The following is a 56,099-nucleotide window of genomic DNA, read 5'->3' as shown; positions in this document are numbered from 1 at the left end:
GCCAAACGGAGGCCCGGACGGCACCCGAGGCAGGTTGCCCGAGCGGCCAATGGGAGCGGACTGTAAATCCGTCGCGAAAGCTTCGAAGGTTCGAATCCTTCACCTGCCACGGTTCACGAGGAGGGCCCCTGGCCTGCGGAGACGCAGGGCCAGGGGCTCTTTCGCTGTCGACCGACCCGGTCCGACGAGCTACGCGCCGGCGAGCTGCTCGCTCAGGACCCGTACGTCGTCCGGCCCGGTCCCGCAGCACCCGCCGACGTACCGGGCGCCGGCCTCCACCCATGCCGCGACCAGGGCAGGGTCGAGCGGCACGCTCGACGACCAGCTCTTGGTGACGCTGTCCCAGGTGCCGCCCCGGTTGGGGTAGGCCACGCCCGGCACCCGGCAGGTGCGCGCCACCTCCTCCAGCGCGGGGAGCACGTCCGCCTGGTCCGAGCAATTGACGCCGGCGGCGATGATCGCGTCGCTCCCGGCCAGGACGGCGTACGCGTCGGCAAGGGGCTGGCCCGCGCAGGTCGTCGCTCCGCGGACCGAGTAGGAGAACCAGCTGGGGATCGCGAGGTCGTCGAGGATCTCGCGGAGGACCTCGGCCTCGACGGCGTCGGGGATCGTCTCGACGGCGAGGAGGTCCGGACCGGTCTCCGCGAGGACCTCCAGGCGCGACCGGTGGAACGCGCGCAGGTGCGAATGGCTCACCCCGTAGCGGCCCCGGTACTCGGATCCGTCGGCGAGCACGGCGCCGTAGGGCCCGACCGAGGCGGCGACGAGCAGTCCGGGGCGGTCGGCGAGCTCCGCGCGGGCCTGCTGGGCGAGCTCGACGCTGAGGCGGATCAGGCTGCGGGCGGTGTCGGGGTCGTGACCGGCCGCGACGAAGCCGTCCACGCTCGCCTGGTACGTCGAGGTCGTGGCGACCTGCGCACCGGCGGCGAAGTAGGCCCGATGGGCGGCGCGGATCCGGTCCGGCTCCTCGGCGAGGAGGCGAGCGGTCCACAGCGGACCGTCGAGCCGCACGCCCTGCTCCTCGAGCGCCGTCGACAGTCCGCCGTCGAGCACGACGACCGGGGTCTGTTCCATGGGTCGATCCTCGCAGGGTCAGGCCGGGCGACGTACCCGGAGCAGGGCGTACGGCGACGCGAGCAGCGCGCCGATCGCGGCGCCGTACCCGTTGTGCAGCACGTCGGTCGCCGTGCCGACCCGCAGCGGGAGGAGCTCGGCCTGCACCACCTCGATGAACACCGAGCCGAGGACGCCCAGCAGGACCGCCGGCCACACCCGCCCGAGGAGCAGGACGAGCAGGAAGCCGATGGGCACGAACAGGGCCACGTTCGCGAGCACCTCGGTCTGGCTCCAGGCCATCCGACCGCCGGAGAACAGGTCGGCCAGGTGTGCGGCGCTGCCGAAGGCCCACTCGCCCGACGACGGGTCCATGAGGGTCAGGTTGGCGACCACGAGCGAGTAGCAGACCAGCAGGACGAAGGCGGCGGTGCGGACCATGCGTTCGACGCTAGGTCGCGGAGCCGCCGCGCCACTCGGTCGCAGGTACCGACCTCCGGCCCCGAGGTACCGGGTGTCAGGCGGGCGTCAGCAGGAAGACCGGGATCACCCGGTCGGTCCACTCGACGTACTTGTCGTAGTTCGGCCACACGGTCACCATGTGCGCCCAGGCCCGCTGCTTCTCGTCGCCGACGAGCTCGCGCCAGGTGCAGGTGTGCTCCCGGCGCCGGAACCTGACCGTGACGGTCGAGGCGGCGCGCAGGTTCGCCGCCCACATCGGCGGCTTGGGCGCGCCGAAGGAGGACCCGGCGATGAGCCACCCTCCCTCCCACGGCACGCACAGCAGCGGGGTCGAGCGCGGGATCCCGCTCTTCCGCCCCGCCACCGTGAGCATCAGGCTCGGCAGGCCTGCCAGGTCGACGAACCCGACCCGCCCTCGCGTCCAGCGCTGCAGCTGCTTGTCGATCCAGGTGATCTGCGGCAGCAGCCTCGGCATCCACGAGAACGAGCCGAGTCGGATCGCGACCGGTGTGAACAGACCCATCAGGCGGTGACCGGCTGGCCCTGGAGGAACCGGTAGGTGTACGCGCTGCCGAGTGCGATCACCGGTACGGCGACGAGCAGACCGACGCCGCAGACGGCCTCGCCCGCGAGGTAGATGACGAGCCCGATGAGGAACCACACACCTGCCGTCGAGAAGTTCGACCGCACCATGGCGAAGCTGGCCTTGATCGCGTCCATGGGCGCCAGCCCCTTGTCGATCGCGAAGAACGGCGCCCAGCAGATCATGCAGAACAGCGCGATGCCCGGCAGGTAGCACAGGATCGCGGCTGCGCCGCTGAACACGGACACCAGGATGCCGGTCAGGATGACGTTCGTGTCGAACCGGAAGACGTCGGCCGCGCTGAACGGCCGTCCGGCCGTCACCCCGAGAGCGCCGCGCGCGATGCCGGCGGCGAACACCTGCTGGACCACCATCAGCACGATGCCCAGGAGGACGTAGATCAGCATCGTCACGAAGAAGGGCGTGCCACCGGTCCAGTGGCAGTCGAGGGTCGTGCTGGTCGGGTCGCACACGTAGCTCTTGGTCGTGATCGCGAGGCTGGCCAGGAAGAAGCCGATGCCGCCGATCACGAGTGCCGCGACGAAGAGTGCCCCGGTCGCGAGCACCATCTGTGCCGCGTTCACCTGGAACTTCGCCCACGCCCAGCTGAAGGTCGCACCGAGGTCCCAGCCGTGGGAGGGCGGGGGAGCGCCGTAGGGCGGCTGCGGGGGTCCGCCGTACGGCGGGGGCGGCGGGGGCGTGGTCGACATGACGATCACGCTAGTGCTCGCCCAGCCCGCTCGGGCGGTGTTGCGCGAATGATTCCGGCGCTCATCGAGGCGTCGACGGCCGTCGTCGCGGCGTTCGCCGGGAGGTCATCCGGGCGACCTACGGTCACGCGCGTGATCCGACGGGGGCTGACGGGCAGCGTGCTGGTGCTGCTCGGTGGACTGGTGGTCTCGACGCTGCCCCGGTCGGCACCCGTCGCGCACGTCACCACGCTCGCCGCGCTGCGCCAGTCCGAGGCCGGCCGGATGGTCGGCCTGTCCGTCGTGCTGGTCGGCCTCGGCGTCCTGGCCGGGGCCTGGCTGGACCTGTGCCGGGAGACCGCGGCGCTCGTCGCGAGCCGGTGGGACGAGGGTGTCGACCTGGTGCGCTCGGCCGCCGTGGTCTGGACGCTGCCGCTCCTGGTCGCCCCGCCGCTGTTCTCCCGCGACGGCTGGTCGTACGCCGCTCAGGGCGCACTCGCCCACGCGGGGCTCTCCCCCTACTCCTACGGCCCGCACGCGCTGGTCGCGCAGGGGCCGGGTCTGCCGACCTCGCTCGCGCCGATCCTGCAGGCGGTCGACCCGATGTGGATGCACACCGTGACGCCGTACGGGCCCCTCCCGCTCCTCCTCGGCCGGATGATGGCCTCGGTCACGGGCAACCCGTGGGTGCTGGTGGTCGGCCACCGGCTCGTGGCGCTCGCCGGGCTGGCGCTGCTCGCGTGGTCGGTGCCGCGGCTCGCCCGTTGGGTCGGGGTCAACCCGGCGCTCGCGGTGGCGCTCGTCGTCGTGTCGCCCCTGATGATCGCGAACGGGGTGGGTGGTCTGCACAACGACCTGCTCATGGTCGGGCTGATGGCGGCCGCCCTCGTCGTGGCGGTCGAGCGGGGATGGGTCGCAGGCGCCCTGGTCGCCACGCTGGCCGCGTCGGTCAAGGTGCCCGGAGGGCTCGTGTGCCTGGGCGTCGCGCTCGTGACGCTCCCGGTCGCCGCAGGCCCGTGGCACCGCGTCCGGCACCTCGCCGCCGTGGGAGGTACGACGCTCGCCGGCGTGCTCGTCCTCGGCGTGGTCACCGGTCTCGGCAACGGCTGGGTGGGCGCTCTTGCCGTACCGGGGGAGCTGAACACGGTGCTCTCGCTCCCGACGATGCTCGGGCAGGCGCTCGACCTCGCCGCCCGCGGCGCCGGTCTGGACACGTCACCTGACCTGTTCCGGTCGGCCGTGCGGCTCCTCGCGACCCTGGCCCTGGCCGGCGTTCTCGTGCGCACGACCCTGACCGCGCGGACCGGCGACCGGCGCGCGGCGGTCGCGGCGACGGCCACCGCGGTCGGCGCGTTCGTGCTGCTCTCGCCGGTGGTGCACCTGTGGTACCTGCTGGTGGTCCCGACGTTTCTCGCGCCGATCGCGCTCGCCCGGACCTCGCGCCGAGCGACCGACGTGCTCATGGCGGGGTCGGTCATCGCCGGCCTGACGGCGCCGCTCGACTCCTCGCTCCACGGCGCCTACCTGGCCATCGTGCTGGGAGTCGCGGTCCTGGCCGCGGTGCTGCTGGCCCTGTGGGCCCGGCAGGTGCTGCTCGGTCGGGCGGCACCCTCAGGCCGACACCCGCAGCCGGTCTCCTGACGTCTCGCCCGCGTGGATCGCGAGCATCGACTCCACGGTCCGCGACCACGGGAACTCCTCGGCCCTGGCCCGCGCGGCGGCGCGTCGCCCGGCCTCGGGGCGGCGGGCGAGCCGCAGCACCGCATCGGCGAGGCCCGCGGGGTCCGGCCGGCCCCACGCCCCGCAGCGCCCGTCGACCAGCTCGCGGGCGCCCCCGCGGTCGGCCGTCACGACCGGGGTCCCGCAGGCCAGCGCCTCGAGCACCGCGAGGCCGAAGGTCTCGCCCGGGCAGACCGACAACGCGATGTCGGCGGCGGCGATCCGCCGGCCGAGCTCGACCCGGCCGTCGACGTACCCGTGGAAGTGGACGGGTGCGTCCCCCGCGATCTCGCGCAGCTCCCACAGGTGCGGACCCTCGCCGTACACGTCCAGCCGCACCGGTACGCCGCGGCGGTGCAGCTCCACCGCGGTCGCGACCGCCAGGTGCGGCGACTTCTCCCGGGAGAGGCGGCCGACGTACGCGAGCTTGAGCACCCCGGGCTCGTCCCCGACGTCCCCGATGACGTGCGGGCGGAAGGTCTCCAGGTCGACACCGAGCGGCACCCGCTCGATGGGGCAGTCGACCGCGTCGGCGAGCCGCTGGAACTCCTCCTGCGCGTAGCGCGAGGTCACCACCAGGGTGTCGAACGACCGCACCACCAGCCGGTTCACGACCGCGATCGAGACCCGTGACGTGGTCGGCTTCCCGCTGCGCATCGTGAACATGTCGGTGAGCTGCTCGTGCGACAGGCACACGGTGCGGACGCCGGCGCGACGGGCCCACCACGCCACCGGCAGCAGCGTCAGCTTGTCGTTCCACTCGATCGAGGTCGGCTGGAACCGGTCGAGCACGTCCACCAGCCGCCACGGCTCGACGATCAGCCGGTAGCCACCGCCGACCTTGGGGGCGCGCACCTGCGCGACGGTCCCGTGCTCGGTCTCCGTGATCCGGTCCACCGGGCCGGGGACCACGAGGAGTCGGTCGGCGCCGGCCGCGACGTACCCCCTGCCGAGCTCCGCGAGGGCGGTCTTCATCCCGCCCGAGGAGGCCCCGACGAAGTTGGCGAGCTGGGCGATGCGCATGGGGGCAGGCTCCCGGGTGCGGGTGAACGGACCGCGACGTGCAGGTAGAGGTCGCCTGACGTCGGTGGCGCAGGCGAGAATGGCGCGGTGAGCAACCCCGAGGCCCGCCCGGAGGAGATGGTCTGCGGAGGCGACGACGCCCGCGGCACCGAGATCCTGACGCCCCGCGACGTCCCGCTGGGAGGTCCCCGCGCCATGCGGGTACGCCGCACCCTCCCGTCCCGCCAGCGCTCGCTGATCGGTGCCTGGTGCTTCGTCGACCACTACGGCCCCGACGAGGTGACCGAGAGCGGCGGCATGAACGTCGCCCCGCACCCGCACACCGGGCTGCAGACCGTCAGCTGGCTCTTCCAGGGCGAGATCACCCACCGCGACAGCGCCGGCACGGTCGGCCAGGTGCTGCCCGGCGAGGTCAACCTGATGACCGCCGGCCGGGGCATCAGCCACTCCGAGATCTCCACCCCGGAGACCACGACCCTGCACGGGGCGCAGCTGTGGGTGGCGCTGCCGGACGGCGACCGGTTCACCGAGCCCGGCTTCGAGCACTACGCCCCCGCCGAGGTCTCCGGTGAGGGCTGGCGGGCCCGCGTCTTCCTCGGGTCGTTGCTGGGCGACACCTCGCCGATGCGCACCTTCACCCCGCTGCTCGGCGCCGAGCTGGTGCTCGACCCGGGTGCGCGGCTCGAGCTGGCCGTGGACCCGACCTACGAGCACGGGGTGCTGGTCGACCAGGGCTCGTTGCAGGTGGCCGAGCAGCCCACGGAGTACGCCGAGCTGGCGTACGTCGCGCCCGGCTCCGACGCGATCGAGCTGTACGCCGGAGCCGCGGGTGCCCGGGTCCTGGTGCTCGGCGGCCCGCCGTTCGGCGAGCAGATCGTGATGTGGTGGAACTTCGTGGGCCGCACCCACGAGGAGGTCGTGGCCTTCCGCGAGGAGTGGCAGGCCCAGGTCGCGCCGTACGGCACGGTGGTGGCCGACAGCCAGGAGGTAGAGCCGGGTCGGTTCGGGGTCGTGGTCGGCGACCACCTGCCGCCGATCCCGGCGCCGGTCCTGCCGAACGCGCGGCTGCGCAGCCGGTCCTGATCGGCTCGCTCGGATGGTGGAGATCGGGGAGGACGGCGTCGCGCGCTGCCCGTGGGCCGGTGGCCCGGGGCCGATGCGCGACTACCACGACACCGAGTGGGGCCTGCGGGTCAGCGGCGAGGCGGCGTACCTGGAGCGGATGACGCTGGAGGCGTTCCAGTCCGGTCTGTCCTGGGCGATCATCCTGGCCAAGCGGCCGGGCTTCCGCGCGGCCTTCCAGGACTTCGACGCCGAGGCGATCGCGGCGTACGACGACGTCGACGTGGAGCGCCTGCTGCAGGACCCGGGCATCGTGCGCAACCGCCGCAAGATCGAGGCCACGATCACGAACGCGCGGGCCACCGTCGACCTGCGCGAGCGCGGCGGCCTGGAGGAGCTCGTCCTCGGCTTCGCGCCCGAGCGCGACCCGGCACCCACGACGGCAGCCGAGTGGCTCGTCTCCTCGCCCGAGTCGGTCGCGCTCGCGAAGGCGCTGAAGAAGGAGGGCTTCGTCTTCGTCGGGCCGACCACGATGTACGCGCTGATGCAGGCGATCGGCATCTTCGACCCGCACCTGGTCGGCTGCCACCGCCGCGGGACGCGATGATCACCGGGCTCGCGTGGCTCGTCGGCTTCCAGCTGGCCGGTGAGCTGATCGCCGAGGTCCTCGACCTGCCCGTGCCCGGCACGGTGATCGGCATGCTGCTGTGCTTCGGCTGGCTCCGCTGGCGTCGTACGCCGGACGACGCGCCCATCGTCCGCTCCGCCACCGCCCTGCTCGGCCACCTGCAGCTCTTCTTCATCCCCGCCGGGGTGGGCGTCGTCGCCTACCTGACTCTGCTCCGCGACCACGCCGTCCCGATCGCCCTCGCCCTCGGTGGCTCGTGGTTCCTCGGGCTCGTCGTGGTCGGCTGGTCGGCGACCTGGCTGGACAGCCGGTTCGGGCGGCCGCGATGACGAATCCGCTCACCGCCCTGCACGACGTCCTCGTCTCCCCGCTGGGCCTGGTCGGCATCACCCTCGCCGGCTACCAGCTCGGGCGCTGGGTCCAGCGCCGCAGCGGCGGGCACGCCCTCGCGCAACCGGTGCTGGTCGCCGTCGTGCTCGTGGGCGTGGCGCTGCACCTCCTCGACGTCCCGTACGACGACTACAAGGTCTCCGCCACGCTCGTCTCGGTGTGGCTCGGGCCGGCCACGGTCGCGCTGGCGATCCCGCTGCACCGGCAGGCGCACCGGCTGACCGGGTTCGTCCTCCCGATGCTGACGGCGCTGACGCTGGGCGCCGTCGTCTCGATCACCAGCGCCGTCCTGCTGGCTCGCTGGACCGGCGCCGACGTGGTCCTGCAGAAGACCCTGGCCACCAAGTCGGTCACCACCCCGGTCGCGATCGCGGTCAGCGACCGGCTCGGCGGGCTCCCGCCGCTCGCGGCGGTCTTCGCCATCGTGATCGGCATCGTCGGGGCGGTCGCGGGCCCGGCGACCCTGAACCTGCTCCGGGTCCGCGACCACCGCGCCCGCGGCCTGGCCATGGGCGCCGTCTCGCACGGCGTCGGGGCCTCCCGGATGCTGCGCGAGACTGAGACCGAGGGTGCCTTCACCGGGCTCGCGATGGGGCTGACCGCGCTCCTGATCAGCGCGCTCGTCCCCCTCCTCGCACTCTGGCTCTGGTGACTACCCTCGCACCATGCGAGTGCACGCTTTCGGAGACGACGCGCTGGGCGACCTCGACGCGGTGGGGCTGGTGGAGGCACTGCACCGGCACGAGGTCGGTGTCGGTGAGGTCGTCGAGGCCGCCATCAGCCGGGTGGAGAAGGTCGCGGGTGCGCTCAACCCCGTGGCGTGCTCGCTCTACGACCGCGCCCGCGCGGAGGCCCGCGACCCGCGGCCGGGCTACTTCGCCGGCGTACCCACCCTGGTGAAGGACAACGTCGACCTCGCCGGCGTCCCGACCCTGCAGGGCACGGACGCGTGGACGCCCAGGCCGGCCAAGGTCGACGGCGACTGGGCGAAGATGTACCTGGCCACCGGCCTGGTCCCGATCGCGAAGAGCCGGCTCTCGGAGTTCGGCTTCTCCGCGTCGGCCGAGCACCCCCGCCTCGGCCCCGTGCGTACGCCGTGGCACACCGACCACACCGCCGGCGCGTCGAGCTCCGGGTCGGCCGCGCTGGTGGCCGCCGGGGCGGTCCCGATCGCCCACGCCAACGACGGCGGCGGCTCGATCCGGATCCCGGCCTCGGTCAACGGGCTGGTCGGGCTCAAACCCACCCGGAACCGCTTCGCCCAGGACAGGACGATGCGCGACATGCCGGTCCGGATCGTCCAGGACGGCGTCGTGACCCGCAGCGTGCGGGACACCGCTGCCTTCCTGCGCGAGGCCGAGCGCGTCTACCGCAACGTCGCGCTGGCCCCGATCGGCGACCTGACCCGGCCGGGCCGCAAGCGGCTCCGGATCGCCCTCAACACGACCGGGCTGGGTCACTCCGCCGACCCCGAGGTCACGGCCCTCACCCAGGACGTCGGCCGACTGCTGGAGAGCCTCGGTCACGAGGTCGAGGAGGTCGACCCGCCCGTCGCCGCGTCGTACGCCGACGACTTCCTCCTCTACTGGGCCTTCCTGGCCACCGCCATGGTCCGGGGCGGCCGGCTGATGCACGGGCGCAGCTTCGACCCCTCGCGGCTCGACAACCTGACCCGCGGCCTGGACCGCCACGCCCGCCGCAACCTGCATCGGCTGCCCGGGGCGATCGGTCGGCTGAAGCGGACGGCCGCCCAGTCCGACCTCTTCCACCAGAAGTACGACGTGGCGCTCACCCCCACGCTCGCGATGTCCACACCGCTCGTCGGCTGGCTGGACCCGACCCAGGACTACGAGGTCATCATGGAGCGCCTGCTGCAGTGGGTGGCCTTCACGCCGCTCCAGAACGGCACGGGTGCGCCGGCGATCTCGCTGCCCCTCGCCACCACCTCGACGGGCCTGCCCCAGGGCATGATGTTCGGCGCCGCGGCCGGCCAGGAGGCCACCCTGGTGGAGCTCGCCTACGAGCTCGAGGCGGCCCGCCCGTTCGCCCGGATCACGGCGTGAACACGGCCTGAATCCCCAGGTGGGACCGCGGATTTTGCGCCGAGGTTCGGCGGCTGTAGTGTTTCCCGGCGTTGCCCCCTTAGCTCAGTGGTAGAGCACTTCCATGGTAAGGAAGGGGTCGTCCGTTCAATCCGGACAGGGGGCTCGGAGATAGGGCGCCAACCCGTGTCGCGAGGCGCGGTCGGCGCCCTCCTCATGTGGCGGGGTAGCTCAGACGGTTAGAGCGCACGACTCATAATCGTGAGGTCTGGGGTTCGATCCCCCATCCCGCTACCGCGATTCAGAAGCAAACCAAGAACCGAGGACTTCCAGTGGCCAGCAAGAGCAGCGACGTTCGCCCCAAGATCACGCTCGCGTGCGTGGACTGCAAGGAGCGGAACTACATCACCAAGAAGAACCGCCGCAACGACCCCGACCGGTTGGAGTTGGCGAAGTTCTGCCCGCGGTGCCGCAAGCACACCGCGCACCGCGAGACGCGTTGATCTGATTCGTCTTCTCGGAAGGCCTGGTCCCTCGGGGATCGGGCCTTTCGCGTTCCCTAGGCTCTGCACATGACCGACAGGCTGGCCGACCACACCACCCTCCGCCTGGGCGGCCCCGCCCGCCGCTGGGTGCGCGCGACCACCGAGCAGGAGCTGGTCGCGGCCGTGGACGAGGCCGACCGGGCCGGCGAGCCGGTGCTGGTGCTGGGCGGCGGGAGCAACCTCGTGGTGGCCGACGAGGGCTTCGCCGGGACCGTCGTCGAGGTCGCGACCACGGGGATCGCGAGTGACTCCGACACCACCGACCGCACCCGCACCTCGGTCTGCGGGGGAGTGCTCGTGACGGTGGCCGCCGGCGAGTCCTGGGACGCGTTCGTCGCACGCGCCGTCGAGAGCGGCTGGGTGGGCGTCGAGGCCCTCTCGGGCATCCCTGGCACCGTCGGCGCGACGCCGATCCAGAACGTCGGCGCCTACGGCCAGGAGGTCGCACAGACGATCGCCCGGGTACGGGTCTGGGACCGCAAGCTGCACGGCGTCCGCACCTTCGCCGCGGCCGACTGCGGCTTCGCCTACCGCACCTCGCGCTTCAAGGCCGACCGTTACGACCCCGCCGACGACTCCGGCGGTCGCCACGTCGTCCTCGACGTCACCTTCCAGCTGCCCGTGGGCGACACCTCCGCCCCCATCGCGTACGCCGAGCTGGCCCGCGCCCTGGGCGTCGAGGTCGGGCAGCGGGCCGGCGTGGCCGAGGTCCGGGAGGCCGTGCTCGCGCTGCGCGCTGGCAAGGGGATGGTCCTCGATCCGGCCGACCACGACACCTGGAGCGCCGGCTCGTTCTTCACCAACCCCGTGGTCGAGCCCGAGCGCGTCCCGGAGGGCGCACCGGCGTACCCCCAGGGCGACGGGACCGTGAAGACCAGCGCGGCCTGGCTGATCGAGCACGCCGGCTTTGCCAAGGGCCACGGCAACGACCGCGTCTCGCTGTCGACCAAGCACACCCTGGCCCTCACCAACCGCGGAGACGCCACGACGGCCGACCTGCTCGACCTCGCCCGGGAGGTCCGGGCCGGGGTGGAGAAGGCCTACGGCATCGAGCTCGTCAACGAGCCGGTCATGCTCGGTTGCGCTCTCTGACCCCGATCACCGTGAGCAGCCGGGTCACGTGGGCCCGCACGTCCTCGGATGCCTGACCGACCGAGCCGGGCGTGGTGATCAGCGAGACGATCACCCGGAACAGCCACTCCGTGACGATCCGGGCGTCCTCCTCGTCCGCGAGCGCGAGGGCCTGGGCCAGCGGCCGCGCGAAGAGCGCCTGGCAGCGCTCCAGCACGGGTCCCGATCGGGTCGTCAGCGCGGGCAGGACGATCTCGGGATGGTCGCGCAGGGCGATCTGCAGCAGCTCGTGGCGGTGGGCGTAGTCGACGATCAGGGTGATCCCGTCGATCAGGTCGGGCACCACGTCCTCGCCCACCCGCAGCAGGGGCAGCACCACGGCGAAGAAGCGGTCGATCTCGCGGTCGACCAGCCCGGCGAGCACGGCGTCCTGGTCGCCGACGTACTTGTAGACCGTGGGGCGGGACACGCCGGCGCGCTGGGCGATGAGCGCGTGCAGCCGGGCGTTCAGGCCCTCCTTGAGGATGCACGCCACGGCAGCGTCGAGGATCCGGTCGCGCAGCTCGGCGGCGCGGTCCGGCCCGGCCGGGCCCGGGCGGAGCGGTGCCGGGGTGCTCGCCATGCCCGCATCGTAGCCAGCGGAGGTCCTTGAAGAGTTGTTTACGAAATGCAAGACTTCGTCAACAACCTGCCGGAGAGGGAACCGATGTCCGCCACCCGAGCAACGCCCCGCACCACCCGCGCCGCCCTCGACCCCGACGTGGTCGCGGAGCGGCTCAACAGCGGTTCGGTACGCCGCTCCTACCGACCCGAGGTCGCCATCGACTGGGCCGCGCCGCTCGACCCCGACAAGTACTTCCTGCCGCCGCAGCTGATCAGCCTCTACGGCACGGCGTACTGGGAGGAGCTCAGCGAGGCGCAGCGGATCGAGTTGTCTCGACAGGAGATGGCCAACATCCTCTCGGTCGGCCTGTGGTTCGAGAACGTGCTCAACCGCGGGATCCTGCACCGGCTGCTCAGCGAGGACCACACCTCGCCCTTCGCCCACTACGCACTCACCGAGATGGGCGACGAGTGCCGGCACATGACGATGTTCGGCAAGGCGATCGCCCACTCGGGCGCGCGGATGTACAACCTGCGTCGCTGGGAGCGCGTGGTCGCGGCCCGGCTGCCGTTCCTCCTCGGTGGTGCGATGCTCTGGGTCGGTGCCCTCGTCGGCGAGGAGATGTTCGACGCCTGGCAGCGCAAGTGGATGAACGACCCCGAGCTGCAGCCCTACATCTCGCAGGTGATGCGCATCCACGTGACCGAGGAGGCCCGGCACATCCGGTTCGCCCGGGAGGGCGTCGTGCACGAGCGTGTGCAGATGGGTCGGCGCGAGCGGTTCCTGGTCGGCAACGCCCACGGCCTCGCCGCCCTGTTCTTCGGCGTCGCGTTCACCAACCCCACGATCTACCGTCGCGCCGGCCTCGACGTCGAGCGGGCGGTGCGCGAGGCGCGGGCCAACCCGCACTTCGCCGACATCAAGGTCGACGGCTTCGCCTCGCTCGCGGAGTTCCTCGAGGAGAACGGCCTGATGGGTCGGTTCGCCCGCCGGATGTGGCGCCGCGCCGGGTACCTCCGGTGAGCCGCCCCAAGGCCCGCCGGGAGCCTTTCGTCCCGCCGGCCGAGGACGAGGGGTACCGCGGCCCGGCGCTGCTCGTCGTGGGAGAGACCGCGCTGGAGGTCGACGTCGACCTGGCGGACCACTTCGAGCCGCTCGACGGCCGCACGCACTGGTACGGCCGGATCCAGGCCGCGCCGGCCGTCGACGCGCTCAAGACCGGCGGCGCCACGAGCGGCGAGCTGCGGATCGGGTCGCTCTCGGCGGCGGTCCGGCTCGCCGAGCACGACCCGTGGGGGAACGTCGCCGTGACCGGCGTCGGCGCTCCGCCGTACGACGAGATCAGCCCGGCGCGGTAGCGAGCCAGGCGTCCACGTCCGCCAGCGCCGCGTCCCGTACGTCGGACGGCGCGCGGCTGGCCCGCAGCGACATCCGGCCGAGCTCGGCGAGGGTCTCGTCGGGCAGCTCGTGCGCGGCACGCATGGTGGCGTACTGGCCCGCGAGCCGCGAGCCGAACAGCAGCGGGTCGTCGGCGCCCAGCGCCACGGTCGCGCCGGCCGCGAGCAGCGTCGGCAGCGGCACCGAGGTGAGGTCCGAGTAGACCCCGAGTGCCACGTTCGAGGTCGGGCAGACCTCGAGCGCGACGCCGCGCTCGACGATCCGGTCGAGCAGGCGCGGATCCTCGGCCGAGCGGACCCCGTGCCCCAGCCGGTCGGCGTGCAGCGCGTCGAGACAGGTGCGGATGTGGTCGGGGCCGCACAGCTCGCCCCCGTGCGGGGCCAGGAGCAATCCGGCCCGCTCGGCGATCGCGAACGCCGGCGCGAACGCCGCGGTGTCGCCCCGGCGCTCGTCGTTGGACAGGCCGAAGCCGACCACGCCCCGACCGGCGTACTGCGCGGCGAGGCGGGCGAGCGTGCGGGCGTCGAGCGGGTGCCGGGTGCGGTTCGCCGCGATCACGATCGCGACCGGCAGCCCGGTCAGGGCGGTGGCCTCGGCGGCCGCGTCGATGGCCAGGTCGGTGAACGCGGTGATGCCGCCGAAGCGTGCGGCGTACCCGCTGGGGTCGACCTGGATCTCCAGCCACCGGCCACCGTCGCGTACGTCGTCCTCGGCGGCCTCGCGCAGCAGCCGGCGCACGTCGTCCTCGGTGCGGACGACCGAGCGCGCCACGTCGTACAGGCGCTGGAACCGGAACCAGCCCTTCTCGTCCGCGGCCGAGAGCTGTGGCGGCCACTGGCTGACCAGCTGGTCGGGCAGGTTGATGCCGTCGCGCTCGGCGAGCTCGAGCAGCGTGGCGTGTCGCATCGAGCCGGTGAAGTGCAGGTGCAGGTGCGCCTTCGGCAGCAGTCGCAGATCCCTGCCCGTCGTCGCGCTCACCATGGTCGCGCCATCCTAGGGGCGTCCCCCACGACGAGCCTCCGATTGGTCGGCGTTGCCCGCTATGCGTAGACTCGCTCCGGTGGCTTTCCCCACATGGTGAGTCGCGCCCTCGATCGGGTGCAGCTCCACCGGGGTCAGTCTCGGAGGGCACTAGCTCAACTGGCAGAGCATCGGTCTCCAAAACCGAAGGTTGGGGGTTCAAGTCCCTCGTGCCCTGCGAATGAACGACGATGAGAAGGAAGGGTGAAGGAGCGTGTCGGACGCCCCCGTAGTCCGCGGTGACCGGTCGGGCAGCAAGCCGGCCGACAAGCGCACCGGCCCGGTGACCTTCTACCGGCAGATCGTTGCCGAGCTGCGCAAGGTCGTCTGGCCGACGCGCGACCAGCTGGTCACCTACTTCTTCGTCGTCATGGCGTTCGTGCTGTTCATGATCGCGCTCGTCTCGCTGCTCGACCTCGGTCTGGGCAAGGTGGCGTTCGAGGTCTTCGGCGGCTCGAAGAGCAACAACCCGTAATCCCCGCAACCTGATGGAGCAACACGTGTCGGAGCAGTACGACTCGGCGTCCGGAATCGACGAGGCGGCCGACCAGGTCGACGCCGTCGAGATCGCGGACGACGTCGCGGACCTCGACACCGAGGCCGCCGACGAGGGCGAGCAGACCGTCGAGGTCGACGAGACCGTCGACGTCGAGGAGTCCGACGAGATCGCCGCTGTCGAGGACGTCGAGGACGCCACGGACGACGCTGCTGCCGAGGACCCGCTCGAGGCGTTCCGCCGCGAGCTGTGGGCCAAACCGGGCGAGTGGTTCGTCGTGCACACCTACTCCGGCATGGAGAACCGGGTGAAGCAGAACCTCGAGAACCGCATCCACTCCCTCAACATGGAGGACTACATCCACGAGATCGTGGTCCCCACCGAGGAGGTCGCGGAGATCAAGAACGGCCAGCGCAAGATGGTCAAGCGCACCGTTCTCCCCGGCTACGTGCTGGTCCGCATGGACCTCACCGACGAGTCCTGGGCCGCCGTGCGGCACACCCCGTCGGTGACCGGCTTCGTCGGCCACAGCCACCAGCCGGTCCCGCTGAGCATGACCGAGGTCGAGAACATGCTCGCCCCGGCCGTCGTGACCGCTGCTGCCGCCGAGGCCGAGGCCGCCGCTGCCGCCTCCACCGGTGGCCCCGCGGCGCCGACCGCCAAGAAGCCGATCGAGGTCGCGGACTTCGGTGTCGGCGACTCCGTCATGGTCGTCGACGGCCCGTTCGCGACGCTCCACGCGACCATCACCGAGATCAACGCCGAGGCCCAGCGGGTCAAGGCGCTGGTCGAGATCTTCGGCCGGGAGACCCCGGTCGAGCTGAGCTTCAGCCAGGTTCAGAAGGTCTGAGCTGAACGGGCCGCGTGACGCGGTCCAGCAGGTGGCAGAGACGTACGTCGTACGCCTCGTCATGACCACGAGACAGAAAGAGAGAACAAGGGAATGCCTCCCAAGAAGAAGATCGCCGCGCTGGTCAAGGTGCAGCTGCAGGCCGGCTCGGCCACCCCCGCTCCGCCGGTCGGTACCGCCCTCGGTCCGCACGGTGTCAACATCATGGACTTCTGCAAGGCGTACAACGCGCAGACCGAGGCCATGCGTGGCAACGTGATCCCCGTCGAGATCACCATCTACGAGGACCGTTCCTTCGACTTCATCACGAAGACGCCGCCGGCCGCCGAGATGATCAAGAAGGCCGCCGGTCTGTCCAAGGGTTCGTCGGTTCCGCACAAGGACAAGGTCGGCAAGCTGACCAAGGACCAGATCCGCGAGATCGCCACCACGAAGCTCCCGGACCTCAACGCCAACGACATCGACGCAGCGATGCTCATCATCGAGGGCACCGCGCGCTCGATGGGCGTCACCACCGACTGAAACCCCTGTGGAAGGGCCGCGCTGGCCCGCTGACCACATCTCCTCACCTACTTGAAGGAACACATCATGCAGCGCAGCAAGACCTACCGCGCGGCGGCCGAGACGTTCGACAAGAACGAGCTCTTCGCCCCGCTGGCCGCGATCAAGATCGCCAAGGCCGCGTCCAAGAAGAAGTTCGACGAGACCGTCGACGTGTCCATGCGCCTGGGTGTCGACCCGCGCAAGGCCGACCAGATGGTCCGTGGCACCGTCTCCCTGCCGCACGGCACGGGCAAGACCGTCCGCGTCCTCGTGCTGGCCAACGCCGACAAGGCCGAGGCCGCCCGTGAGGCCGGCGCCGACTACGTCGGTGGCGACGAGCTTATCGACAAGATCGCCGGCGGCTGGCTCGACTTCGACGCCGTCGTCGCGACCCCGGACCTGATGGGCAAGGTCGGCAAGGTCGCCCGCGTCCTCGGCCCGCGCGGCCTCATGCCGAACCCGAAGACCGGCACCGTCACCCCGGACCCGGCCAAGGCCGTGACCGACATCAAGGGCGGCAAGATCGAGTTCCGGGTCGACCGGCACGCGAACCTGCACTTCATCATCGGCAAGGCGTCCTTCTCCGAGCAGGCGCTCGCCGAGAACTACGCCGCTGCCCTCGAGGAGGTGCTGCGTCTCAAGCCGGCCAGCTCCAAGGGCCGCTACCTGAAGAAGGTCACCGTCTCCACGACCATGGGCCCCGGTGTCCAGGTCGACCCCAACCGCGTCAAGAACGTCGCGGTCGAGGACGAGGCCTGATCCTCCGCCGAAACCCGGGTTTGTAACGTCCGAGACCCGCCTCTGTCGCAGCGACAGAGGCGGGTCTCGGACGTTACAAACCCGGGTTTCGGCAGCTCAGGGGAGGAGCAGGGCGCTGTCGCCGAACTCGTGCCACAGGTAGCCCTCGGCCACGGCGGCGTCGTACGCCCGCTGCGCCAGCGCGGTGCCGGCGACCGCCTCGACGAGCAGCAGGTGGGAGGCGCCCGGGTCGTGCCAGCCGGTGACCAGGCCGCGGACGACGTGCGGCGGGTCGCCCGGGGTGATCACCCGGTGGGTCCAGCCGCTCGCGGCGACGACCCGACCGTCGACCTCCGCCGACTCCAGTGCCCGGGTCACCGACGTGCCGACCGCGACGATCCGGCCCCCACGGCGCAGCGCGGCGTTGGCCAGTGCCGCGGTGGCTGCCGGTACGGCGAACCACTCGTCCTGCGGCGCCTCGCCGGCCTCCTGGGAGCTGACCCCGGTGTGCAGCGTGATCGCTGCGATGGCCACGCCGCGTCGGCGTACCCGGTCGGCGAGGGCGTGGGTGAACGGTCGCGCCGCCGACGGCATCTCGGCGCTGCCCGGGACGAGCGAGAAGATGCTCTGGTACGCCGCCAGGGGGTACCGCCGGTCGAGGTATCCGTAGGCGATCGGCCGGCCGTGAGCGGCGAGCAGGCGGGAGAGGTCGCCGACCACGCTGGCCCGCCACAGGCGGTTGCCCGCTCCGGTCGGCGAGGACGCCGACGGGTACGGCGCCAGCAGGGTGATCGTCACGTCGTCGGCCCGGACCGTGGCGCCCGGGGTGGCGTCGAGCACCGCTCGGTCGGCGCTCGGGGAGGTCCGCAGCTCGACCACCCGGGTTCCGTCGTCCAGCCGGGTCGCGACGTGCAGCACCACCGGCCCGCGGCCGGCGAGCTCGGCGTCGACCTGTCCCGGCACGGTCGCGCTGTCGTTGACCACGAGCAGGTCGCCGGGGTCGAGCTGCTCGGCCAGGTGGGCGAAGCGGGTGTGCTCGACCCGGTCCGGCCGCGCCACGAGCAGCCGTACGTCGTCGCGGGACCGGCCACGGAGCTCGGGCGGAGCCGTGGCGGTCGCGTCCGGTCGCTCGGCGAAGGTCACGCCCGGGGCCTCGGCGAGGCGACTCACGTCGTCACCGGCTCGGGCAGGTCGGCCGCTCGGTAGCGGCCGGACGGCGGGCGCGCCTCGAGCAGCGCGAGCAGCCGCGGGACGACCGTCTCGGGCAACGGCCGGTCCGAGATGTCCTCGCCGGGGAACGCCGCCTGGTGCATCGCCGTCCGGAGGTCCCCGGGGTCGATCGCGTAGCCGGTGAGGGCGGGGTTCTCGGCGGCGTACTGCAGGACGACGTGCTCGAGGGCCGCCTTCGACGCGCCGTACATGCCCCAGCCGTCGTAGTGCTCGGCGGCTGCGTCGGAGGTGATGCCGACCAGGACCGCGTCGCTCGCGACGAGGAGCGGCAGCAGCTCGCCGGTGAGGATCAGCGGTGCGCCGACGTTGGTGCGCATCGTGCGTTGGAGGTCGTCGGCGGTGATCCGCTCCAGCCGGGGGAGCGGGGTGGGGCCGAGCGTGCTCGCGTTGTGCACGAGCAGGTCGAGCCGCCCGGCCCCTCGGGCCTCGGCGACGAGACGTGCGCGGTGGTCGGCGTCGGTGATGTCGCCCGGGATGGCGACGACGCCGGGTCCGCTCGCGGCCGCGAGCCGGTCCGCGTCCCGTCCGTCGGTGATGACGGTCCAGCCCTGCTGGACCAGGCCGGCGACGAGCGCCCGGCCGAGACCGGCCGAACCGCCGGTCACAAGAGCCACTGACATGGCTTCCTCCTTGATCGAAGATGAGTTCCCTGTCAGTGTTGAAGTTCAAGTTAACTTGAGTTCAAGGGACCACTCTCGAGGAGCGTCATGGATCGGCACGACCGGATGACGGTGACCCAGGTCAGCCAGCGCAGCGGCTACGCACCCTCGGCGCTGCGCTTCTACGAGGAGCGGGGGCTCATCTCGGCGACACGGACGCCCGGCGGGCGCCGGCAGTACGAGCGGGCCGTGCTGCGCCGACTGGCGTTCATCCGTGCGGCGGGCAACATCGGGCTCACCCTGGAGGAGACCCGCGCAGAGCTGGCCCGGCTCCCGGAGAACCGCACCCCGACCAAGGCCGACTGGGCACGGATCTCCGACCACTGGCGAGCCCGCCTCGACGAGCAGATGCGCGCGCTGCAGCGGCTTCGCGACGGCCTCGACTCCTGCATCGGCTGCGGGTGCCTGTCGCTCAAGCACTGCGGCATCGCGAACCCCGGCGACATCGCCGGCGTGCGCGACGAGCAGGCGGGGGCGGCGTACCTGCCGCCCGTGCTCAGGCGGTGAGGTGCTCCAGCGCGGCGAGCTCGACGCACACCGCCACCCCGGCCATCGCGGTCTCCACGTCGGCCAGGGACGGGAAGGTCGGGGCGAGCCGGATGTTGCGGTCGTCGGGGTCGTTGCCGTGAGGGAACGCCGACCCGGCCGGCGTGAGGGCGATGCCGGCCTCCTTGGCGAGCTGGACGGTGCGCGCGGCCGTGCCGTCGAGGACGTTGAGGTCGACGAAGTAGCCGCCGATCGGCCGGCTCCAGGTCGCGATGCCGAGACCGTCGAGGCGCGAGGTCAGCGCCTTCTGCACGGCCTCGAACTTCGGGGCGATCAGGTCGCGGTGCTTGCGCATGTGGGCGCGTACGCCGTCGGCGTCGCCGAAGAACTCCACGTGGCGCAGCTGGTTGACCTTGTCCGGGCCGATCGCCGCGAAGCCGAGGCGCTGGAGGTACCAGGCGACGTTCTCTGCGGAGGCCGCCAGGCACGCGACGCCGGCGCCGGCGTAGGTGATCTTCGAGGTCGAGGCGAACATGATCGGGCGGTTCGGGTGCCCCGATACGGACGCCAGGCCGAGCGCGTCGGCGCTCTTGACCTCCACCTCGGTGAGGTGGTGGACGGCGTACGCGTTGTCCCAGAGGATCCGGAAGTCCGGGGCCGCGGTGTCCATCGCCATCAGCTCTGCCGCCACCTCGGTGGAGCACACCGATCCCGTGGGGTTGGCGTACGTCGGCACCAGCCACATGCCCTTCACCGCCGGGTCGGCCACGAGCGCGCGGACCGCCGGGACGTCGGGGCCGTCCTCGTGCATCGGCACCGTCACCATCTCGATGCCCAGCTCGGCGAGCATCGTGAAATGACGGTCGTAGCCCGGCACGGGGCAGATGAACTTCACGACCGGCTCGTCCTTCCACGGACGGGGCGAGTCGGGGCCGCCCTTGAGCAGCAGCCAGCTGACGACCTGGTACATCATCGACAGGCTCGAGTTGCCGCCCGCGACGACCTGCTCGGGGCTGACCGAGAGCAGGTCGGCGAAGATCTCGCGCATCTCGGGCAGGCCCTCGAGGCCGCCGTAGTTGCGCACGTCCACACCGGCCCGGTCCTTCGTCGTCGACGGCAGCGCGAGCAGGCCGTCGGAGAGGTCGAGCTGGTCGACGCCCGGCTTGCCACGGGTGAGGTCCAGCTTCAGGCCCGTGGCCTGCAGCGAGGCGTAGTCGGCACGAGCGGCGGCGAGCCGCTCGGCGAGGTCTTCGGGGGAGGCCTGGGTCAGCGTCGTCACAGGGTCCATCGTGCCAGCACCCACGATTTGGTACGTCGCCCGGGCGCCCGTAGTCTTGCTCCCTGAAACCAGAGACCGCTGGTCGTCAGTCCTGCTCCGGCAGGGGTGATCGAAGGTCCCGAGAGGGCGACCCGCGCAGGATTCGAAGCAGTGCCGCGCGACGCAGCCCGTCGCCCGTGTTCTCGCCCCGGAGCCTGTGCCCGGGGCGATCGTCATTTCGGAGCCGGGCAGACACGTGGTCTCACCCGATCCGGAAGGAGACCCATGGCGCGGGCAGACAAGCAGGCCGCCGTCGCGGAGATCACTGGCGAGTTCAGTGGGTCCGCAGGCGCTGTGCTGACCGAGTACCGCGGTCTCACCGTCAAGGAGCTGCAGACGCTGCGTCGCTCCCTCGGTGCGAACGCCAACTACGCCGTGGTCAAGAACACGCTGGCCAAGCTCGCCGCTTCTGAGGCGGGCATCGAGGGCTTCGACGAGCTCCTCACCGGCCCGACCGCCATCGCCTTCATCAAGGGCGATGTCGTCGAGGCCGCCAAGGGCCTGCGTGACTTTGCCAAGGCCCACCCCGCCCTCGTCATCAAGGGCGGCGTTCTGGACGGCAACCTCCTCGACCCGGCCGAGATCGCCAAGCTGGCCGATCTCGAGTCGCGCGAGGTGCTCCTGGGCAAGCTGGCCGGCGCGATGCTGGCCTCGCTCTCCCAGGCCGTCTACCTCCTCAACGCCCCGCTCTCGCAGGCTGCCCGGCTCGCCGGCGCCCTGCAGGCCAAGGCGCAGGAGGACCCCTCGATCCTCGCAGGTGGTGCCGGTGCTCCGGCCGCTGCCGAGGAGACCCCGGCCGCTGAGGTCGTCGCGGAGGAGGCTGCCGACGAGGCCGCCCCCGCCGAGGCGCCCGAGGCCGAGTCCGCCGACGCCTGAGACCCGATTGAGCCGAGCGCAGACGAGCTTGCTCGTGTGCCGAGGCGATTGAGGGTGGCCGACGAAGTCGGCATCCGTCAGGCCGACGTACCACACCACCTGAAACCCGGCGGCGCCCCGGAAGGGACGCTGCCAAAGAAACAAGAAGGAGACGCCACCATGGCGAAGCTCAGCACTGACGAGCTGCTCGACGCGTTCAAGGAGATGACGCTGATCGAGCTGTCCGAGTTCGTGAAGCAGTTCGAGGAGACCTTCGGCGTGACCGCCGCTGCTCCGGTTGCCGTTGCCGCTGCCCCCGCCGCCGGCGGTGCCGCGGGCGGTGCCGACGAGGCCGCCGCGCAGGACGAGTTCGACGTCGTCCTCGAGTCCGCTGGTGACAAGAAGATCAACGTCATCAAGGAGGTGCGCGCCCTGACCTCCCTCGGCCTGAAGGAGGCCAAGGACCTCGTCGAGGGTGCTCCGAAGGTTGTCCTGGAGAAGGTCAACAAGGAGACCGCCGACAAGGCCAAGGAGACCCTCGAGGCCGCCGGCGCCAGCGTCACCCTCAAGTGACCTACTGATTCACCTCGCGATCGGGCTCCCTTCACGGGGGAGCCCGATCGTGCATTTTTGACACGTCCGAGGGGGCGGGCCGTGCACCAGCACGAACCCTGCAACGAATGTGTCTCGGAACGCGGCAAAGCGTGACGGGGGCCACGGTTTGCGCGTAACCTGCCCGACGGGCTCCCGTTGTACTCACCAGTACGACGTGGCCCAGGCCACAGTGCGGGGCGCGAGCCCCGGGCCGCCATGGCTCCGGCAGGCCAACCACGTTTTGGAGAGAGGTTCAAATGGGCGTCGACGTCGCAGTGACCAACCTGACCAAGCAGTTCGGCAAGCAGCTGATCTGGAAGGGTGTCACGCTGACCCTCCCCGCTGGCGAGATCTCGGTGATGCTGGGCCCGTCCGGTACCGGTAAGTCGGTCTTCCTCAAGGCGCTCATCGGCCTGGTCAAGCCCGACGAGGGCTCCATCGTCATCGAGGGCACCGACATCGCCTCCTGCTCCGAGAAGGAGCTCTACGAGGTCCGCAAGCTGTTCGGCGTCCTGTTCCAGGACGGCGCCATGTTCGGCTCCATGAACCTCTACGACAACGTCGCCTTCCCGCTGCGCGAGCACACCCGCAAGGGCGAGTCCGAGATCCGTGACATCGTCATGGAGAAGATGGACCTCGTCGGTCTGCTCGGCGCCGAGGACAAGCTCCCCGGTGAGATCTCCGGCGGTATGCGCAAGCGGGCCGGCCTCGCTCGCGCGCTGGTCCTCGACCCCGAGATCCTGCTGATCGACGAGCCGGACTCCGGTCTCGACCCGGTCCGCACCTCGTTCATCAACCAGCTCTTCATCGACCTGAACGCGCAGATCGACGCCACGTTCCTGATCGTCACGCACGACATCCACTCGGTGCGCATCGTGCCCGACCAGATCGGCCTGCTCTACCACAAGCACCTGGCCATGTACGGTCCGCGCGAGATGCTGCTGTCCTCCGACGAGCCTGTGGTGCGCCAGTTCCTCAACGCGCAGACCGTCGGGCCGATCGGTATGTCGGAGGAGAAGGACGCCGACCAGCTGGCCGCGGAGAAGGACATGAACCTCCCTCCGCTGCCGCCGATCCCGCTCCAGCTCGAGCCGTCCAACGGCATCCCGCGCCGTTCGCAGCGTGAGCCGGGCGCTTGGTGCCGCGAGCACGGCGTGACGCCACCGCCGGGCTCGTTCACCAAGGAAGCCGAGCACGCCAGCGGATCCCAGCAGTCGCACTGACAGGACGCCCCCAATGTCCCTGACGGCAGCTCGGGTCTTCCGGCCGGTCGGGACGGCAGGAAAGCTCTTCGCCTTCGCACTCGATGTGGGGCGAGGGCTGTTCCGACGTCCCTTCCAGCTGCGGGAGTTCATCCAGCAGGCATGGTTCATCGCCTCGGTCACGATCATCCCGACGGCGCTGGTCGCCATCCCCTTCGGCGCGGTCATCGCGCTCCAGGTCGGCGGTCTGATCAAGCAGTTCGGCGCCCAGTCCTTCACCGGATCGGCGTCGGTGCTCGCGGTCATCCAGCAGGCCGCGCCCATCGGCACGGCGTTGCTGATCGCCGGCGCCGGCGGCTCGGCCATCGCCGCCGACCTCGGTGCGCGGAAGATCCGCGAGGAGCTGGACGCGATGATGGTGCTCGGCATCGACCCGATCCAGCGCCTCGTCGTGCCCCGCGTCCTCGCCTGCATGCTCGTGTCGGTCTTCCTCAACGGCATGGTGAGCGTCGTCGGTGTCGCCGGTGGCTACGTCTTCAACGTGATCCTGCAGGACGGCACGCCGGGCGCCTACCTGGCCAGCTTCACCGCCCTGGCGCAGCTGCCGGACGTGTGGATCGGCCTCGTCAAGGCGCTGGTGTTCGGGCTGATCGCCGCGATCGTCGCGTCGTACAAGGGCATGGACGCGAAGGGTGGCCCGAAGGGTGTCGGTGACGCGGTCAACGAGTCGGTCGTCATCACCTTCCTGCTGCTGTTCATCGTGAACTTCGTGCTGAGCACCATCTACCTCCAGATCATTCCTCCGAAGACGGGCTGAGGGAGGACAGGACGATGGCGAACGCCAAGGCGATCTACGAGCGCCCCCTCAAGGGTCTCGACACGCTCGGACACGAGCTGAGCTTCTACCTGCGGGTGCTGGCCGCGGTCCCCCGCGCGGTCGTGCGGTTCCCGCGCGAGGTGCTGCGCATCCTGGCCGAGGTCACCCTGGGCTCCGGCGCGCTGGCCGTCATCGGCGGCACCGTCGGGGTCATCCTCGGCATGACCTTCTTCACCGGCGCCCAGGTCGGACTGTCGGGGTACGCCGCGCTCAACCAGCTCGGCACGGCGGCCTTCGCGGGCTTCGTGTCGGCGTACTTCAACACCCGCGAGATCGCGCCGCTCGTCGCGGGCATCGCGCTCGCGGCCACCGTCGGCTGCGGCTTCACCGCCCAGCTCGGCGCCATGCGCATCTCCGAGGAGATCGACGCGGTCGAGGTCATGGCGATCCCGTCGATGCAGTACCTCGTCGCGACGCGGGTGTTCGGCGGCCTCATCGCGATCATCCCGCTCTACGTGGTCGGTCTGCTGTCGTCGTACGTCGCCAGCCAGCTCGTCGTGACGCTGTACTACCGGCAGTCCGTCGGCACCTATCGCCACTACTTCAACGAGTTCCTGCCACCCGGCGACGTGCTGTGGTCCTTCGGCAAGGTGCTCGTCTTCGCCGTCATCGTCATCCTGATCCACTGCTACCACGGGTACGCCGCCAGCGGTGGTCCCGCGGGCGTGGGCGTGGCGGTGGGTCGTGCCGTCCGGACCAGCATCGTCGCCATCAACGTGGTCGACCTGCTGCTGTCGATGGCGATCTGGGGCGCGTCCACCACCGTCAGATTGGCAGGGTGACGGGACCATGGCCTTCCTGCGTTCCCCGCGTCTGCTCGGCGTGGTGTTCATCGCCCTGCTGCTGGGCTCGGTCTACCTGACCTACGCGACGTTCACCAAGAAGTTCTCCAGCTACGACCGCGTCACGCTGGAGACCTCGACCATCGGTCTGCAGCTGCCCAACCGGGCGGACGTGAAGGTCCGCGGCGTCATCGTCGGCGAGGTCCTCAAGTCCGAGGCCGACGGCGAGAACGGCGCCAAGGTCACCCTGGGGCTCTACCCGGACAAGATCCACGAGGTGCCGGCGAACGTCACCGGCGCGATCGTCCCGAAGACGCTCTTCGGCGAGAAGTACGTCTCGCTGGAGATCCCGTCGACGGGTCCCGCCGCGACCAGCATCCAGACCGGTGCGGTCATCACCAAGACGGCGGTCAGCACCGAGGTCGAGCAGGTGCTCAACGACCTCTACCCGCTGCTGCGCACGGTCTCGCCGGCCGACCTCAACAGCACCCTGACGGCGATCTCGACCGCGCTCGAGGGGCGCGGCAACCAGCTCGGCCAGAGCCTGAGCACCGTCGACACGTACCTGAAGAAGATCAACCCGCAGATCCCGCAGCTGCTGCAGGACCTCGCGCAGACGGCCAAGGTGTCGAACACCTACGCCGACATCTTCCCGCAGATCGCGACCATCCTCGACAACACGGTGAAGACCACCGGCACGCTGCAGGAGAAGGAGACCGCGCTGACCCAGACGCTGCGCGACGTCCGCTCGTTCTCCGACACCGCCCGGGTCTTCCTCGCGCGCAACGAGGCGAACCTGCGTGAGGCCGGCGTCCTGAGCACCAAGATCCTCAAGGTCGCCGCCCGGTACGCCGTGGAGATCCCCTGCATGTCGCACGCGCTCGTCCACGTCCAGGGCCGGCTCGCCGAGGCGTTCCGTGGCTTCGAGCTGCACATCGTGCTCGAGACGCTGCCGCACCAGCCCAACCCGTACTCCCCGGCGGACCGGCCGCACTTCGGCGCCGCCGCCGGCCCGAACTGCCACGGCCTGCCGAACCTCCCCTACAGCCAGGAGCACCCGTACCCGAGCCTGCCGTTCATCGACGACGGTGTCCGCCGTGGCCAGAGCGGCAAGGGCAACGTCCAGCGTCCGGCGCCGTCGTTCGGGTCGAGCGGTCTCGGCTACCGCGGGACGCCGGGTGACGTCGACGTGCTCCGCCAGCTCCTGCAGCAGCGGTACGGCGCCGACGCCGCCGACCCGTTGTCCGTGCTCCAGGCCGGCCCGCTCGCGGTGGGAGGTGCTTCCTGATGCCCCGCGCAGGACTCGACAAGAGGACCTCGCAGGACCTGGTCCGGCTGCTCTGCTTCGTGCTCACCACCGGCCTGGCGACCAGCCTGCTCGTGATCACGATCGGCAACCTGTCGTTCCGGAGCACCCACAAGTACGAGGCGATCTTCAGCGACGCCGCCGGCGTCAACAAGGGTGACGACATCCGGATCGCAGGTGTCCGCGTCGGCACCGTGAAGGACATCTCCATCACCAAGGACAACCGAGCCGAGGTGACGTTCAGCGTCGACAGCGACGTCCGCCTCGACGACGCCACGCACGCCCAGATCAAGTACCGCAACCTCCTCGGCCAGCGCTACATCTCGCTGTACCAGCAGGGCACCTCGGACACCGTCCTGCCCTCGGGAGGCACGCTTCCGATCACCCGGACGAAGCCGGCCCTGAACCTGACGGTGCTCTTCAACGGCTTCAAGCCGCTGTTCGCCGCGCTGTCGCCCGACGACATCAACAAGCTCTCCTACGAGATCATCCAGGTCTTCCAAGGTGAGGGCGGCACGCTCAACAACCTGCTGGCCAGCACGGCCTCGGTGACCCAGACCCTCGCCGACCGCGACAAGGTCATCGGGCAGCTGCTCGACAACCTGTCCTTCGTGCTCAACCACGTCGCCTCGCGCGACCACCAGCTCGGCCGCCTGATCGTCAGCTTCAAGCGTCTGGTGACGGGCCTGGACCACGACCGCGGCCCGATCCTCGGCTCGCTCAACAGCATCTCGGCGCTGTCGGTCCAGACCGCGAGCCTGGTGCAGGGGCTGCGTCCTCCGTTCGTGGCCGACATCAAGCAGCTGCGCTCCGTGGCGACCAACCTCGACAACGGCAAGCAGGAGCTGGACCGTGCTCTCCAGGTGCTCCCGATCAAGCTGAACAAGATCGGCCGCACGGCGACGTACGGCTCGTGGTTCAACTTCTACCTGTGCCACTTCGTGGCGACCGTCCGCATCGGGAAGCAGGTCCTCGCCCAACCGTCCGTCAACATCGGCGCCGACCGATGCAACCTGGGATGAGGCGGGAACGACGATGAAGCCCTTCCGCGAACGCAACCCGGTCATCATCGGGGCGCTCAGCATCGTCGCGCTGGCGCTGCTGCTGACGGCCGCGCTGCGCGCCCAGGACCTGCCGCTGATCGGAGGCGGGACCACCTACTACGCCGACTTCACCGAGGCCGGCGGCCTCAAGGTGAACGACGAGGTCCGCATCGCCGGCGTCCGTGTCGGCAAGGTGGACTCGGTCAAGCTCGAGGGCGACAAGGTGCACGTCGGGTTCAAGATCAAGACCGACGCGACCCTCGGCCAGGCGACCCAGGCCGCGATCCAGGTCAAGACGATCCTGGGGTCGATGTACCTCTCGCTCGTGCCCGAGGGGAGCGGCGAGCTGTCCGACGGCTCCACCATCCCGGTCGACCGCACCAGCTCGCCGTACAACGTGGTCGACGCCTTCACCGGCCTGGCCCGCAAGGCCGGCAACATCGACACCGGTCAGCTCGCGCGCTCGCTGACGACGCTGGCCGACCTGACCCGTAGCACCCCGGCGTCGTTCCGCCGCGCGCTCAAGGGCGTCTCGGCGCTCTCGCAGGTCGTCGCGTCGCGCGACGCCCAGGTCAACACGCTCCTCAAGAGCCTGGACCGGGTCTCCACGGTCCTCGACGCCCGCGACCAGGACATCGTGTCGCTGATGTCGGCGTCCTCGAGCCTGTTCAAGGCGGTCCTGCTGCGCAAGCAGGCCATCCACAACCTGCTGACGGCGACGGTCACGTTGAGCACGCAGCTCACCGGCCTCGTGCGGGACACCAAGGCCGACCTGCGCCCGGCGCTGTCGCACCTCGCGAACGTCGTGGACATCCTGACCAAGAACGAGGACAACATCGACAACTCGGTGCGGTTGATGGCGCCGTTCTACCGGGTGTTCGCCAGCACGCTCGGCAACGGGCCGTGGTTCGACACCTACATCTACAACCTGCCGCCGCTGCTCGGTGGGAAGGGTGGTGTGTCATGAGCGCGAAGATCCAGCGCTGGCTGCCGCTCGCGATCATCGGCGCACTGGTGATCGCCGGCGCCGTGTACCTGTTCGGCAGCGGCAGCGGTGACAAGACAGTGACCGCCTACTTCCCGCGGGCCGTGTCGCTCTACGAGGGCAGCGACGTGCGCGTGCTCGGCGTCGCCATTGGCAAGGTCGACCAGATCGTGCCCGACGGCACCCAGGTCAAGGTCGTCATGCACTACGACAAGGACGTGCAGATCCCGGCCTCCGCGCAGGCCGTGATCGTGTCGCCTGCGGTCGTCGGCGACCGCTACGTGCAGCTGATGCCGGCGTACAAGGCCGGACCGGTCATGGCCGACAACACGATCATCCAGGAGAGCAACACCGCAGTGCCGCTCGAGCTCGACCAGATCTACGGCAGCATCGACAAGCTGACCGTGGCGCTCGGACCGAACGGCGCGAACAAGACCGGCGCGCTGACCGACCTGCTCGACCAGACCGCCCGCAACTTCGGTGGCCAGGGTGCGCAGTTCCACCAGACGATCCAGGACTTCGGCAAGCTCAGCGCCACGCTGGACGACAACAAGGACGAGCTGTTCCACTCGGCGACCAAGCTCGAGTCGTTCATCAACACGCTCGCCAAGAACGACGGCACGGTCCGCAGCTTCAACACCAACCTCGGCAAGCTGTCCACGATGCTGGCGGGGGAGCGCACGGACCTGAGCGCCGCGCTCAACAACCTCGGCACGGCCCTGGACGCGGTCGGTCACTTCGTGAAGGACAACCGCCGGTTGCTCGGCAAGAACATCGCCGGCCTGGACCAGGTCACCAAGATCCTGGTGAAGCGGCGCAGCCAGCTGAGCGAGATCGTGAAGGCCGCCCCGCTCGCCCTCACGAACCTGTACCACACCTACAACCCGCAGGCCGGGACCCTGGACACCAACGGCAACGTCGGCAACATCGTCAACGAGCTCACCCAGCACCCGACCGACTACCTGTGTGCCCTGGTCTCCGCGCAGGACCCCAAGGGGAGCCTGTGCAACACCATCAAGGGCCTGCACCTGGGCCGCGTCCAGCCCTTCGGGCAGGGCTCCTGGTCCCACCAGCCCTACGACCCGACCCTCAACGGCCTGGTGGTGAAGTGATGACGCGCCGGTTCCGTGCCGCGGTCGCGCTGCTCGCGGCCGTGCTGATGCTGGGTGGATGTGGCTTCGACGTCTACTCCCTGCCGCTGCCCGGCGGTGCCGACGTCGGCAACAACCCGTTGACGGTGACCGCCGACTTCCGCGACGTCCTCGACCTCGTCCCGCAGTCGGCCGTCAAGGTCAACGACGTGACCGTCGGCAAGGTGACCAAGATCGAGCGCGTCCCCCTGCCGAGCCAGGCCGGGGCCAGCGCCCCGTTCGACGGGTACGTCGCCCGGGTGACGATGGACATCCGCAACGACACCGACCTGCCGGCGAACGCGACCGCGAACATCCGCCAGACCAGCCTGCTGGGCGAGAAGTTCGTGTCCCTGGACGCGCCGCCCGTCGGCGACACCGGGCACCTCGCCAACGGCGCGAACATCCCGGTCACGCGCACGGGCAAGAACCCCGAGGTCGAGGAGGTGCTCGGCGCGCTCAGCCTGGTGCTGAACGGCGGTGGCATCGGCCGGCTCAAGATCATCACCTCCGAGCTGAACAAGGCCCTGTCCGGCCGCGAGGACTCCGCGCGCTCGGTGCTGACCCAGGTCGCCCAGCTGATGACCCAGCTCGACGGCCGCAAGCAGCAGATCGTCGCGGCGATCTCCTCGGTCAACCGGCTCGCCGTCGAGGCGCGGCACAACATGGGCAGCATCGACCAGGCGCTGGCCAAGCTGCCCTCGGCGGTCGACTCGCTCAACCGCCAGCGCGCCGACCTGCGCAAGATGCTGCAGGGCCTCGCCCGGCTCGGCAACGTCGGCGTCCGTGTCATCAAGGCCACGAAGGCCTCGACTATCGACTCCCTGCGGATGCTGGACCCGGTCCTGACCCAGGTGTCGGCGGCCGGCAAGGACTTCGTCAACTCCTTCAGCACGTTCCTCACCTACCCGTTCATCGACGAGTCGGTGGGCCGTGACCCGCAGGTCGCGCGCAACCTGCACATGGGTGACTACGTCAACCTGTCGATCAACCTCGACCTCGACCTGAACAACCTGTCGCTGCCCGACCTGGTGTGCATCCCCCTCAGCGGGCTGCCGTCGAACGCGACGCTCGACCAGCTGCTCAACCTGAAGAACCTCTGTGCCGGCGTCCAGCAGACGCTCAGCCAGTGCAAGCTGTCGAACCCCAACGCGTGTGCCCAGCTGCCGCAGGCCCTGATCAAGAACCTGTGCCAGGACGGCGGCCTGAAGCTGCCGCTGCTGTGCAACGGGCTCGCCAAGGCGGGCTCGGGCGGGAGCGGATCCGGGTCGGGCACCAACTCGGTGCAGCAGCTCCTGCACAGCCTCGGGCTCGCCAGGCCCGCGCCGATGACGGCACAGCAGAGACGTGACGAGGCGCGCTGGAACACCTTCACGCACTCCTACGACGTCGGCATGCTCCAGCTGATGACGGCGCCGCTGACCGCGACGGGGGCGAGCCGATGATCACCAGACGCACCAAGGTCCAGCTGCTCATCTTCACGATCATCACGCTGCTCGGCGTGAGCTACGTCGGTGCCCGCTACGCGAAGCTCGACCGGCTCGTCCTCGACGAGTCCTACACGGTCACCGCCCACTACGGCGACTCCTCGGGCGGCATCTTCACCGGCGCGGAGGTCACCTACCGCGGCGTGTCCATCGGCAAGGTCAGCGACATGGTGCTGACCCGCGACGGCGTCGACGTGAAGCTCGACATCGACAAGAAGTGGAACAAGATCCCCGCCGATCGCCTGGTCGCGGTGGTGGGCAACCGCTCGGCCGTCGGTGAGCAGTACGTCGAGCTGGAGCCGGCCACCGACAGCGGGCCCTACCTGACCAATGGCTCGCAGATCGACCGCACCGAGGTCCCGATCGCCACCCAGAAGCTGCTGTCCGACATCGTGACGACCGTCGGCAGCGTGCACAAGAGCTCGCTGAGGACGACGGTCCGCGAGCTCGGCAAGGCCTTCGACGGCACCGGTCAGGACCTGCAGCGGATCATCGACACCGGCACGTCGTTCATCAAGACGGCCAACGACAACTTCGACGTCACGCGCGCCCTCATCCGCGACAGCAACACGGTGCTCAACACCCAGGTGGCCTCGGACTCCGCGCTGCGCGACTTCGCCCGTGGGCTGTCCGCGTTCTCCACCACGCTCGCCGGCGACGACCCGGCGCTGCGCAAGGTGATCGACAAGGGGTCGTTCGCGGCCTCGCAGCTGCGCACCTTCCTCGAGCAGAACCAGGTCCACCTGGCGTCGCTGCTCAACACCGTCGTGGTGACCGGTCGGATCGTGGTCCAGAACCTGCCGGGCCTCAAGCTCGCGCTGGTCGTCTACCCGTACGCCGTCGGCGCCGGGTACGTCGTGGTCGGCAAGACCGCCGGCATCAACAAGTACGACGCCCACTTCGGCCTCGTGCTGGCCAACGAGAAGCCGCTGGGCGGCTACAAGCTGTGCCACACCGGCTACGAGGGCACCCGGCACCGCAGCCCCTCCAACGGCGAGAACTGGCCGATGGACACCCAGGCGCACTGCGCCGAGCCGATCACCGACGGCAACGTGCGCGGTGAGCAGAACCTCCGCCGGGTCGCTCCGGACTACTCCCGCCTGGACAGCAGGACCGTCGCGTCGTTCGACCAGAAGACGGGCACGCTGACCTGGGGTGCCCCGACGACCGGTTTGAGCGACACCGGTAGCGTGGCGCCCCGGTCGCTCGGAAGGGACTCGTGGACGTGGCTGTACCTCCAACCGCTGCTCGCTCGGCAGTAGCGTCGCCGACCCTGCGCTGGAGTGTCCTCGGGGTGCTGGTCGGCCTCGTCGTGGTCGCGCTCGCCGTCTCGGTCGTGGCCGTCCTGCGCCAGGACGGCGGAAGCCTGTCGGCCAAGCTCGACTCGCTGCGTCACCCGCAGGCCGCCGTCGACAGCGCCACGCTGGCCCGCGAGCAGGCGCTCGGGGTCGGCCAGGACTTCGTGACCCGGTTCAACACCTACGGTCCGCAGATGCTCGCGAAGGACGGCACCATGCCGGCCTACGAGGGGCTCAGCGCGGAGATGACCTCGAAGTTCGCCGGGGTGTTCACCAAGAACGTCGGGTACGCCGAGGCGACCGTCAAGCAGAACAAGATCCGGCGCAGTGCGACCGTGTACGGCGCGGGTGTCTCCGACATCGACGCCGACCATGCGACCGTCATCGTCGCGGGCGTCGCGAAGTTCGCCTACCCGAACCCGAAGCAGAAGGGCACCTGGCTCCAGTTCGACCCGGAGCGCTTCCGCTACGCGGTCTCGCTGGTGAAGCAGGACGGCCGCTGGCTGGTCGACGATCTCGACGACATCGACGACGGGCTGCCGCCGCTCGGTGAGTCCGGCGGGACGACGGGCGGCGGCCAGCTGCCGTCGTCGGCGCCGAGCCTGTCCGGCCCGGGAACGGGGAACGGATCGTGAGCCTGAACCTCTACGACCTCCTCGACGTCGACGAGGCCGCGTCGGCCGACGAGGTCCGTGCCGCCTGGAAGACGGCCATCGCCGACCTGGAGCCGGGCGACCGCCGCTTCCGCGCGTTCAACGACGCGGCCGGGGTGCTGCTGGACCCGGCCAAGCGTGCGGCGTACGACGAGGAGCTGGCGTCCGCGCGCGCGAGCTCTGCCGCGGAGGAGCCCGCTCCCGAGCCGGAGCCGGTGCCGGCGACCAAGCCGGAGAGGCGCTCGTCCAGCGCCGGGGCGGTCGCTCCCGCGACGGTGGACACCGCGGCCGACGACGACACCGCGGCCGACGACGACACCGCGGACACCGACGACACCGCTGGGGAAGCCGAGTCCGCCGGCGCCGGACCCCGCACGTGGGCGCTGCTGACCGCCGGGGTGCTCGCCCTGCTCGCGGTCGTGCTGGCCGTGTGGGTGCTGACCCGCCCGGGCGTCGGCGACGGGTCGAGCAGCCAGGACAGCGCGCAGCTGGCGGCCGAGCAGTCCTCCGTGGAGCAGTTCGTGTCGGACACGCTGGTGCCTGCGATGTCCTACGACTACCGCACCTGGCACTCCGACCTCGCCACGTTCGAGGGCTACATGACCCCCGCCGAGGCGGCGAAGTACCAGCGTGGGTGGAAGGCCATCGGTCCGCAGGTCGAGCAGCAGAAGGCTGTCGTCACCTCGCACACGCCCGCCGACGCGCCAGGCACCGGGCTCACCCGGATCTCTGACGACGGGACGCGGGCCGTCGTGCTCGCCTTCATCGACCAGGACGTCCGCAAGGCCGCGACGGCCCCGTTCACGCTCAAGATGTGGGCGACGTTCGTGCTCGACAAGGACCCGTCGACGGGCTCCTGGCGGGTCGAGAACGTGTGCACCGACACGGCCTGCTCCTGACCTTTCCGGGCGGCCTGCCGCCCGCGGTGCTTGACCTGAGCGCTCGACGCGAGCATGCTCTACGCAGCGTCGTGGTGAATTGCGAGGCCTGATTTGTCTTGCGCCCACGTTTAGGCTATCGTGGCGCTTTGCGCCTGCCCTCAAATGCTCTTCTGCCTGCCCGGTGGCTGAAGTTGTGGTGGATCGGCGCTCTCGCACAGCGTTACCGTCGAAGGACAACTCTTGGCCGCGCGCACCACTCCCGGTAAGCCCCGCATCTCTTTCGCGAAGATCAACGAACCGATGGAGCTCCCGAAGCTCCTGGCGCTCCAGACCGACAGCTTCGACTGGCTGATCGGCAACGAGGCCCACGCCGAGCGGGTCGCCGCCCGCCGTGCCGCCGGTGAGGACGTCTCCGACAAGTCCGGTCTGACCGAGATCTTCGAGGAGATCTCGCCGATCGAGGACTTCTCCGAGACCATGTCGCTCTCGTTCGAGAACCCGGTCTTCTACGACCCGAAGTACACCGTGGACGAGTGCAAGGAGAAGGACCTCACCTACTCCGCACCCCTCTACGTCTCTGCGGAGTTCACCAACAACGAGACCGGTGAGATCAAGGGCCAGACCGTCTTCATGGGCGACTTCCCGCTCATGACCCCGAAGGGCACCTTCGTCATCAACGGCACCGAGCGTGTCGTCGTCTCCCAGCTGGTCCGCAGCCCGGGCGTCTACTTCGAGCGCACCGCCGACAAGACCTCGGACAAGGACATCTTCACCGCGAAGCTCATCCCGAGCCGTGGCGCCTGGCTCGAGTTCGAGATCGACAAGCGCGACATGGTCGGCGTACGCCTCGACCGCAAGCGCAAGCAGAACGTCACCGTCCTGCTCAAGGCCCTGCAGGCCGTCGCCGAGGACACCGGCGAGGCCTACGACTACGAGGCCGTCATGGCCGACCTGCGTCAGTACGAGTCGATCCAGCTGACGGAGGAGAAGGACAACACCCAGGGTCCGGACGACGCCCTGCTGGACATCTACCGCAAGCTCCGCCCGGGCGAGCCGCCGACGCGTGAGGCCGCGCTGACGCTGCTGAAGAACTACTACTTCAACCCGAAGCGCTACGACCTGGCCAAGGTCGGTCGGTACAAGATCAACAAGAAGCTCGGCCAGCACGAGGCGTTCGACCAGCAGACCCAGACGATCGCGGACATGGTCGCGACCATCCGCTACCTCGTCGCGCTGCACGACGGTCGCACCGAGCTGACCGACGCCAACGGCGAGGTCTTCGAGATCGGTGCGGACGACATCGACCACTTCGGCAACCGTCGCATGCGCACGGTCGGCGAGCTGATCCAGAACCAGATGCGCACCGGCCTGGCGCGCATGGAGCGCGTGGTCCGTGAGCGGATGACCACCCAGGACGTCGAGGCGATCACGCCGCAGTCGCTGATCAACATCCGCCCGGTCGTCGCGGCGCTGAAGGAGTTCTTCGGCACCTCGCAGCTCTCGCAGTTCATGGACCAGACCAACCCGATCTCGGGTCTGACCCACAAGCGCCGCCTCTCGGCGCTGGGCCCGGGTGGTCTCTCCCGCGACCGCGCCGGCATGGAGGTCCGTGACGTCCACCCGTCGCACTACGGCCGCATGTGCCCGATCGAGACCCCCGAAGGCCCGAACATCGGTCTGATCGGCTCGCTCGCGTCGTACGGACGGATCAACCCGTTCGGCTTCGTCGAGACGCCGTACCGCAAGGTCGAGGGTGGCCAGGTCACCGACCGCATCGACTACCTGACCGCTGACGACGAGGACCGCTACGTCATCGCGCAGGCGAACGCCGCGCTCGACACCAACGGCAAGTTCGTCGAGCCCAAGGTGCTGGTCCGCCAGCGCTTCGGCGAGGTCGGCGAAGTCGACGCGGACGACGTGGACTACATGGACGTCTCGCCGCGCCAGATGGTGTCGGTCGCGACCGCGCTGATCCCGTTCCTCGAGCACGACGACGCCAACCGCGCACTCATGGGCGCGAACATGCAGCGTCAGGCCGTTCCGCTGATCAAGAGCGACAGCCCGATCGTCGGCACCGGCATCGAGTACCGCGCCGCGGTCGACGCCGGTGACGTGGTCACGGCCGACGCCGCCGGTGTCGTGAAGGCCGTCTCGGCCGACCTGGTCGAGACGATGAACGACGACGGCAGCTACAGCAGCTACCGCCTGCAGAAGTTCAGCCGCTCCAACCAGGGCACCTGCATCAACCAGCGTCCGCTGGTCAGCGTGGGTGACCGGGTCGAGGTCGGCAGCCCGATCGCCGACGGTCCGTGCACCGACCAGGCCGAGATGGCGCTGGGCACCAACCTGCTCGTCGCCTTCATGCCGTGGGAGGGCCACAACTACGAGGACGCGATCATCCTGTCGCAGCGCCTCGTGCAGGAGGACGTCCTCACCTCGATCCACATCGAGGAGCACGAGGTCGACGCCCGCGACACCAAGCTGGGTCCGGAGGAGATCACCCGGGACATCCCGAACGTCTCCGACGAGATGCTGGCCGACCTCGACGAGCGCGGCATCATCCGCATCGGTGCCGAGGTCAACACCGGCGACATCCTGGTCGGCAAGGTCACCCCGAAGGGCGAGACCGAGCTGACGCCCGAGGAGCGGCTGCTCCGCGCGATCTTCGGTGAGAAGGCGCGCGAGGTCCGCGACACCTCGATGAAGGTGCCGCACGGTGAGTCCGGCACGGTCATCGGCGTCCGGGTCTTCGACCGCGAGGACGGCGACGAGCTGCCGCCGGGTGTCAACCAGCTGGTGCGGGTCTACGTCGCCCAGAAGCGCAAGATCTCCGTGGGTGACAAGCTCGCCGGCCGTCACGGCAACAAGGGCGTCATCGCCAAGATCCTGCCGATCGAGGACATGCCGTTCATGGATGACGGCACCCCGGTCGACGTGATCCTGAACCCGCTCGGTGTTCCGCGACGCATGAACATCGGTCAGATCCTCGAGCTCCACCTCGGCTGGCTCGGCAAGCAGGGTTGGCACCTCGGTGCCGACGTGCAGGACGAGGAGTGGGCCAAGCGGCTCACCGCCATCGGCGCCGACAAGGCCGAGCCGAACACGAAGGTCGCCACGCCGGTCTTCGACGGTGCCCGCGAGGACGAGATCATCGGCCTGCTCGGTCAGACGCTCCCCAACCGTGACGGTGAGCGGATGATCAAGGAGGACGGCAAGGCGCACCTGTTCGACGGTCGCTCCGGTGAGCCGTTCAAGGAGCCCGTGTCGGTGGGCTACATGTACATCCTCAAGCTCCACCACCTGGTCGACGACAAGATCCACGCGCGCTCGACCGGTCCGTACTCCATGATCACCCAGCAGCCGCTCGGCGGTAAGGCCCAGTTCGGTGGCCAGCGCTTCGGTGAGATGGAGGTCTGGGCGATGGAGGCGTACGGCGCCGCCTACGCCCTGCAGGAGCTGCTCACGATCAAGTCCGACGACGTGCCGGGTCGCGTCAAGGTCTACGAGGCGATCGTCAAGGGCGAGAACATCCCCGACTCCGGCATCCCCGAGTCGTTCAAGGTCCTCATCAAGGAGATGCAGTCGCTCTGCCTCAACGTGGAGGTCCTGTCGCAGGACGGCACCGCCATCGAGATGCGCGACGCGGACGAGGACGTCTTCCGCGCCGCCGAGGAGCTCGGCATCGACCTCTCGCGGCGCGAGAACCCGTCGGTCGAAGAAGTCTGACCGGGAGGACGCGCGAGCGCAGCGAGCGCCTGTCCTCCCGGAACAGGCAAGTAGCCGCGCGAAGCGCGTCCATCCCGTCAGTCCCCAGCCTCACCTTTTCGAACCAAACGAAGGACAGCAGCCAAAGTGCTCGACGTTAACTTCTTCGACCAGCTTCAGATCGGCCTGGCCACCGCGGACGAGATCCGTCAGTGGAGCCACGGCGAGGTCAAGAAGCCGGAGACCATCAACTACCGCACGCTCAAGCCGGAGCGTGACGGCCTCTTCTGCGAGAAGATCTTCGGTCCCACTCGGGACTGGGAGTGCTACTGCGGCAAGTACAAGCGCGTGCGCTTCAAGGGCATCATCTGCGAGCGGTGTGGCGTCGAGGTCACGCGCTCCAAGGTGCGCCGTGAGCGCATGGGCCACATCGAGCTCGCCGCTCCGGTGACCCACATCTGGTACTTCAAGGGCGTCCCGTCGCGCCTGGGCTACCTGCTCGACCTCGCCCCGAAGGACCTGGAGAAGGTCATCTACTTCGCGGCGTACATGATCACCTCGGTCGACGAGGAGGCGCGTCACCGCGACCTGTCCTCGCTCGAGTCGAAGGTCGGTCTGCAGCGCAAGTCCGTCGAGGACCGGCTGGCCAACACCATCAACGACCGCTCCAAGAAGCTGGAGGAGGACCTCGCGGCCCTCGAGGCCGAGGGTGCCAAGGCCGACCAGAAGCGCAAGGTCAAGGACTCCGCCGAGCGCGAGATGAACCAGATCCGCAAGCGCTACGAGACCGAGCTCAACCGTCTCGAGGAGGTGTGGGACACCTTCAAGAACCTCAAGGTCCAGGACCTGATGGGCGACGAGGTGCTCTACCGCGAGATGAAGACGTGGTTCGGCAAGTACTTCGAGGGTCACATGGGCGCCACGGCGATCCAGAAGCGCCTCCAGGACTTCGACATCGACGCCGAGGTCGAGAACCTGCGCGAGATCATCGCGACGGGCAAGGGCCAGCGCAAGGTCCGCGCCCTCAAGCGGCTCAAGGTCGTCGACGCGTTCCGCAAGACCGGCAACAAGCCGATCGGCATGGTGCTCGACGCCGTCCCGGTCATCCCGCCGGACCTGCGCCCGATGGTCCAGCTCGACGGTGGCCGCTTCGCCACCTCCGACCTGAACGACCTGTACCGCCGCGTGATCAACCGCAACAACCGGCTCAAGCGACTGCTCGACCTCGGTGCGCCGGAGATCATCGTCAACAACGAGAAGCGGATGCTCCAGGAGGCCGTCGACTCGCTGTTCGACAACGGCCGCCGTGGTCGTCCCGTCACCGGCCCGGGCAACCGGCCGTTGAAGTCGCTGTCCGACATGCTCAAGGGCAAGCAGGGTCGCTTCCGCCAGAACCTGCTCGGCAAGCGCGTCGACTACTCGGGTCGTTCGGTCATCGTGTCGGGTCCGCAGCTCAAGCTGCACCAGTGCGGTCTGCCCAAGCAGATGGCGATCGAGCTGTTCAAGCCCTTCGTCATGAAGCGCCTGGTCGACCTGAGCCACGCCCAGAACATCAAGTCCGCCAAGCGGATGGTCGAGCGTGGCGCCCGTCGCGAGGTCTGGGACGTCCTCGAAGAGGTCATCGCCGAGCACCCGGTGCTGCTGAACCGTGCGCCCACGCTGCACCGGCTCGGCATCCAGGCGTTCGAGCCGCAGCTGGTCGAGGGCAAGGCCATCCAGCTGCACCCGCTCGTCTGCACCGCGTTCAACGCCGACTTCGACGGTGACCAGATGGCGGTGCACCTGCCGCTGTCCGCCGAGGCGCAGGCCGAGGCTCGGATCCTGATGCTGTCGACGAACAACATCCTCAAGCCGTCGGACGGCCGTCCGGTGACCATGCCGACCCAGGACATGATCATCGGCCTGTTCTTCCTCACGTCCGACCGGGCCGACCAGCCCGGCGCCGGCCGCCACTTCTCGTCGCAGGCCGAGGCCATCATGGCCTTCGACCGGGGCGAGATCACCCTGCAGAGCCCGATCCACATCCGTCTCGGCGACGACGTGGTGGGTGCTCCCGTGGGCGAGGAGACGACGACGCTGGGTCGCTCGATCTTCAACGACGCGCTGCCGGCCGACTACCCGTACGTGAACGAGGAGGTCGGCAAGAAGCGCCTCGGCGCGATCGTCAACGACCTCGCCGAGCGCTACAGCAAGGTGGTCGTGGCGGCGTCGCTGGACGCGCTGAAGGACAACGGCTTCTACTGGGCGACCCGCTCGGGCGTGACGGTGTCGATCGACGACGTCATCACCCCGGCGAACAAGCCCGAGATCCTGCTCGAGTTCGAGAACAAGGCCGCGAAGATCCAGAAGCAGTTCGAGCGCGGTCTGGTCACCGACGAGGAGCGCCGCCAGGAGCTCATCGAGATCTGGACCGAGGCCAGCGCCACGGTCGGCAAGGCGATGCGCGACGCGTTCGCGGACGCCCCGACCAACCCGATCTACATGCAGGTCAACTCGGGTGCCTCGGGTAACTTCAACCAGATCGGTCAGGTCGGCGCCATGCGTGGCCTGGTGGCCAACCCGAAGGGCGAGATCATCCCGCGCCCGATCAAGGCCAACTTCCGCGAGGGTCTGTCGGTCCTGGAGTACTTCATCTCCACCCACGGTGCCCGCAAGGGTCTGGCCGACACCGCGCTGCGGACGGCCGACTCGGGCTACCTGACCCGTCGTCTGGTCGACGTGTCGCAGGACGTCATCATTCGCGAGGAGGACTGCGGCACCGAGCGCGGCCACCTGGTCGACATCACGTCCGAGGACGTGGAGACCACGGCGTACGCCCGGACTGCGGCCGAGGCGGTCGTCCACCCGGAGACCGGCGAGGTCCTCGCCGGCGCCGGTGACGACCTCGGTGACGTCAAGATCGCCGAGCTGCTCGCGGCCGGCGTGAAGGAGGTCAAGGTCCGCTCCGTCCTCACCTGTGAGGCCGTCACCGGTACCTGCGCGAAGTGCTACGGCCGTTCGCTCGCGACCGGCAAGCTCGTCGACATCGGTGAGGCGGTCGGCATCATCGCCGCGCAGTCCATCGGTGAGCCGGGCACGCAGCTGACGATGCGTACCTTCCACACCGGTGGTGTGGCGTCGGCCGACGACATCACGCAGGGTCTGCCCCGCGTCGTCGAGCTGTTCGAGGCCCGTACGCCGAAGGGCCTCGCGCCCATCTCGGAGGCGTCCGGCCGGGTGCAGATCGAGGAGACCGACAAGGCCCGCAAGGTCCTCATCACCCCCGACGACGGCAGCGACGTCCTCGAGGTCCCGGTGTCGCGGCGCTCCAAGCTGCTGGTGGCCGACGGCGACCACATCGAGGTCGGCCAGAAGCTCACCGCCGGCACCGAGGACCCGAAGGAGGTGCTGCGCATCCTCGGCGTCCGCGCCACCCAGCAGCACCTGGTCGACGAGGTCCAGGCCGTGTACAAGAGCCAGGGTGTGTCCATCCACGCCAAGCACATCGAGATCATCGTGCGGCAGATGCTGCGCCGGATCACCGTGCTGGAGTCGGGCGAGACCAACCTGCTCCCGTCGGACCTGGTGGACCGCACCAAGTTCGAGACCGAGAACCGTCGCGTCGTCTCCGAGGGCGGCAAGCCGGCCTCGGGTCGTCCCGAGCTGATGGGCATCACCAAGGCCTCGCTCGCCACCGAGTCGTGGCTCTCGGCGGCCTCCTTCCAGGAGACCACCCGGGTGCTCACCGACGCGGCGATCAACGGCCGCTCCGACAGCCTCCGCGGCCTGAAGGAGAACGTGATCATCGGCAAGTTGATCCCGGCCGGCACCGGTCTGGAGCGCTACCGCAACATCCGTGTCGAGCCGACCGAGGAGGCGCGCCAGGCGGCGTACGCCGTCACGGGCTACGAGGCCTACGACTACGAGTTCGGTGGCGGTCAGGCAGTCGCGCTGGACGACTTCGACTTTGGTTCGTACCAGAACTGAGCGAAGCGAAGTTCTGGTGTGACGAACCAGGTTGAGTAGACGAAGGCCCCCGTGGAGCTTGCTCCGCGGGGGCCTTCGGCGTATCGAAGCCCAGTCGGTCTCCTCGATTGGTCGTTGGTTTCGATACGCCGCTCGCTGGCGCTCGCGGCTACTCAACCAACGACCCTGGTGGCAGGGTGGGAGGCATGGACCCCAAGACGCTGCTGACCCAGGACCAGATCGCCGACGCCGGGCTCGAGGGCTGGCGGGTCGACGGGGACGCGCTCGTGGCGACGTTCGCGACCCGCAACTTCGCCACCGGCCTGCGGCTGGTCGACCGGGTGGGCGCCGAGGCCGAGACGGCTGACCACCACCCCGACATCACGCTGACCTACCCGAGCGTGACGGTGCTGTGGACCAGCCACGACTCCGGTGGGATCACCCAGCGCGACATCGACCTGGCGCGTCGTACGACGGAGCTTGCAACCGAGCTCGGCGTCGCCGCATCAGACAGGACATGAAGAAGCTCTCGATCCTCGTCGCCGGTGCCGCCGTCGCGGCGTCCTCCCTGCTCGCCCCCGCCGCCGCGCACGCCGGCGGCAACGATCCCGCCGTGGCGCAGTGCCGCAACGCCGACCTGCACGCCGGCTACCACTACGACGGCTCCGGGATGAGCCACACGTTCTGGAACCTGTCGTTGAAGAACGTGTCCGACCACGCCTGCACCACGGGCGGTTTCGGTGGGTTGTCCTTCGTCGGCCACGGCAACGGCACCCAGGTCGGTGCCGCCGCGGACCGTGTCGGCACCTGGCGCAGCTACGTGCTGCAGCCCGGCCAGCGGCTGATCAGCAAGGTCTCCCAGACCAGCACCGGACCCTACGACCGCGGCTACTGCCGGCCGGTCCACGTGGACGGCTTCCGCGTCTACGTGCCGAACTCGACGCGGTCGCAGTTCATCGCGAAGGCCGGCACCGCGTGCTCCAACACCGCGGTCCACCTGCTGAGCCACACGGCCTACCAGCGTCCCTGATCGCGTTCGGCCCGGGCGTGTGTCCCGGGCCGAACGGGGTACCGACCCGCTTTGGCCCAGACGTTCTGCTGGACAGGGAGGCGCGATGACGGGGACAGACGACCGCGAGCCGCACGTCGGGGACGCGCCGGAGCCGATGGCGCGTGGACGGTCGGAGAACCCGCCGCCCGACGGGATCGGGTACGACGGGTCCCCGGTCGAGGAGATCCTGCGCGACCGCAAGGAGCGGCTGGCGCCGGAGAGCCGGCCCGAGAACAGCGAGGTCGACAACACCGGCCGGGAGTTCGATGTCGAGAAGGCGATGTTCACCGACGAGCCGGGCTACGAGGACGCGCCGAAGAAGTTCCCGCCGGCGTCCGAGCAGGGTGCCTGAGCCGACGGCGGACGCGGCGCGGGGCGATCCGGCCGATTTGAGAGGATGGGCGGGTGACCGCCCCGAAGCCGCAGAGCACCGACGTCCTGGTCGTGGGGGCCGGTCCGGCCGGTGCCTCCGCCGCCGCGTGGGCGGCCCGCCTCGGGTTGGACGTGGTGCTCGCGGACGCGGCGGTCTACCCCCGCGACAAGACCTGCGGTGACGGCCTGACGCCGCGCGCGATCGGCGAGCTCGAACGGCTCGGCCTGCGCGACTGGGTGCGGGCGCACACCGTGAACCAGGGCCTCCGCGCCCACGGCTTCCGGCAGACGCTGCACCTGCCGTGGCCCGGTGGGAACCTGCCGGACTGGGGCAGCGCGATCCCGCGCACCGAGCTCGACGACCACCTGCGCACGACCGCGATCAAGGCGGGTGCGGTCGGCATCGACGGCGCCCGCGCGGTCGACGTACGGCTCGAGGGTGGGCGGGTCGCGACGGTGACCTTCGAGACCGGCGGACGCGGGGGAGAGCGCTTCGAGGTCGCCTGCCGGCGGCTGGTCGTCGCCGACGGCGTACGGTCACCGCTCGGGAAGCTGCTCGGGCGGGAGTGGCACCGGGACACGGTGTACGGCGTCGCCGGGCGCTCCTACGTCACCTCGACGATGGCCGACGACCCCTGGATCAGCTCGCACCTGGAGCTGCGTGGCGAGCGTGGCGAGATCCTGTCCGGCTACGGCTGGTTGTTCCCGCTCGGCGCTGCGGCGGGGGAGATGAACCTCGGTGTCGGCACGCTCGCGACCGCCAAGCGTCCCGCGGACGTCGCCATCAAGCCCCTGATGCGCCTGTACGCCGACCAGCAGCGCGCCGCCTTCGGGCTCGGCGACACCCTGCGGGCGCCCACCTCGGCGCTGCTGCCCATGGGCGGCGCGGTGTCGAACGTGGCCGGCCCCAACTGGGCGCTGATCGGTGACGCGGCGGCCTGCGTGAACCCGCTCAACGGCGAGGGGATCGACTACGGCCTGGAGACGGGGCGGGTCGTCGCGGAGACGATGGTGGAGTCGCCGGAGGCGGACCTGTCGGTGGTGTGGCCGGCGCTGCTGCGCGACCACTACGGCGAGGCCTTCTCGATCGCGCGTCGGGCGGCGGCCCTGGTGACCGTGCCACGAGTGCTGCCCGCGCTCGGCCCGCTCGGCATGCGCTCGGACTTCCTGATGACGCTGGCCCTGCGCTGGATGGGCAACCTGGTCACCGATGAGGACCGCGACCGGGCCGCGCGGGTCTGGCGCTGGGCCGGGCGACACTCCCTGGCGCGGGAGCAGCAGCCGCTGTTCGACTGACTCCGCCGGTCTGGACCAGCTCACCACTAGGGTGGATCCGGGCCCCGTCGGAACAGGAGGTGACCTGGTGCCACCACGCATGCAGCGGCTGGCGGCGTACGCCGTGATCGTGCGCGGCGACCAGATCCTGCTGTCGCGGCTGTCCGAGAAGGTGACCCGCAACGAGCTCTGGTCGCTGCCGGGTGGCGGGGTGGACCACGGCGAGGACCCGCGCGACGCGGTGGTGCGCGAGGTCTACGAGGAGTCGGGTCTGCACGCCACGGTGGGCGAGACCGCCCACGTCTTCTCCCAGCACGTCGAGGACTCCTGGCGACGCGGCAAGCGCGTCGACGCGCACTCGGTGCGCATCGTCTACGAGGGCTGGGTGCCGGCCGACTCGCCGGAGCCCCACGTCGTGGAGGTCGACGGGTCGACCGCCGAGGCGGCGTGGAAGCCGATCGCCGACGTGCTGTCCGGTGTCGTCCCGACGGTCGGCGTGGTGGGTGAGGCGCTGGCGGCGTACCGGATCGAGCGGCGGCAGCGCGCGGCGGCGTACGCCTATGTGGTGCGCGACGGCGCGCTGCTGCTCACCAAGACCTCCGACCTCGCGCCCGACCCGGGCACGTGGCACCTGCCCGGCGGCGGGATCGACCACGGCGAGTCGCCGGCGGAGACGGTGGTGCGGGAGCTCGCCGAGGAGACCGGGCTGAAGGGCGAGGCCGGGCCGCTGCTGACCGTGCTCGACCACCACTTCACCGGCACCGCCCCGAACGGGCGGCAGGAGGACTTCCACGCGATCGGCGTGATCTACCGGGCCACCGTCGAGGACGGTGAGCCGCGCGTGGTCGAGGTGGGCGGCACGACCGAGGCGGTCGCGTGGGTGCCGCTCGAGGACATCAAGGCGGACCGGCTGCCGGTCTACCGGTCGGTCAAGGACGCCATCGCCGCGGCCGGCGACTAGTCTCCGAACGTGTCAGAGACCGTCTTCACCTATGCCGCGCCGGCCCTGAAGTTCGGGCGCGGCGCCGTCCGCGAGATCGGGTACGACGTCGCGCAGCTCGTCACCGGACGGGAGCGACGTGTCCACCGGGTGCTGGTCGTGACCGACCCGGGGGTCGCCGCCGCGGGGCATGCGGAGACCGTGCGGGCGTCGTTGGCCGCGTCCGGGCTGGACGCGGTCGTGTTCGACGGCGTACGGGTGGAGCCGACGGACGCCTCGCTGGACGCGGCGATCTCCTTCGCCCGCTCCGAGGGTCCGTTCGACGGGGTCGTGGCGGTCGGCGGCGGCTCGTCGATCGACACGGCCAAGGCCGTGGCGCTGCTCGTCACCAACCCCGGCGAGCTCATGGACTACATCAACGCGCCGGTCGGGAAGGCCCAGGCGCCGGCGGTGCCGTTGCTGCCGCTGGTCGCCGTGCCGACCACGACCGGGACGGGGTCGGAGTCGACGACGATCTGTGTGCTCGACGTGCTGGCGTTGAAGGTGAAGACCGGGATCAGCCACCCGGCGCTGCGACCGAAGCTGGCCGTCGTCGACCCGGACCTGACCGCGACCCAGCCGGCGGGCGTCACGGCGGCTGCCGGGATGGACATCCTGTGCCACGCGCTGGAGAGCTACACGGCCCGGTGGTTCGGGTCGATGGACGCCAAGGAGCCGCAGCAGCGGGTGCCCTACTGCGGCGCCAACCCGATCGCGGACCTGTGGTCGGAGAGGGCGCTCGGGCTGCTGTCGGGCGCGTTCCGGCGTGCCGTGCGGCCCGGCGGTGACGAGGACGTCGCGCTCGCGCGCGAGGAGATGGCGATGGCGGCGACCTTCGCCGGCCTCGGCTTCGGCAACGCGGGCGTGCACATCCCGCACGCCAACGCCTACCCGATCGCCGGCCGGGTGCGCTCGTACGTCGCCCCCGACTACCCGGCGGCCGGCGGACCGATCGTGCCGCACGGCATGGCCGTCTCGCTGACCGCGCCCGAGGCGTTCCGCTTCACCTTCGACGCGGCGCCGGAGCGCCACCTGCGCGCCGCGCGGCTGCTGGACCCCGCCGCCACGGGCTCGGGGCCGGAGGTGCTGCCGCAGGTGCTGACCACGCTGATGCAAAACCTGGGGCTGCCCAACGGGCTGGCCGAGGTGGGGTACGGCGAGAACGACGTCGACGACCTCGTCGACGGGGCGCTCAAGCAGCAGCGGCTGCTGGCCACCGCTCCCAAGGCCGTCACCGGCGACGACCTCGCCGGGGTGATCCGGGGCTCGCTGGAGCACTGGTGACGGCTGACCTGCTCGCCGAGCTGGCGCGCGCGGGGATCGAGGCGTCCGACTCGGCGCTGACGAAGGCGCTCTACTCCTCGGACGCCTCGCTCTACCGGGTGCTGCCCGCCGCCGTCGCGCGCCCGCGGCACCGCGACGAGCTGGAGCCGATCCTCGACCTCGCGGCCGCTGCCGGGGTACCGGTCACGATGCGCGGCACGGGCACCTCCATCGCGGGCAACGCGGTCGGACCCGGACTGGTGGTCGACACCCGCCGGCTGTCGCGGGTGCTGTCGATCGACCCGGACGCCCGCACGGCCGTGGTCGAGCCGGGCGTCGTGCACGCCGCGCTGCAGGCGGCTGCGGCGCCGTACGGGCTGAGGTACGGGCCGGACCCGTCCACGCACACCCGCTGCACGATCGGCGGGATGGTCGGCAACAACGCCTGTGGGTCGCGGGCGCTCGGCTACGGGCGGACGTCGGACACGGTCGTCGACGCCGACGTGCTGTGGGGCGACCGGTCGGTCGCCGGCGCCGAGGTCGAGGCCCGGCTGGCGGCCGTGGTGGCCGGCGAGCTGGGGCACGTGCGGACCTCGTTCGGTCGGTTCTCGCGGCAGGTCAGCGGCTACTCGCTCGAGCACCTGCTGCCCGAGAAGCTGTCGATCCCCAGGTTCTACGCGGGTTCTGAGGGCACGCTCGGTGTCCTGCGGACGGTGACGGTGGCGCTGGTGCCGGAAGAGCAGCGGACGCTGCTGGTGCTCGGCTACCCGTCGATGGCGGAGGCGGCGGACGCGGTGCCGGGGTTGTTGGCTCTCGGTCGGCTCGTGGCCTGCGAGGGGCTGGACTCGCGGATCGTCGAGCTGGTGCGAGGGCGGGGCCGTGCGGTCCCGGAGCTGCCGCGAGGCTCGGGGTGGCTGTTCGTCGAGGTGGGCGGCCCGGATCGTGAGGAGCTGCTGCCGGGCCTGGTGGCCGCGTCCGGGGCGCTCGGGCACCGGGTGGTCGCCGACGCGGGTGAGGCGGCCGCGCTGTGGCGGATCCGCGAGGACGGTGCGGGGCTGGCGGCGCTGAGCCTCGCGACACCCGGCTACTCGGGTTGGGAGGACGCCGCCGTACCTCCGGCCGCGCTGGGTGCCTGGCTGCGCGACTTCGAGGCGCTGCTCGCCGAGCACGGGCTGGAGACCGTGCCCTACGGCCACTTCGGCGACGGGTGCGTGCACGCGCGGATCGACTTCGACTTCGCCGACGGGGGCCGGCGGTTCCGGGAGTTCATGGAGGCCGCGGCGGTCCGGCTCCGGGAGTACGGCGGGTCGTTGTCCGGCGAGCACGGGGACGGCCGGGCGCGCTCTGAGCTGCTCCCCCTGATGTACGACGAGCGGTCGGTCGCGCTGTTCGCCGCGATCAAGCACGCCGCCGACCCCGCCGCGCAGCTCAACCCGGGCGTGCTCGTCGACCCGGCGCCCATCGACGCGGACCTGCGGCCGACACGGCCCGTGGTCGGAGGTCTCGAGCTGCTGAGCGCCGAGGTGCACCGGTGCACCGGTGTCGGGCGGTGCGTGGCTCCGGCGACGAACGGCGTGATGTGCCCGTCGTACCTGGCCTCCGGCGAGGAGAAGGACTCCACGCGGGGGCGCGCGCGGGTGCTGCAGGAGGCGGTGACGGGCGGACTGACCGGCGGTCTCGCCGACCCGGCCGTGCACGAGGCGCTCGACCTGTGCCTGTCGTGCAAGGGCTGCGCGTCGGACTGCCCCACGGGGGTGGACATGGCGGCGTACAAGGCGCAGGTGCTGGACGAGACCTACCGCGGGCGCCGGCGGCCGCGGTCGCACTACACGCTCGGACGGCTGCCGCGGTGGGCGCGGATGACGGCGCCGGTGGCACGCCTCGCGAACGCGTCGCTGCGGGTCGGGCCGGTGGCGCGGGCCGCCAAGGCGGTGGCGGGGGTGGACCAGCGGCGGTCGTTGCCGGTGTTCGCGTCGGTCACGTTGCGGCGGTGGTCTCGCGAGGGTGGTTTCGATACCTCGCTCGCTGGCGCTCGCTCGTACTCAACCGCCGGCAGGCGGCCGGACGTGTGGGTGTGGGCGGACTCGTTCACCGACCACTTCCGGACGGCGCCGGCCCAGGCCGCGATCGCCTTCCTCGAGGCCTCCGGGGTACGGGTCCGGGTCATCGATGAGGACGCGTGCTGCGGCCTGACCTGGACGACGACCGGGCAGCTGGACGCCGCCCAGGCGATCCGGGAGCGGGCCGTCGCCGTGCTGGGGAGGTACGCCGACCGCCCGATCCTCGGCCTCGAGCCGTCCTGCCTCGCGGAGCTGCGCGAGCACGAGGTGCCCGGGCTCGTGACCTTCGCCGAGCTCGTCACCCGGCTCGACCTGCCGCTGCCGGACCTGACCGGCACGACCGTGGTCGCGCAGCCGCACTGCCACCACCACGCCGTGCTGGGCTGGGACGCCGACCTCGCGCTGCTGCGGCGGGCCGGTGCGTCGGTGACGGTGGTGCCGGGCTGCTGCGGGCTCGCCGGCAACTTCGGCGTCGAGCGCGGGCACTACCAGACCTCGATCGCGGTCGCCGAGACCCATCTGCTGCCGGCGGTGCGGACCGCGCTGGCCGCGGACGCCACGACCGTCGTCCTCGCAGACGGGATGTCCTGCGCGCTCCAGCTGGACGACCTGGCAGCGGTGCGGTCGATGCACCTCGCGGAGCTGCTCGCAACTAGGCTGACCGGGTGAACCCGCGCCACCGCCGACTCGTCATCCCGGTCGCACTGGTGGCGCTGCTGCTGATCGTGCTGATCGCGGCGCTGCAGCACCGATGAGCGCGCCGGCCGACGCGATCGTCGAGGTCCGCACGGCGGTCCTCGACGACGAGCACCTGGTGCGTGCGATCGTCTCCGGTCGCCGCCGCGGCATGCCGGCGCCCGACCACCGTCGCGTCGAGCTGCGCTGGGTGGACCTGAAGGCCGGTCGCCACCTCCAGGTCGTGCGGTACGACGCCACCCAGGCCCACACCGCCAACTTCGCCGCCGGGCCGGCGGCCGCCGAGGCCGTGGACGGGCTGCTCGCGGAGCCGTTCGGCAACTGGCACGTCGAGACCACGGCAGCGACCCTGCAGCTGAGGTACACCAAGAAGGGCGAGCCGATGCTGGCCCGCTCTGGTGCGACCGTGGGCGCGGTGGTCGACCGCGGCCACGACCGGGACAAGGAGCGGCTGCTCGCCGACGACGACCCGGTCTTCGCCGCGCTCGGGCTGGCCGGACGCGACGGGCGGATCAAGCCGTCGCGGCAGGCGAAGTACCGCCAGGTCGAGGAGTTCCTGCGCCTGCTCGACGTCGCGCTCAAGGACGCGATCGCCGCCGGGGTGGTCCGTCGGCCGACGGCCGAGCGCCCGCTGCGGATCGTCGACCTGGGCTGCGGCAACGGCTACCTGACCTTCGCCGCCCAGCGGTACCTGGCCGACGTCCGCGGGCTGCCGGTCCGGCTGATCGGCGTCGACGTGAAGCAGCAGTCGCGCGACCACAACAGCCGCGTCGCGGCCGAGCTCGGCATGGACGCCGAGTTCGTCGTCGGCACCATCGGCGAGGCCGAGGTCTCGACCGGCTCGACCACCGAGGGGAATCCCGACGTGGTGCTCGCGCTGCACGCCTGCGACACCGCCACCGACGAGGCGCTCGCCCGCGCCGTCGGGTGGGACGCCCCGCTCGTCCTGGCCGCGCCCTGCTGCCACCACGACATCGCGGCCCAGCTGCGGCGCGCGACGCCGCCGCCGGCGTACTCCTCCCTGGTGCGGTACGGCATCCTCCGCGAGCGCTTCGCGGACACGCTCACCGACGCGCTGCGCGCGCTGCTGCTGCGCTCGCGCGGCTACCGGGTGGAGGTCGTGCAGTTCGTCGAGTCGCAGCACACGCCGCGCAACACGATGCTGCGTGCGGTCCGCGGCAAGGCCGACCCCACCGCACTGCAGGAGTACGCCGACCTGACGGCCGCCTGGGGCATCCGCCCGAAGCTCGGCGAGCTCCTCGAGGTCGACGCCTGATGCGGTGGCGCGAACGGGTCGCGGCCGGGCTCGTCGTCGCGCCGTTCCTCGTCGGGGCCTGCGTCGGCGCGTCGGACGCGGGGCCGGCCGGGGGCACGGAGGTCTGCAGCTTCCAGGACCCGGCGATCACCGAGTCGAGCGGGCTGGTGCGCACCGGCGGGCTGCTCGTGACGATGAAAGACTCCGGCGACTCCGCGCGGGTGTTCGCGGTCGACCCCCGCACCTGCGCGACGGTGGGCGTGACGCACTGGGACGCCGACGCCGTCGATGACGAGTCGCTCGCGCCCGCGGGACCCGGTTACGTCTGGGTGGGCGACACCGGCGACAACCTCAGCACCCGCTCGTCGATCACCGTGGCCAAGGTGCCGGTGGGCCGCGGGGACCGGACCGTGCCGGGCGAGGTCCACGAGCTCGTCTACCCCGACGGTCCGCACGACGCGGAGACGCTGCTGCGCAACCCGGTCACGGGCCAGCTGTTCGTGGTGTCGAAGGAGTTCATCGGGCGCATCTACGCGGCCCCGCGGCACCTGCGCGCCGGCGTGAACCGGCTGACGGCCGGGCGGACGGTGCTCGGCATCGCCACCGACGGCGCGTTCTTCCCCGACGGCAAGCACGTGATCCTGCGCAACTACGGCCAGGCCGTGATCTACACCTGGCCGGCCCTCACCGAGGTCGCCCGGATCGACCTGCCGCGGCAGCGGCAGGGGGAGGGTGTCGCGGTGGCGCCGGACGGGCGGATCTACCTGTCCTCCGAGGGGGTGCACGCGCCGGTGCTGGAGCTGCACCTGTCGTCGCAGGTGCGGCAGGCGCTGGCGGCCCGGCCCGGCCGGTGCTGCCTGGGTTCCCAGACGCCCGCAGGCGACCCGACCCCGTGGTGGCCCTGGGTGGCCGGTGGGGTCGTGGCCGCCGCGGCGGTCGTCGGGATCGGCGTACGCATCCGCCGGTGAGCCCCGCTCAGCAGCCTGAGCTCCGGCCCGCCCGCCACACCAGCGTGAGCGCGGTGCCGGTGTGCGTCGGGACCCAGTGCCCGGTCGTGCTGCCGGAGGTGCGGACGCAGGACGGGGCGGCCGTCAGCGAGCCGGCCCGTACGACGGTGACCCGCGCGCCGACCGACGGGTGGTAGCCGGACAGGTTGCGCGGCCGCACCGAGCCCTGGACCCGGGTGCTACCGGTGACCGCGAGGACGTCGTGGCCGTGCGCCGACAGGTCGAGGGCGAGGATCCCGCTGCTGCCCTGCTGGTAGGTCCCGGTGACGTGCAGCGTCCCGGTCGCGCCACCGGCCGGCCGCACCGTGCCGGCGGTGTTGGTGAGGGTGCCGCTGAGGGTGCCGGTGCCGTCGAGCGAGCCCCCCGTCATCGTGAGCAGCGCGCTGAGCGTCCCGCTGCTGAGGCTCACCGTGCCGGTGCTGGCGAGCACCCCGTTGCCGCGCAGGACGTGCCCGGTCGAGCCGGCCGCGACGGTCAGGTGCCCGGTGTTGCGGACCTGCCCGTTGTCGAGCTCGGTGAGGTCGGCGAGCGTGGTGGTGCCGGCGAGGGTCAGCGTGGACTGGCCGACGTCGATCAGGTCGTGGTGGGTCGCGGTGCCCGCGGCGAGCGAGAGCGGGGCCCTGACGACGACGTTGCTCGGCACCGATCCGCCGCCGACGTTGGCGACGTACTTGGGGTCCGGGCCGCTGACCCGCACTCCGCCGGCGGTCGCGAGGGTGAGGGTGCCGGAGAGGCTGCCGCCGGTCCACGTCGTGCGGCCGGCGCCGGTCAGCGTCGCGGCGCCGTCGAGCGAGCCGGTGGGTACGACGGCGACGGTCGTCGCCGCGCCGACGGTCGAGGTGCCGCTGACGGCGGTGGGCGCGTCGACCTGCAGCGTGCCGCCGCCGGTGACGGTCGTGGCGTTCAGGGACGACGGCGCGAGGTCCAGCTGCAGCACCCGACCGGAGGCGATCGTCGTGGAGCCGCCGGTGGCCTGGTAGGCGACGCCGGAGAGGACGGCCGGGTCGGTCGTCGTACCGGATCCGACCACGACGTGACCACCGGCGTTGACGACCTTGTTCGGGTTGACGCAGCAGCCGAGGGTCGCGACGACGGTGCCGGGGTCGAGGTCGAGCTCGCCGTCGCTCGCGTTGACGAACCTGGCGCCGAAGCCGGTCAGCACGCCGGCGCCCTGGCTGAACGTGGTGGTGCCGTGGTTCGTCAGCGTCGCGGGGACGTGGCCGGAGAGGCCGTCGTCGCCGGACAGGAAGCGCTTGCCGTTGCCCGGTACGGCGCCGACCGCGCGCAGCGTCGTGCCGTGGTCGACGGTCAGGTTGCCCTCGATCGTGCCGCCGGCCCAGTCCAGGACGCCGGGGCCGGTGACCGTCGCCGTACCACCCAGCTCGGCGCCGGACAGCCCGTCCCCGAGCTGGAGCCGGAAGCCCGCGCCGAGGTGCTGGGTGCCGGTGAGCGCGAGCTTGGCGCCGTTGACGACCCGCCACGCACCACCACCCGTGTACGACGCCCCGCCGGCGGCCGTCGCCGGCGCTCCGACGTCCACCAGGTCGGCCCCCGCGGCCGTGCTGAGCGTGCCGTTCTGGTCGATCGCGACCGCGCGGACGGTGAGGTCGCCGCCACTGACCTGGATCGTGCCGTCGTTGACGATCCGTGCCGGGTTCAGGCAGCACGAGAGGAACTGCACCGCGTTGCCGCCGACCGAGCTGAGCGTGCCGCCGGCGAGGACGTGCAGCTGCTCGGGGTTGACGATGCGCAGGCCGCCCTGGTTCGAGGCGCCCGAGTCCACGACGCCGCTCAGGGTGAGCGTGCCGCCGACGCTGAGGTTCGCGGAGAGCACGTTGAGGTGCGCGTTGCTGCCCGAGACCGTGCCGGTGCCCAGCAGGGTGGTGTCGGCCTGCAGCGTGCCGCCGTTCCAGGTGAACGTGCCGGTCACGGTGAGCGGGCCGCCGACGAGCGTGCTGCTGCAGCCGGTGGCGGACAGGCTGAGGTTCGCCAGGGTCAGCGCCGGTACGCCGTCGACGTGCGCGGTGCAGTGGGTCGCGTCGGGCGCGTCGATCGCGACCGAGTCACCCGTGCCCGGCACCCCGGACGGGCTCCAGTTCTTCGGGTCGGTCCACGAGTGGTTGTCGCCGCCGCTGCTCTGCGCGCTGCCGATCCAGCTGTACGACGTGCCGGCGGCGTACGCCGGGAGGGCGGTGAGGGCGGTCGTGCCGCACAGGGTGACCGCGGCGACGAGCGCCGCGCGGAGGACGGATGTGCGCATGGGAACCTCGGGAAGGCCGTGCCGATGGGATGGCTCCGACGCTAGGAAGCGGGCGCCGGCGCGACATCCCTCAGTTGCGCCAACCCTGTGTTTCCCCTCAGGGGCGCAGGGCCGGGATCCCGAGCTCGGCCGCCCGGCGGACGGCCGCGGGGGTGGTCGTGACGCCGAGGGCTCGGCGGGCGGTGGCGAGCCGGCGGTCGGCGGTACGCCGAGACAGGTGCAGGGCCTGTGCCGCCTCGCCGAGCGAGCAGCCCGCCAGGAGCGCGCCGAGCAGCTCGCGCTCGGTCGCGGACAGGGTCGGCTCGGCCGGTGGGGCGATCAGGTGCTCGACCTCGCCGATCCGGCGCAGGTCGTCGCAGAGCCGGTCGATCACCTCGCGCGGGGCGTCGGCGAGCACCACCACCGGCGTACCGCCGACCGCCGCGAGGACGGCGTCGGCGGCGGTGGCCAGGTCGGTGACGCGGCGTACCTCTCCGCCCAGGCGCGCGGCCCAGCCGGTCGCCACCGACGCGTCGGCCTCCTCGATCACCGCGCAGCGCATGTTCAGCCCACCGCCATCGCCGCGGCCTGGGTGCGGTTGCTCGCGCCGAGCTTCATCGACGCCGACGCGACCTGGGAGACGACCGTGTGCCGCGAGACGCCCAGCCGGGCGGCGATCTCGGCGTTCGTGAGCCCGTCCGCCACCAGCCTCAGCACCTCCTGCTCGCGGGCGGAGAGCAGGGCCGCGCACTCGTGCGCCCGCGGCGCGCTGCGACGTACGCCGGCGGCGCGCAACGAGCGGTGGACTCGACCCAGCAGCGGCAGCATGCCGGCCGCGACCACCTGCTCCTCGGCCGCCACCAGGCGCTCGACGGCGTCGGCGTGCCCGGCCCGGCGCGCGGCCTCGCCCGCCGCCGCGCGGCAGCGCAGCTCACCGCGCCGGTGGTAGCCGGCCCAGGTGCGGGTCGCGGTGTCGAAGGAGTCGACCGCGTCGTCGTACCGCCTCTCCGCGAGTGCGACCACCCCCGCGACCTCGTGCACGACCGCACCCAGCATGCCGGGGTAGTCCGTGGTCACGGGCGGGCCGGGGTGGCGGTCGAGGTCGAGCAGCGCCCACGCGCGCGAGCAGTGCGCGAAGGCGTTGTTGAGGTCGCCGGCAGGTCCCTGCAGCATCTGCTCCGAGAGCTCCAGGGCGAGCGCGGGCCGGCCGCCCCACAGCGCCGCCTGGCAGCGCACCCAGCGCGCGCCGCGCTCCCACCACTGGTCGCCCGGCCGGGTCGGGGCGGCGTCGAGGCGACGCAGGGCCTCGTCGATCCGGCCGAGGTCGATCAGCGCCAGGCACTGCTGCTCGACGAGGGCGTCACGGCTGCGCTCCTCGAGCGGCAGGGCGAGCAGCTCGTCGGCCGCGGCGAGCACGGCCGGGTAGTCGCCGGCGTGGAAGTCCAGGTTGCTGCGCGCGATCCGGAAGCTGCGCTCCCACACGCCGAGGCCGAGGGTGCGCGTGCGGTCGACGTACGCCGCCGCGAGCTCGCGGGCCACCGCCGGGTCGCCCATCGACTCGTGCAGCGCGACCAGGTTGTTGGCGGCCGGCAGCTCGACGCTGACGTCGCCCGCGTCGCGGGCCGCGGCGAGCGCCTCGGCCAGCTCGGCGGCGCCCTCGTCGGGGCGCTCGGCGATGTAGAGGGCCGTGCCGTGCAGGTACAGCGCGCGGGGCACGTCGACGCCAGCGGCGCGTGCGTCGACCAGCGCCGCCGCGGTCTGCCGCAGAGCCTCCTCCGCGTCGCTCTCGACGAACAGCGGGATCCGGCAGGCCTCGATGCGCAGCTCGAGCTCGGCCTCGGTGCCGGGGGTGACCTCGGCGAGGCCCTGTGAGATCGCGGTCCGCAGCCCGTCGGCGTCACCGGCCCGCCACGCGGCCCGGGCCCGCAGCAGCGCGGCCCGGGCGCGTACGTCGGGCGGTCCGCTCGCCAGCTCGGCCAGGACCGCCTGCAGGGCCGGCCAGTCGTGGACCTCCTCCAGCGCCGCGGCGGCCTGCAGCCGCAGGGCGTGGGCGTCGGGGCCGCTCGCGCACGACGCCGCCACGGCGAGGTGGCTGGCCCGCTCGCCGGGGCGGGTTGCCTCCGCGGCGGCACGCACCGCGGCGTCGTACGCCGACGCGGTCTCGCCGGCCCACCTGTGGTGGCGCGCGGCGTCGCCCGGGTCGTCGGTGAGGCGCGCGAGCGTGGAGTGCAGGGCACGTCGTCGCTCGTCCGCGAGCTCGTCGACGGCGACCTCGCCGAGCAGCGCGTGCCGTACCTGGAGCTGGCCGTCCGGCGTCGTGACGGCGAGGTCGGCGGCGAGCAGGGCCTTGGCGCCGAGCGGGTCGAAGGCGTCGGCGGGCAGCGGCCGCCCGGCGAGGGCCAGCAGCCCGAACGTCTCGCGGGCGACCTCGTCGAGTGCCCGCAACCGCGCTCCGATCGCGAGCCGCAGGGACGGGGAGGCCTCGCCCGTGGCAGCCAGTTCGCGCAGCAGCAGCGGGTTGCCACCGGTCCGCTCGGTGAGCCGGGCGAT

At 71.1% G+C, this 56,099-nt stretch carries 52 protein-coding genes and 4 tRNA genes (1 of these 56 running past the window's edge); 43 read left to right on the top strand and 13 right to left on the bottom strand.

Going from position 1 to position 56,099, the window contains the following annotated elements; all coding sequences use genetic code 11:
* Positions 1 to 28 precede the first annotated feature (28 nt).
* Positions 29 to 109: transfer RNA gene (locus tag ACYVAQ_RS13155), tRNA-Tyr, on the top strand.
* 80 nt (positions 110 to 189) lie between these two features.
* On the opposite strand, the gene mmuM is transcribed toward ACYVAQ_RS13155, so the two are convergent.
* The 4 genes from mmuM to ACYVAQ_RS13135 all read right to left on the bottom strand — a co-directional run bounded on the left by mmuM (position 190) and on the right by ACYVAQ_RS13135 (position 2,808).
* A complete protein-coding gene (gene mmuM / locus ACYVAQ_RS13150) occupies positions 190 to 1,074 on the bottom strand; it encodes a homocysteine S-methyltransferase (protein ID WP_460790199.1) in 885 nt (294 codons plus the stop codon).
* 18 nt (positions 1,075 to 1,092) lie between these two features.
* Complete coding sequence (locus ACYVAQ_RS13145; RefSeq protein ID WP_460790197.1) at positions 1,093 to 1,494, bottom strand: VanZ family protein; 402 nt, start codon at positions 1,492 to 1,494, stop codon at positions 1,093 to 1,095.
* Between the two features lie 76 nt (positions 1,495 to 1,570).
* Positions 1,571 to 2,038 (bottom strand): nitroreductase family deazaflavin-dependent oxidoreductase, encoded by a 468-nt coding sequence (locus tag ACYVAQ_RS13140; protein ID WP_460790195.1) that lies wholly within the window; start codon positions 2,036 to 2,038, stop codon positions 1,571 to 1,573.
* Positions 2,038 to 2,808: a hypothetical protein gene (locus ACYVAQ_RS13135; RefSeq protein WP_460790193.1), complete on the bottom strand. Its 771-nt coding sequence runs from the start codon at positions 2,806 to 2,808 to the stop codon at positions 2,038 to 2,040. The genes ACYVAQ_RS13140 and ACYVAQ_RS13135 overlap by 1 nt, the downstream gene beginning before the upstream one ends.
* Positions 2,809 to 2,940: 132 nt before the next feature.
* Here ACYVAQ_RS13135 and mptB point away from each other — a divergent pair, with 132 nt between their 5' ends.
* Positions 2,941 to 4,428 (top strand): polyprenol phosphomannose-dependent alpha 1,6 mannosyltransferase MptB, encoded by a 1,488-nt coding sequence (gene mptB / locus ACYVAQ_RS13130; RefSeq protein ID WP_460790191.1) that lies wholly within the window; start codon positions 2,941 to 2,943, stop codon positions 4,426 to 4,428.
* On the opposite strand, the gene ACYVAQ_RS13125 is transcribed toward mptB, so the two are convergent.
* Positions 4,399 to 5,529, bottom strand: coding sequence for a glycosyltransferase (locus tag ACYVAQ_RS13125; protein ID WP_460790188.1), 1,131 nt, complete (start codon positions 5,527 to 5,529; stop codon positions 4,399 to 4,401). The two genes, mptB and ACYVAQ_RS13125, sit on opposite strands and share 30 nt — an antisense overlap.
* 87 nt (positions 5,530 to 5,616) lie before the next feature.
* On the opposite strand from ACYVAQ_RS13125, the gene ACYVAQ_RS13120 reads away from it, so the two are divergent.
* The 9 genes from ACYVAQ_RS13120 (at position 5,617) to ACYVAQ_RS13080 (ending at position 11,288) form a co-directional block, all read left to right on the top strand.
* The gene (locus tag ACYVAQ_RS13120) at positions 5,617 to 6,612 is read left to right on the top strand and encodes a pirin family protein (protein ID WP_460790185.1); all 996 of its coding nucleotides are present in this window, start codon (positions 5,617 to 5,619) and stop codon (positions 6,610 to 6,612) included.
* Between the two features lie 13 nt (positions 6,613 to 6,625).
* The gene (locus ACYVAQ_RS13115; RefSeq protein ID WP_460790183.1) at positions 6,626 to 7,198 is read left to right on the top strand and encodes a DNA-3-methyladenine glycosylase I; all 573 of its coding nucleotides are present in this window, start codon (positions 6,626 to 6,628) and stop codon (positions 7,196 to 7,198) included.
* Positions 7,195 to 7,548, top strand: coding sequence for a CidA/LrgA family protein (locus tag ACYVAQ_RS13110; RefSeq protein WP_460790181.1), 354 nt, complete (start codon positions 7,195 to 7,197; stop codon positions 7,546 to 7,548). Before ACYVAQ_RS13115 ends, ACYVAQ_RS13110 begins: the two co-directional genes overlap by 4 nt.
* Complete coding sequence (locus ACYVAQ_RS13105; protein WP_460790178.1) at positions 7,545 to 8,261, top strand: LrgB family protein; 717 nt, start codon at positions 7,545 to 7,547, stop codon at positions 8,259 to 8,261. The genes ACYVAQ_RS13110 and ACYVAQ_RS13105 overlap by 4 nt, the downstream gene beginning before the upstream one ends.
* Positions 8,262 to 8,274: 13 nt before the next feature.
* Positions 8,275 to 9,672 (top strand): amidase, encoded by a 1,398-nt coding sequence (locus ACYVAQ_RS13100; RefSeq protein ID WP_460790176.1) that lies wholly within the window; start codon positions 8,275 to 8,277, stop codon positions 9,670 to 9,672.
* 73 nt (positions 9,673 to 9,745) lie between these two features.
* A tRNA-Thr gene (locus ACYVAQ_RS13095) sits at positions 9,746 to 9,817 on the top strand.
* 54 nt (positions 9,818 to 9,871) lie between these two features.
* Positions 9,872 to 9,945 (top strand) — tRNA-Met (locus ACYVAQ_RS13090).
* Positions 9,946 to 9,983: 38 nt separating this feature from the next.
* Positions 9,984 to 10,154: a 50S ribosomal protein L33 gene (gene rpmG, locus ACYVAQ_RS13085; RefSeq protein ID WP_121804265.1), complete on the top strand. Its 171-nt coding sequence runs from the start codon at positions 9,984 to 9,986 to the stop codon at positions 10,152 to 10,154.
* A 69-nt stretch (positions 10,155 to 10,223) separates the two neighbouring features.
* The gene (locus ACYVAQ_RS13080; protein WP_460790174.1) at positions 10,224 to 11,288 is read left to right on the top strand and encodes a UDP-N-acetylmuramate dehydrogenase; all 1,065 of its coding nucleotides are present in this window, start codon (positions 10,224 to 10,226) and stop codon (positions 11,286 to 11,288) included.
* Here ACYVAQ_RS13080 and ACYVAQ_RS13075 read toward each other — a convergent pair.
* Positions 11,266 to 11,889, bottom strand: coding sequence for a TetR/AcrR family transcriptional regulator (locus ACYVAQ_RS13075; RefSeq protein WP_460790173.1), 624 nt, complete (start codon positions 11,887 to 11,889; stop codon positions 11,266 to 11,268). The two genes, ACYVAQ_RS13080 and ACYVAQ_RS13075, sit on opposite strands and share 23 nt — an antisense overlap.
* An 84-nt stretch (positions 11,890 to 11,973) precedes the next feature.
* Between ACYVAQ_RS13075 and ACYVAQ_RS13070 the strand changes: the two genes are divergently transcribed.
* Positions 11,974 to 12,894 (top strand): AurF N-oxygenase family protein, encoded by a 921-nt coding sequence (locus ACYVAQ_RS13070; protein ID WP_460790171.1) that lies wholly within the window; start codon positions 11,974 to 11,976, stop codon positions 12,892 to 12,894.
* Complete coding sequence (locus tag ACYVAQ_RS13065; RefSeq protein WP_460790169.1) at positions 12,891 to 13,229, top strand: DUF4873 domain-containing protein; 339 nt, start codon at positions 12,891 to 12,893, stop codon at positions 13,227 to 13,229. Before ACYVAQ_RS13070 ends, ACYVAQ_RS13065 begins: the two co-directional genes overlap by 4 nt.
* On the opposite strand, the gene ACYVAQ_RS13060 is transcribed toward ACYVAQ_RS13065, so the two are convergent.
* The gene (locus ACYVAQ_RS13060) at positions 13,213 to 14,250 is read right to left on the bottom strand and encodes an adenosine deaminase (RefSeq protein ID WP_460790167.1); all 1,038 of its coding nucleotides are present in this window, start codon (positions 14,248 to 14,250) and stop codon (positions 13,213 to 13,215) included. The genes ACYVAQ_RS13065 and ACYVAQ_RS13060 overlap by 17 nt on opposite strands.
* A 144-nt stretch (positions 14,251 to 14,394) precedes the next feature.
* On the opposite strand from ACYVAQ_RS13060, the gene ACYVAQ_RS13055 reads away from it, so the two are divergent.
* From ACYVAQ_RS13055 to rplA, 5 genes are all read left to right on the top strand, one after another.
* Positions 14,395 to 14,467 (top strand) — tRNA-Trp (locus ACYVAQ_RS13055).
* 36 nt (positions 14,468 to 14,503) lie between these two features.
* Positions 14,504 to 14,764 carry a preprotein translocase subunit SecE gene (secE, locus tag ACYVAQ_RS13050; RefSeq protein WP_460790165.1) on the top strand — a complete coding sequence of 87 codons (261 nt, stop codon included), beginning with the start codon at positions 14,504 to 14,506 and terminating at the stop codon, positions 14,762 to 14,764.
* A 25-nt stretch (positions 14,765 to 14,789) separates the two neighbouring features.
* Positions 14,790 to 15,635, top strand: coding sequence for a transcription termination/antitermination protein NusG (nusG, locus tag ACYVAQ_RS13045; protein WP_460790163.1), 846 nt, complete (start codon positions 14,790 to 14,792; stop codon positions 15,633 to 15,635).
* Positions 15,636 to 15,728: 93 nt separating this feature from the next.
* The gene (rplK, locus tag ACYVAQ_RS13040) at positions 15,729 to 16,157 is read left to right on the top strand and encodes a 50S ribosomal protein L11 (RefSeq protein ID WP_460790160.1); all 429 of its coding nucleotides are present in this window, start codon (positions 15,729 to 15,731) and stop codon (positions 16,155 to 16,157) included.
* Between the two features lie 66 nt (positions 16,158 to 16,223).
* Positions 16,224 to 16,937 carry a 50S ribosomal protein L1 gene (rplA, locus tag ACYVAQ_RS13035; protein WP_460790158.1) on the top strand — a complete coding sequence of 238 codons (714 nt, stop codon included), beginning with the start codon at positions 16,224 to 16,226 and terminating at the stop codon, positions 16,935 to 16,937.
* A 96-nt stretch (positions 16,938 to 17,033) separates the two neighbouring features.
* On the opposite strand, the gene ACYVAQ_RS13030 is transcribed toward rplA, so the two are convergent.
* Complete coding sequence (locus ACYVAQ_RS13030; RefSeq protein WP_460790157.1) at positions 17,034 to 18,086, bottom strand: S-adenosylmethionine:tRNA ribosyltransferase-isomerase; 1,053 nt, start codon at positions 18,084 to 18,086, stop codon at positions 17,034 to 17,036.
* Positions 18,083 to 18,766 (bottom strand): SDR family NAD(P)-dependent oxidoreductase, encoded by a 684-nt coding sequence (locus ACYVAQ_RS13025; RefSeq protein ID WP_460790155.1) that lies wholly within the window; start codon positions 18,764 to 18,766, stop codon positions 18,083 to 18,085. The genes ACYVAQ_RS13030 and ACYVAQ_RS13025 overlap by 4 nt, the downstream gene beginning before the upstream one ends.
* A gap of 87 nt (positions 18,767 to 18,853) precedes the next feature.
* Between ACYVAQ_RS13025 and soxR the strand changes: the two genes are divergently transcribed.
* A complete protein-coding gene (gene soxR / locus ACYVAQ_RS13020) occupies positions 18,854 to 19,312 on the top strand; it encodes a redox-sensitive transcriptional activator SoxR (protein ID WP_460790154.1) in 459 nt (152 codons plus the stop codon).
* On the opposite strand, the gene ACYVAQ_RS13015 is transcribed toward soxR, so the two are convergent.
* The gene (locus tag ACYVAQ_RS13015; RefSeq protein ID WP_460790152.1) at positions 19,302 to 20,570 is read right to left on the bottom strand and encodes an aminotransferase class I/II-fold pyridoxal phosphate-dependent enzyme; all 1,269 of its coding nucleotides are present in this window, start codon (positions 20,568 to 20,570) and stop codon (positions 19,302 to 19,304) included. The genes soxR and ACYVAQ_RS13015 overlap by 11 nt on opposite strands.
* Positions 20,571 to 20,834: 264 nt before the next feature.
* On the opposite strand from ACYVAQ_RS13015, the gene rplJ reads away from it, so the two are divergent.
* The 24 genes from rplJ (at position 20,835) to ACYVAQ_RS12895 (ending at position 51,271) form a co-directional block, all read left to right on the top strand.
* On the top strand, positions 20,835 to 21,485 hold the full coding sequence (gene rplJ / locus ACYVAQ_RS13010; protein WP_460790150.1) for a 50S ribosomal protein L10: 651 nt from the start codon (positions 20,835 to 20,837) through the stop codon (positions 21,483 to 21,485).
* A gap of 159 nt (positions 21,486 to 21,644) precedes the next feature.
* The gene (gene rplL / locus ACYVAQ_RS13005; RefSeq protein ID WP_460790148.1) at positions 21,645 to 22,037 is read left to right on the top strand and encodes a 50S ribosomal protein L7/L12; all 393 of its coding nucleotides are present in this window, start codon (positions 21,645 to 21,647) and stop codon (positions 22,035 to 22,037) included.
* A gap of 278 nt (positions 22,038 to 22,315) precedes the next feature.
* On the top strand, positions 22,316 to 23,281 hold the full coding sequence (locus ACYVAQ_RS13000) for an ABC transporter ATP-binding protein (protein ID WP_460790146.1): 966 nt from the start codon (positions 22,316 to 22,318) through the stop codon (positions 23,279 to 23,281).
* A gap of 13 nt (positions 23,282 to 23,294) precedes the next feature.
* Positions 23,295 to 24,077 (top strand): MlaE family ABC transporter permease, encoded by a 783-nt coding sequence (locus ACYVAQ_RS12995; protein ID WP_460790144.1) that lies wholly within the window; start codon positions 23,295 to 23,297, stop codon positions 24,075 to 24,077.
* Positions 24,078 to 24,091: 14 nt separating this feature from the next.
* Positions 24,092 to 24,919, top strand: a complete 828-nt coding sequence (locus ACYVAQ_RS12990; protein WP_460790142.1) for an MlaE family ABC transporter permease — start codon at positions 24,092 to 24,094, stop codon at positions 24,917 to 24,919.
* A gap of 7 nt (positions 24,920 to 24,926) precedes the next feature.
* Positions 24,927 to 26,207 carry an MCE family protein gene (locus tag ACYVAQ_RS12985; RefSeq protein WP_460790140.1) on the top strand — a complete coding sequence of 427 codons (1,281 nt, stop codon included), beginning with the start codon at positions 24,927 to 24,929 and terminating at the stop codon, positions 26,205 to 26,207.
* A complete protein-coding gene (locus tag ACYVAQ_RS12980; protein WP_460790139.1) occupies positions 26,207 to 27,247 on the top strand; it encodes an MCE family protein in 1,041 nt (346 codons plus the stop codon). Before ACYVAQ_RS12985 ends, ACYVAQ_RS12980 begins: the two co-directional genes overlap by 1 nt.
* Before the next feature lie 13 nt (positions 27,248 to 27,260).
* A complete protein-coding gene (locus ACYVAQ_RS12975; RefSeq protein WP_460790136.1) occupies positions 27,261 to 28,235 on the top strand; it encodes an MCE family protein in 975 nt (324 codons plus the stop codon).
* Positions 28,232 to 29,365 (top strand): MCE family protein, encoded by a 1,134-nt coding sequence (locus ACYVAQ_RS12970; RefSeq protein ID WP_460790134.1) that lies wholly within the window; start codon positions 28,232 to 28,234, stop codon positions 29,363 to 29,365. Before ACYVAQ_RS12975 ends, ACYVAQ_RS12970 begins: the two co-directional genes overlap by 4 nt.
* Complete coding sequence (locus tag ACYVAQ_RS12965; protein WP_460790132.1) at positions 29,365 to 30,828, top strand: MCE family protein; 1,464 nt, start codon at positions 29,365 to 29,367, stop codon at positions 30,826 to 30,828. Before ACYVAQ_RS12970 ends, ACYVAQ_RS12965 begins: the two co-directional genes overlap by 1 nt.
* Positions 30,825 to 32,132 (top strand): MlaD family protein, encoded by a 1,308-nt coding sequence (locus tag ACYVAQ_RS12960; protein WP_460790129.1) that lies wholly within the window; start codon positions 30,825 to 30,827, stop codon positions 32,130 to 32,132. The genes ACYVAQ_RS12965 and ACYVAQ_RS12960 overlap by 4 nt, the downstream gene beginning before the upstream one ends.
* Positions 32,133 to 32,164: 32 nt before the next feature.
* On the top strand, positions 32,165 to 32,803 hold the full coding sequence (locus tag ACYVAQ_RS12955) for a hypothetical protein (protein ID WP_460790126.1): 639 nt from the start codon (positions 32,165 to 32,167) through the stop codon (positions 32,801 to 32,803).
* On the top strand, positions 32,800 to 33,720 hold the full coding sequence (locus ACYVAQ_RS12950; protein WP_460790124.1) for a hypothetical protein: 921 nt from the start codon (positions 32,800 to 32,802) through the stop codon (positions 33,718 to 33,720). Before ACYVAQ_RS12955 ends, ACYVAQ_RS12950 begins: the two co-directional genes overlap by 4 nt.
* 222 nt (positions 33,721 to 33,942) lie before the next feature.
* Entirely contained in the window at positions 33,943 to 37,428 is a 3,486-nt protein-coding gene (gene rpoB / locus ACYVAQ_RS12945; protein ID WP_460790121.1) for a DNA-directed RNA polymerase subunit beta, read from the top strand.
* A 126-nt stretch (positions 37,429 to 37,554) separates the two neighbouring features.
* Positions 37,555 to 41,373: a DNA-directed RNA polymerase subunit beta' gene (locus tag ACYVAQ_RS12940; RefSeq protein WP_460790119.1), complete on the top strand. Its 3,819-nt coding sequence runs from the start codon at positions 37,555 to 37,557 to the stop codon at positions 41,371 to 41,373.
* Positions 41,374 to 41,558: 185 nt separating this feature from the next.
* On the top strand, positions 41,559 to 41,873 hold the full coding sequence (locus tag ACYVAQ_RS12935; RefSeq protein WP_460790117.1) for a 4a-hydroxytetrahydrobiopterin dehydratase: 315 nt from the start codon (positions 41,559 to 41,561) through the stop codon (positions 41,871 to 41,873).
* Positions 41,870 to 42,382, top strand: coding sequence for a DUF4232 domain-containing protein (locus tag ACYVAQ_RS12930; RefSeq protein WP_460790115.1), 513 nt, complete (start codon positions 41,870 to 41,872; stop codon positions 42,380 to 42,382). The genes ACYVAQ_RS12935 and ACYVAQ_RS12930 overlap by 4 nt, the downstream gene beginning before the upstream one ends.
* 85 nt (positions 42,383 to 42,467) lie before the next feature.
* Positions 42,468 to 42,755 (top strand): hypothetical protein, encoded by a 288-nt coding sequence (locus ACYVAQ_RS12925; RefSeq protein WP_460790113.1) that lies wholly within the window; start codon positions 42,468 to 42,470, stop codon positions 42,753 to 42,755.
* Positions 42,756 to 42,808: 53 nt separating this feature from the next.
* Positions 42,809 to 44,071 (top strand): geranylgeranyl reductase family protein, encoded by a 1,263-nt coding sequence (locus tag ACYVAQ_RS12920; RefSeq protein ID WP_460790111.1) that lies wholly within the window; start codon positions 42,809 to 42,811, stop codon positions 44,069 to 44,071.
* 67 nt (positions 44,072 to 44,138) lie between these two features.
* A complete protein-coding gene (locus ACYVAQ_RS12915; RefSeq protein WP_460790110.1) occupies positions 44,139 to 45,011 on the top strand; it encodes an NUDIX domain-containing protein in 873 nt (290 codons plus the stop codon).
* Between the two features lie 9 nt (positions 45,012 to 45,020).
* Entirely contained in the window at positions 45,021 to 46,313 is a 1,293-nt protein-coding gene (locus tag ACYVAQ_RS12910) for a hydroxyacid-oxoacid transhydrogenase (protein ID WP_460790108.1), read from the top strand.
* Positions 46,310 to 49,021, top strand: a complete 2,712-nt coding sequence (locus ACYVAQ_RS12905; protein ID WP_460790105.1) for an FAD-binding and (Fe-S)-binding domain-containing protein — start codon at positions 46,310 to 46,312, stop codon at positions 49,019 to 49,021. The genes ACYVAQ_RS12910 and ACYVAQ_RS12905 overlap by 4 nt, the downstream gene beginning before the upstream one ends.
* 82 nt (positions 49,022 to 49,103) lie before the next feature.
* Positions 49,104 to 50,324 (top strand): class I SAM-dependent methyltransferase, encoded by a 1,221-nt coding sequence (locus ACYVAQ_RS12900; RefSeq protein ID WP_460790103.1) that lies wholly within the window; start codon positions 49,104 to 49,106, stop codon positions 50,322 to 50,324.
* Entirely contained in the window at positions 50,324 to 51,271 is a 948-nt protein-coding gene (locus tag ACYVAQ_RS12895; RefSeq protein WP_460790102.1) for a hypothetical protein, read from the top strand. Before ACYVAQ_RS12900 ends, ACYVAQ_RS12895 begins: the two co-directional genes overlap by 1 nt.
* 7 nt (positions 51,272 to 51,278) lie before the next feature.
* Here ACYVAQ_RS12895 and ACYVAQ_RS12890 read toward each other — a convergent pair whose 3' ends face one another.
* The 3 genes from ACYVAQ_RS12890 to ACYVAQ_RS12880 form a co-directional block, all read right to left on the bottom strand.
* Complete coding sequence (locus tag ACYVAQ_RS12890) at positions 51,279 to 53,570, bottom strand: beta strand repeat-containing protein (RefSeq protein WP_460790099.1); 2,292 nt, start codon at positions 53,568 to 53,570, stop codon at positions 51,279 to 51,281.
* Positions 53,571 to 53,667: 97 nt separating this feature from the next.
* Complete coding sequence (locus ACYVAQ_RS12885) at positions 53,668 to 54,111, bottom strand: helix-turn-helix transcriptional regulator (protein WP_460790097.1); 444 nt, start codon at positions 54,109 to 54,111, stop codon at positions 53,668 to 53,670.
* Positions 54,112 to 54,113: 2 nt separating this feature from the next.
* Positions 54,114 to 56,099, bottom strand: the 3' portion of a protein-coding gene (locus tag ACYVAQ_RS12880; protein ID WP_460790095.1) for a helix-turn-helix transcriptional regulator. It continues 507 nt past the right edge of the window; only the last 1,986 of its 2,493 coding nucleotides appear in the window; its start codon lies beyond the right edge, outside the window; the stop codon is at positions 54,114 to 54,116.

Source organism: Nocardioides maradonensis (assembly GCF_054777115.1).
The sequence above is the reverse complement of the archived record's forward strand: the minus strand, read 5'-3'. Positions and strand labels throughout refer to the sequence as shown.

Bases quoted from the DNA above. Each gene is read 5' to 3' on its own strand.
- ACYVAQ_RS12935 (WP_460790117.1), top strand. From the start codon at position 41,559: ATGGACCCCAAGACGCTGCTGACCCAGGACCAGATCGCCGACGCCGGG.
- ACYVAQ_RS13145 (WP_460790197.1), bottom strand. From the start codon at position 1,494: ATGGTCCGCACCGCCGCCTTCGTCCTGCTGGTCTGCTACTCGCTCGTG.
- ACYVAQ_RS12900 (WP_460790103.1), top strand. From the start codon at position 49,104: ATGAGCGCGCCGGCCGACGCGATCGTCGAGGTCCGCACGGCGGTCCTC.
- mmuM (WP_460790199.1), bottom strand. From the start codon at position 1,074: ATGGAACAGACCCCGGTCGTCGTGCTCGACGGCGGACTGTCGACGGCG.
- ACYVAQ_RS12960 (WP_460790129.1), top strand. From the start codon at position 30,825: ATGATCACCAGACGCACCAAGGTCCAGCTGCTCATCTTCACGATCATC.
- ACYVAQ_RS12885 (WP_460790097.1), bottom strand. From the start codon at position 54,111: ATGCGCTGCGCGGTGATCGAGGAGGCCGACGCGTCGGTGGCGACCGGC.
- rplA (WP_460790158.1), top strand. From the start codon at position 16,224: ATGCAGCGCAGCAAGACCTACCGCGCGGCGGCCGAGACGTTCGACAAG.
- ACYVAQ_RS13135 (WP_460790193.1), bottom strand. From the start codon at position 2,808: ATGTCGACCACGCCCCCGCCGCCCCCGCCGTACGGCGGACCCCCGCAG.
- ACYVAQ_RS13000 (WP_460790146.1), top strand. From the start codon at position 22,316: ATGGGCGTCGACGTCGCAGTGACCAACCTGACCAAGCAGTTCGGCAAG.
- rplK (WP_460790160.1), top strand. From the start codon at position 15,729: ATGCCTCCCAAGAAGAAGATCGCCGCGCTGGTCAAGGTGCAGCTGCAG.
- ACYVAQ_RS13110 (WP_460790181.1), top strand. From the start codon at position 7,195: ATGATCACCGGGCTCGCGTGGCTCGTCGGCTTCCAGCTGGCCGGTGAG.
- ACYVAQ_RS13075 (WP_460790173.1), bottom strand. From the start codon at position 11,889: ATGGCGAGCACCCCGGCACCGCTCCGCCCGGGCCCGGCCGGGCCGGAC.
- ACYVAQ_RS12985 (WP_460790140.1), top strand. From the start codon at position 24,927: ATGGCCTTCCTGCGTTCCCCGCGTCTGCTCGGCGTGGTGTTCATCGCC.
- ACYVAQ_RS12975 (WP_460790136.1), top strand. From the start codon at position 27,261: ATGAAGCCCTTCCGCGAACGCAACCCGGTCATCATCGGGGCGCTCAGC.
- ACYVAQ_RS12970 (WP_460790134.1), top strand. From the start codon at position 28,232: ATGAGCGCGAAGATCCAGCGCTGGCTGCCGCTCGCGATCATCGGCGCA.
- ACYVAQ_RS12925 (WP_460790113.1), top strand. From the start codon at position 42,468: ATGACGGGGACAGACGACCGCGAGCCGCACGTCGGGGACGCGCCGGAG.
- ACYVAQ_RS12980 (WP_460790139.1), top strand. From the start codon at position 26,207: ATGCCCCGCGCAGGACTCGACAAGAGGACCTCGCAGGACCTGGTCCGG.
- ACYVAQ_RS13125 (WP_460790188.1), bottom strand. From the start codon at position 5,529: ATGCGCATCGCCCAGCTCGCCAACTTCGTCGGGGCCTCCTCGGGCGGG.
- ACYVAQ_RS13100 (WP_460790176.1), top strand. From the start codon at position 8,275: ATGCGAGTGCACGCTTTCGGAGACGACGCGCTGGGCGACCTCGACGCG.
- ACYVAQ_RS12995 (WP_460790144.1), top strand. From the start codon at position 23,295: ATGTCCCTGACGGCAGCTCGGGTCTTCCGGCCGGTCGGGACGGCAGGA.
- ACYVAQ_RS12965 (WP_460790132.1), top strand. From the start codon at position 29,365: ATGACGCGCCGGTTCCGTGCCGCGGTCGCGCTGCTCGCGGCCGTGCTG.
- rplL (WP_460790148.1), top strand. From the start codon at position 21,645: ATGGCGAAGCTCAGCACTGACGAGCTGCTCGACGCGTTCAAGGAGATG.
- rplJ (WP_460790150.1), top strand. From the start codon at position 20,835: ATGGCGCGGGCAGACAAGCAGGCCGCCGTCGCGGAGATCACTGGCGAG.
- ACYVAQ_RS12895 (WP_460790102.1), top strand. From the start codon at position 50,324: ATGCGGTGGCGCGAACGGGTCGCGGCCGGGCTCGTCGTCGCGCCGTTC.
- ACYVAQ_RS12930 (WP_460790115.1), top strand. From the start codon at position 41,870: ATGAAGAAGCTCTCGATCCTCGTCGCCGGTGCCGCCGTCGCGGCGTCC.
- ACYVAQ_RS13140 (WP_460790195.1), bottom strand. From the start codon at position 2,038: ATGGGTCTGTTCACACCGGTCGCGATCCGACTCGGCTCGTTCTCGTGG.
- ACYVAQ_RS13105 (WP_460790178.1), top strand. From the start codon at position 7,545: ATGACGAATCCGCTCACCGCCCTGCACGACGTCCTCGTCTCCCCGCTG.
- ACYVAQ_RS13115 (WP_460790183.1), top strand. From the start codon at position 6,626: ATGGTGGAGATCGGGGAGGACGGCGTCGCGCGCTGCCCGTGGGCCGGT.
- ACYVAQ_RS13025 (WP_460790155.1), bottom strand. From the start codon at position 18,766: ATGTCAGTGGCTCTTGTGACCGGCGGTTCGGCCGGTCTCGGCCGGGCG.
- ACYVAQ_RS13080 (WP_460790174.1), top strand. From the start codon at position 10,224: ATGACCGACAGGCTGGCCGACCACACCACCCTCCGCCTGGGCGGCCCC.
- ACYVAQ_RS12990 (WP_460790142.1), top strand. From the start codon at position 24,092: ATGGCGAACGCCAAGGCGATCTACGAGCGCCCCCTCAAGGGTCTCGAC.
- soxR (WP_460790154.1), top strand. From the start codon at position 18,854: ATGGATCGGCACGACCGGATGACGGTGACCCAGGTCAGCCAGCGCAGC.
- ACYVAQ_RS13070 (WP_460790171.1), top strand. From the start codon at position 11,974: ATGTCCGCCACCCGAGCAACGCCCCGCACCACCCGCGCCGCCCTCGAC.
- ACYVAQ_RS12890 (WP_460790099.1), bottom strand. From the start codon at position 53,570: ATGCGCACATCCGTCCTCCGCGCGGCGCTCGTCGCCGCGGTCACCCTG.
- ACYVAQ_RS13060 (WP_460790167.1), bottom strand. From the start codon at position 14,250: ATGGTGAGCGCGACGACGGGCAGGGATCTGCGACTGCTGCCGAAGGCG.